Raw genomic sequence first — 57,671 nt, 5'->3', positions numbered from 1 at the left:
ACGTGCTGGCCGGCGCGCTCATCGCGGGGCTCGTGTACACAGGCAAGCTGCCCAACGAGATCTCGCTGGCGATCGTGATGTTCGCCTTCTTCGGCTTCACGCTGGCCGAGATCGGCAAGCGGATTCCGATCATCCGCAACATCGGCGCCGCGGCCATCTTCGCGACCTTCATTCCGTCGGCGTTGGTCTACTACCACCTGCTGCCGGAGCAGATCGTCAAGGTCACGACCGACTTCACCAAGGTGTCGAACTTCCTCTACCTGTTCATCGCGTCGATCATCGTCGGCAGCATCCTGAGCATGGACCGGCAGGTGTTGATCAAGGGCTTCCTGAAGATCTTCGTGCCGCTGGCGGCGGGCACGGTCGCGGCAGGCGCGGTGGGCACGCTCGTCGGCACGCTGCTCGGGCTGGGCGCGTACCACACCTTCTTCTTCATCGTGGTGCCGATCATGGCGGGCGGCGTCGGCGAAGGCGCGATCCCGCTGTCGATCGGCTATGCCGACATCCTGCACCAGGACCAGGGCGCGCTGTTCGCGACGGTGCTGCCGCCGGTGATGCTCGGCAGCCTGACGGCCATCATCCTGGCCGGCACCTTGAACTACGTCGGCAAGCGCTACCCGCACCTGACCGGCGAGGGCCGGCTGCAGCCCGGCGAGCATGACGACATGGACCCGGCGAAGGAAGAGATCACCGGCCACATGGACGTGACCCACATCGCAGCCGCGGGCATCACCGCGCTGACGCTGTACCTCGTGGGCATCATGTGCCAGCGCCTGTTCGGCCTGCCGGCGCCGGTCGCAATGCTCTTCATCGCCGTCATCGTGAAGCTCACGCAAGCGGTGTCGCCGCAACTGCAGGAAGGCGCGTTCGTGGTCTACAAGTTCTTCTCGACCGCCGTGACCTATCCGCTGCTGTTCGCCATCGGCGTTTCGCTCACGCCATGGGACAAGCTGGTGGCCGCCTTCAACCTGCCGACCATCATCACCATCGTGTGCACCGTCATGACGCTGATGGGTGTGGGTGCATTCGTCGGCAAGCTGCTGAAGATGTACCCGATCGAAGCGGCCATCGTGAATGCGTGCCACAGCGGCCAGGGCGGCACCGGCGACGTCGCGATCCTGACGGCCGCCAACCGCATGACGCTGATGCCTTTCGCGCAGATCGCGACACGCATCGGCGGCGCGATCACGGTGACGGTGGTGTTGATCGTGCTGACGCGGATCAGTTGACGCGCCTTCGCGGGGGCGGGCGGCGGGGATCGGGATCGGACAGCCGAACGCAGAGGTCGCAAAGGTTTCGCAGAGGTCGCAAAGAAGAAGACCAAAAATTTCTTGTTGGATTTTTTGCGACTTTTGCGTTCCTTCGCGATCTCCGCGTTGGGTCAAGTCCGCACTTGCGACAACCTCAAACGAGTTGCGTCAGAGCATTCTCAAACGCGGTCTTCGCGATGCCGGTGTGCGCCTTCGAGCGGCCGTGGCAAGCCTCCAGCGCCGTGGCGATCGTGGCCGACACGTCGCGGAAGATGGCGTCGTCCGAGATCTCCGCATCGCCCTGCATCATGAACGCGAACGCGCGTGCCATGCCGCAGTTCGCGATGAAGTCGGGGATCACGGCGACCTTGTGGTCGGCATGCTCGTAGATGGGGCCGTAGAAGATTTCCTTGTCGGCGAAGGGCACGTTGGCGCCGCTGGCCACCACTTCGAGGCCGCCGTCAATCAGTTGCTCGACCTGCTCCTGCGTGACCAGGCGCGAGCCAGCGCAAGGCAGGAAGATTTCCGCGCCCACGCTCCACACCAGCTTGTTGATCTCGTCGAAGGAGAGCATGTCCTCGGTGCTCAACTGGTTGCCCTTCTTGTTGAGGAACATCGTGCGGATCTGGGCGAAGCTGAAGCCCTCGGCATTGAGCACGCCGCCCTGGCGGTCGATGATGCCGACCACCTTGGCGCCGGCTTGCGCGAGGTAGTACGCCGCAGCAGCGCCGACGTTGCCCCAGCCCTGCACCACCACGCGCTTGCCGAGGATCTTGCCGCCGTAGAGGCTGTAGTAATGCAGCACCGATTCGGCCACGCCCCAGCCGGTGATCAGGTCCGCCACCACGTACTTGCGGCCGCTGATCGGCGTGTAGCGCGGGTCCTCGACGACCTTGGCCACGCCCATGCGCAATTGGCCGACCTTCTGGATGCGCTCGCTTTCGGTCGGCTGGTAGTGGCCGTTGACCACGCCTTCCTGCGGATGCCACAAACCGTAGCTCTCGGTGATCGGGATCACCTCGTGCACTTCGTCGACGTTGAGGTCGCCGCCCGTGCCGTAGTAGGTCTTGAGCAGCGGCGTCACGGCCTTGTACCAGCGTTGCAGCACGCCTACCTTGCGCGGGTCGGCTGGGTCGAAGTCGATGCCCGACTTGGCGCCGCCGATGGCCGGGCCGGAGACGCTGAACTTGACTTCCATCGTCTTGGCCAGCGACACCACTTCGCGCCGGTCGAGACCGGGGCGCATGCGCGTGCCGCCGCCGGCCGCGCCGCCGCGCAGGGAGTTGATGACCACCCAGCCCTTGGCGGGCGTCTCGGCGTCATGCCATTCGAAGACGATCTCGGGAGACTTGTTCTCGAAGCGGTTCAGGAGTTCTTTCATTTCGATCTTTCGGAATTGGGTGTGAGGTATCAAGCGAGCAGGAGCTTGTCGTCGTCCAGCTTCTCGCCGCGGGTCCTCTCGAACATGTGCAGCAGGTCGGGCACGTCCATGCCCGCGCGTTCCTCGCCTTCGACGTCGAGGATCACGCGGCCTTCATGCAGCATCACGGTGCGTGTGCCGTAGTCCAGCGCCTGGCGCATGCTGTGCGTGACCATCATGGCCGTCAGCTTGCTGCCTTCGACGATCTTCGCGGTGAGTTCGAGCACGAACGCCGCCGTCTTGGGGTCGAGCGCCGCGGTGTGCTCGTCGAGCAGCAGGATGCGCGACGGTTGCAGCGACGCCATCAACAGGCTCACGGCCTGGCGCTGGCCGCCCGAGAGCAGGCCCATGCGGTCGGCGAGCCGGTTTTCCAGCCCGAGGTTGAGCATGCTCAGCTTCTCGCGGAAGAACTCGCGCAGGCTGCGCTTCACGGCAAAGCCGAAGCTGCGCCGCGCGCCGCGCTTGAACGCGAGCGCCATGTTCTCCTCGATGGTCAGCGCTTCGCAGGTGCCGGCCATCGGGTCCTGGAACACGCGCGCCACCAGGTCGGAGCGCTGCCATGCCGCCAGGCGCGTGACGTCTGCATCGTCGATCCGGATGCTGCCGCTGTCGACCATCAGGTCGCCGCTGACGGCGTTCAGGAAGGTCGACTTGCCGGCGCCGTTGGAACCGATGACGGTGACGAACTGGCCCGTCGGAATGGTGAGGTTCAACCCGCGCAGCACGCGGTTCTCGATCGGCGTACCGGCGTTGAACGTGATCTCGAGTCCTTTTGCGCGCAACATTACTTGGCCTCCTTGACCGCAGCGACGTGGGTGTTGCGCGCGCCGGCAAACATGCCCGCCAGCTTGCGCCTGAAGTTGGGAACGAGCAGCGCGAGCGCCACCAGCACGGCCGTGACGAGGTTCAGGTCCTGTGCCTTCAACCCGATGAAATCGCTGTTCAGCGCCAGCGCGATGAAGAAGCGATACAGCACCGCCCCCAGCACGCAGGCCAGCGTCGTGATGACGAGGCTGCGGGCCGGCAGGATGGTCTCGCCGATGATCACCGCGGCCAGGCCGACGACGATGGTGCCGATGCCCATCGAGATGTCCGCCCCGCCCTGCGACTGCACGAACAGCGCACCGGCCAGCGCGACCAGCGCGTTGGAGATCGCGAGGCCCCAGACCGTCTGGCGGTCCGTCGAGATGCCCTGCGCCCGCGCCATGCGCGGATTGCCGCCGGTGGCGCGCATCGCCAGGCCGATCTCCGAAGCGAAGAACAGGTCGATCAGCACCTTGGCCACCACCACGATCACCAGCAGCACGATGGGCTTGAGCCAGTAGTCGGGCATGCCACCGAAGTCGAGCATGCTGAACACCGTCGCATCGTTGATCAGCGCGACATTGGGCTTGCCCATGATGCGCAGGTTCACCGAATAGAGCCCGATCATCACGAGGATGCTGGCGAGCAGTTGCATGATGCGCAGCCGCACGTTGAGCCAGGCCGTGAGGTAGCCCGACATGGCGCCGGCCACGATGGCTGCGGCCGTGGCGGCAAACGGATTCCAGCCAGCGACGATCAGCGTCGCCGCCACGGCGCCGCCGAGCGGGAAGCTGCCGTCGACCGTCAGGTCCGGGAAGTTGATGATGCGGAAGGAGAGGAAGACACCCAGCGCGACCAACCCGAATATCAGGCCGATCTCGATGGCGCCAAGCGAGGCGATGAGCGACATGTTCTGCGGCCCTGCTTACTTGACGACGACCTGGGCCGACTGGATGAGTGCTTCGGACAGCTTCACGCCCTGCTTCTCCGCGGCCGCCGGGTTCACGTGCAGTTCGAAGGTGTTGCTGGTCTGCGAGGCGATCGTGCCCGGCGCCTTGCCCTGGAGGATGCTGACGACGATCTTGCCGGTCTGGTGGCCGATGTCGTAGTAGTTCAGGCCCAGTGCCGCGACGGCGCCGCGCTTGACGGCGTCGGTGTCGGCCGCCACCACCGGGATCTTGGCTTGCTGCGCGACCTTGACGATGCCTTCGAAGGCGGACATCACGTTGTTGTCGGTCGGCGCATAGATCACGTCGACCTTGCCGACCAGGCTCTGTGCCGCGCTCGCCACGTCGACCGTGCGTGCAGCGGAGGCTTCCACCAGCGTCATGCCCGAGGCCGGCATGGCCTTCTTCAGCGCCTCGACGATGGCCACCGAGTTGGCTTCACCCGGGCTGTAGATCACGCCCACGCGCTTGGCATTCGGCACCACGCGCTTGATCAGGTCCAGGTGCTTTTCCAGCGGCGACAGGTCCGACACGCCGGTCACGTTGGTGCCCGATGCATCCCAGCTCTTGACCAGCTTGGCCGCGACCGGGTCGGTCACGGCGCTGTAGACGACCGGGATGTCCTTGCTCGCGGCCACCACGGCCTGCGCCGATGGCGTGGCGATGGCCACGATCACGTCCGGACGCTCGCCGACGTACTTGCGGGCGATCTGCGCGGCCGTGCCGGTGTTGCCTTGCGCGCTCTGGAACTCGTACTTCAGGTTCTTGCCGGGCTCGAAGCCGGCGGCCTTCAACTCGTCTCGGACGCCATCGCGCACGGCGTCGAGCGCCTTGTGCTCGACGATCGAGGTGACGGCGACAGACTTCTCGGTGGCAAAGGACGGCGCAGCGGCAACGCCGGCGAGGGCAACGGCGAGCAGCGACAGGGGGGTGCGCAGGAAAGAATATTTCACGGTGAGGTCCAAATATGAAGAGGAGCGGATGGCCCGAATTCGAAAAACCGTCCGAGTGAGGAAGCTTGTGATTCCCGTCGCTGAACTGCTTTCGAGGAGGAGAAGTGTGAACTTATGCACAAACAATCTGCTTTCATCCCAAGCTAGGGCGAACCCTCAGCGGCGCAATATGATTGCGCGTTTGGTTTACATTAGGAGACGATATTGCATGACCTTGAATTCGACCGGATCGACCGCAAGATCCTGGCCTTTTTGCAGGACCACGGACGCGCGTCGAACCTCGAATTGGCCGAGGCCGCGGGGCTGTCTCCGGCGCAGTGCCACCGCCGGCACAAGCGACTGGAGGAAGCTGGCTTCATCGCGCGCTACGAAACCCGCCTGACCGCCGCCAAGCTGGACCTGCACGTCGTCGCCTTCATCCACGTGGCGATGGAAAAGGGCCACATCCGCGAGATGTCCAAGTTCACCGACGTCGTGGTGGACCTGCCCGAAGTGCTGGAGTGCTACTCCACCACCGGCGACTACGACTTCATGATCAAGGTGATCGCCCGCGACCTGAAGTCGCTGTCCCAGTTCCTCATCGACAAGCTGATGCGCCTGCCGGGCGTGGATGCCGTGCGGTCGAGTGTGTGCCTGGACGAGTTCAAGTGCACGAGTGCGTTGCCGCTGCCGGAGTGACCGGTTCAGCCAGCTTCAAGTCCGGCGCTTCCGGAGCGTAGCGCCTCCCGCGCCTACAACCCATCCCACTCTTTGCCGACGAAACGCGCGCCGCCTGGGCATTACCGTCCGTGGGCCACGTCGGCAAGATGGAGTTCCAGCATGCTCGCAGTTGCGGTTCCCGCTCACAACGAAGCGGAGTTCATCCCTTCCGTGTTGCCCACAACCTGATCGGCCATGGCGGAGGTTCTCGACCTGATCCAGTGGCCTGCCTTCGCGACCTCGGTGGCTGCGGCGTACCTGGTCGGATCGAACGCCAGGGGCCGTCGCAACCTCGGGTTCTGGATCTTCCTGCTCAGCAACGTCCTGTGGGTTGGCTGGGGTCTCCATACCGGCGCGTGGGCACTGATCGCGCTGCAGCTGTGCCTGGCCGCGCTCAACATCCGCGGCCTGTTCAAGACGGAGCCGGCCGGATGACCGGGTTCGCCGATCTCTTTGGTTGACCATCATGGCGACAGCTCGCGGCAATGCGTTGGCTTCGGAAGTCGCCGCGGGCGGTGAAGCGCTTCTCATCATCGACATGATCAGCTGCTGGGACTTCCCGGATGCCGGGAAGCTGCGCCCCGGCGCCCTGGCGATTGCGCCGGCGATCGCGGCGTTCAAGAAGAGGTGTGGCCGCGCCGGTGTGCCGACGATCTACGCGAACGACAACCTCGGCCGCTGGCGATCGGACTGGAAGGCGCTGGTCGAGAGCTCGATCGCGTGCGGGGGCGACGCGGCGACGGTGACCACTCTCCTGCTGCCAGGCCCGGAGGACTACTTCGTGCTGAAGCCCAAGCACTCCGCGTTCCACGCCACGCCCCTGACGCTGCTCCTCCATCACCTCCGCGTGCGCAAGATCTACGTCGCCGGCGTCTCCAGCGATCAGTGCGTCATGACCACCGTGGCCGAGGCGCGGATGCGCGATCTCGAGGTGGAAGTGCCACGCGACCTGGTTGCCACGCAAAGCAGCGCTCGCAACGAGGCGGTCCTCCTGCAGTACGAGAGGACCCATGGGCTGAACACGGCGGCCGCCCCACGGATTCGGCTTGCCGCGGGCAAGTCCCGATCCGGGCGGCTGCGATAGGACTGTCGACCCCGACGGCATCGCGATGCGATTCGAGACACGCTTGTGCTGCTGCGCAGCGCCGTCGACGAGGAATGGTGTGAGGTGGCGTAGGTCCCGGCTGCCTCGATTTGCCGAAGTGCGCCTTCATCGTGTCCCGGCGCGGCGCGCAAACTTCTCTTTTCAACCTGCTGGAGGTGACTCATGGGCATGCTTTCCGAGATAGTCGGCGGATTCGTCCACAGTGCACTCGGCACACGCGGGGCCGCGCGGCCCGGCGGCGGCGTGCGAGGTCCATTGCTGATGGCGTTGCTTCCCATACTTCTGAGCATGCTGAGCCGGCAGGGCGCCCAGGACGGTGGCGCCTACAACGGGGCGACAGCGAGCGCAGGCGGGCTCGGAGGCTTGGGCGATCTGCTGGGCCGGCTCACTCAGAAAGGCTATGGGCGACAAGCCGCTTCCTGGGTAGGCGACAGCGACAACGAGCCGTTGCCGCCCGGCGCGATCGATGAAATATTCGATGCCAACGAACTGCAACATGTGGCCGACCAGGCTGGCATCAGCAGTGACGAGGCGCGAGCAGGGATCTCCGAACTGCTGCCCGATGTCGTCGACCACCTGACGCCGCAGGGCATCGTGCCGGAGGACACCGCGCTGACGGACAGCGTCGATACCTATCTGAGACGGTTGGCCTGAGCGCTGCCGGGTCAGCGGGGCATGAACTCATCTTCTTTCGTCCTCTACGGCGCACCGGGTTCCGGCGCGACGCCGATCCATGCAGCCCTGACGCTGATCGGCGCGCCAGTGGAGGTGATCGACGTCGCGCCATGGTGCGGCGACAGCGAACGGGACAAGCTCAGCGAAATCAACCCGATGCGACAAGTTCCGGTGCTCGTTCTCCCTTCGGGCGAGGTGATGACCGAAAGCGCAGCGATCCTGATCTGGCTGGGCGACCGTTATCCCTCAGCCCGCCTGGTACCCACCGTCGACGACCCGAGGCGCGCGCAGTACCTGCGGTGGATGAGCTTCGTATCGGCGTCGATCTATGCGCTCTACTGGGTGCGTGACAAACCGTCGCGACTCGCCCTCGACAGTGCCGCCGCGACCGTGATCGAGGAGCGCAGCGCAGAACGGATCGCTGCCTGCTGGCGCGTGATGGACGCCCAGATGCGAGGGGGGTCACGCTACCTGCTGGGCGACGACATCAGCGTTCTCGACTTGTACGTCACGGTGGTCTCGCGCTGGCAGCCGCGCCGGCTGAGGTTCTACCGCGAGGCGCCGCGGATGGCCGACATCGTGCGCCGCGTCGACGCCGAGCCGCGACTGTCGCAATCCTGGGCGGCGCGATACCCCTTCACGAGCGATTGGGAAAGCCACGGGCCGTGACACCATGAAGCAGCCCACCATTGCACCGCTGCGCCGCCATCCGGTGTTGACCACCTTCGGGGTGCTGGCACTGCTGTTGGTCGCGTTCGTCATCCTGTTCGACTGGAACTGGGTGCGTCCACCGCTCGAGCGCTATATCTCCACGAAGACCGAGCGCGAATTCCGGATCTCCGACCTGCACGTCAAGCTCGGGCTGACGCCGACGATTCGCATGCGCGACGTCTATTTCGGCAACGCCAAATGGTCGAAGGACGAGCCTGCCATGGCGAAGATCGAAGCGCTTGAGTTCTCGGTTGCACTGCGCGACCTGCCAGAAAAAATCCTCGTTCCGCGCGTGGCGCTCACACGTCCTGAACTGGTCTTCGAACGGCTGCCGGACAACCGCAAGAACTGGATCCTCTCGGACCCCTCGGACACGTCGCCGAGCAAGTTGCGAATCAGCACGCTCTCGGTGGACCACGGCCACTTGCGCTACATCGACCATGGCGAGCCCTTCGTGCTCGACGTCCTCGGCAGCACCTTCGATCCCGCGAGCCAGGAAAAGGTGAAGGACGCCGATGCCAAGCCGTCCAACAATCGCTATACGACGCAGTACGACTTCAAGGGTACTTACCACGACGCAGGGTTTTCCGGCCGCGCGCTGACCGGTGATGTGCTGAGCTTCCAGGAGTCCGGCGTGCCCTTCCCGCTCAAGGGCCAACTCGATGCAGGGACCACCAAACTTGCCGTGGAAGGGACGATCGCCGACGCGGCGAACATCTCCGCCATCGACGCGCAACTGCGCATCGAGGGCCAGACGCTGGCCAACCTCTATCCGTTCCTGCTGCTGCCGCTGCCCGCCTCCCCGCCTTACCAGCTGCAGGGCCACCTGGTCCTGAAGGGCAACCGCTACACGATGGACGACCTGGCGGGCAGGATCGGCTCCAGCGATGTCACCGGCAAGGGCGCCTATGTCGACCAGAAGCCGCGCCCGCTGCTGACCGCCGACCTGCACAGCAAGCTGCTCGACATCGCCGACCTGGGCCCCCTCGTCGGCGTGCAGACCCGGCAGAGCGGCGGCAAGCCAGCGATGTCCCAAAGCGAAACCAGCAACCGCCCCGTTGCCAAGGCCAAGGAAAAGGCGATCGATCCCGACCACGTGCTGCCGGCGGGCACCTTCGAAGGGAGCCGATTGCAGAAGATTGATGCCGACGTCGATTTCGTCGCCACCAAGCTCGTCGTGCCGGACGCGCTGCCGCTGCAAAGCCTGAAGGCCTCGCTGCACCTGCACGACGCGATCCTGAAAGTCGAGCCGCTCGATTTCGGCTTCGCGGGCGGGACCATCGCGTCGCGGGTGTCGCTCGATGCGAGGGAACCCACGCTCAAGTCGGATGTCCAGGTCGATCTGCAACGCGTGCGTGTCGACCAGCTCGTCCCCGACAACGAAACCATCGCGAAGGGTGCGGGCCGCGTCGGCGCGACCCTCCACCTCAAGGGCACCGGCAATTCGATTGCCGACGCGGCTGCAAAGGCCGACGGGCGCATCGCCGCGACGGTGGTCAATGGCCGTATCTCCAACCTGCTCGACGCGGCCAGCGGATTGAACGGCGGCAAGGTGCTCGCGCTGCTGGCCGAAGGGGACAAGGACATCGTCATCCGTTGCGGCGGCGTGGCCTTCGACGTTGCGGGCGGGCGCGGCAAGTCGACGCTGTTCGTGATCGACACCGAGCAGACGCAGGTGCTGGGCAGCGGCTGGTTCGACCTGGAGCACGAACGCTTCGACATGACTGTCGCACCGAAGCCGAAGCAGGTCGGCCTGCTCTCCCTGCGAACCCCGGTGCGCGTCCATGGCAGCTTCAAGAAGCCGGACTACGAGATCGTGAAGGGCCCCCTCCTCCTTCGCGCAGGCGGCGTGGTGGCGCTGGCGACCATCAACCCGATCGCGGCGCTGCTGCCCCTGATCGAGACCGGACCCGGCGAGGAAACGAACTGCGCGAACGTACAGCGCACGGTGGGAGGCGCCGCCAAGCAAGCGGGCGGCGCCAGCAAGCCCGCCGCGGCCGGGAAAGGAAGGACACCGTGAGCCCCAAGCACCTTTTCGATCTCTGCCGCAAGGCGGTGATGGCCTGGATCGACGACTTCGCGCCGAGCATGGGCGCCGCGATCTCCTACTACACCATCTTCTCGCTCGCGCCGCTGCTGGTGATCGTCATCGCTGTCGCGGGGGCGATCTTCGGCCGGGATGCGGCCCAGGACCAGATCGTCGCGCAGATCGGCGGGCTGGTCGGCCAGGATGGCGCGACCGCCGTGGAAGCCATGCTGCGCGCCGCGTCCGACACCGACAAGGGCCTGGTAGCCGGCATCATCAGTTTCGTGGTGCTGCTGGTCGGTGCGACGACGGTCTTCGCCGAGCTGCAGAGCGCGCTCGACAGGATCTGGCATGTCCCGGAAAAGGAGAAGCCGACTGGCGTGTGGGCCGTGCTGCGCGCGCGGGTGCTGTCGTTCGGGCTCATTCTGGGCGTGGCCTTCCTGCTCATCGTCTCGTTGATGGTGAGCGCCGGACTGGCTGCCTTCGACACCTGGTTCGGCGGACTGATGCCGGGTTGGGAGGCATTGATGCAGACGCTCAACCTGCTCATCTCGTTTGGCATCGTCACCCTGCTCTTCGCCATGATCTTCAAGCTGATGCCGACCGCGAAGATTGCCTGGCGCGACGTGTGGATCGGCGCGGGCGTGACGGCGCTGCTGTTCGAGCTCGGCAAGCTGGGGATCGGATCGGCTTGTACCTGGGCAAGAGCGGCGTCACCGAGTCTTTCGCGGCCGCCGGATCGCTGGTGGTGTTGGTCGCCTGGGTCTACTACGCTGCGCAGATCTTCCTGCTCGGTGCGGAGTTCACCAAGGTCTATGCCGATGCCCATGGCTCGCTCGCCGGAGAGAAAGCCGTGGACGCGACCAAGGTCGCGGCCGATGTCCAGGCTGCCGGCTCATCGCGGACCGAGCTTGCGCACGCAACGGGACAGGGAGCAGTTTTGGCCGTTGCCGCGGACGTGCCCGACTACGCCGCGCTTGCGCGTGTCGCAGCGACCCAGCGCGAGGTGGACACCCGCGTGGCCCTCGGCACGCGCATGCTGACGCGGCAACTCGTCCTGCTCGTCGCCGTCACGCTGGGGAACGCATTCGCCCGCAAGCAGATTCGACGGCAGAAGAACAGGACGAAGTGAGGCCTGCGGGACGCTGCGGTCCGGCGCTCACGCCTTCTTCATCGCAATCACGCGAAACGGACACACCACCGCGCAATCGCTGCAGCCCGTGCACCGCTCGGCGTCGTGCAGCACCGAAGTCTTTCGCCATTGCACGACTTCCAGGCTCAACAGGTGCAGGTCGCACGCGGCCACGCACCAGCCGCAGCCCGTGCAACGCGCGGCGTCGACGACGGGTAGCCAGCCCGGGCGGGCCGGCCTGAGGCGCCTCTCTGGCGCTGGGGTGGATTCGGTGGACGGGGTGGTCATGGGCCGCAACCCGCATTCAGGCCGGGTTTTGATCAGTCTTGAGTCATCATAGCCACCGAATTTCCGGCGCTCGCTGCCCGCCCCGCAAGGCCTTTTTTGCAGTGGGTCGGCAAAAATTCGTCCTATCCACTCCCAAGCCCGATGCCCATGCCCACGTTCCCAGCCGACATCTACACCGAGCCCTCCGACCTGGACGGCCAGACCCTCGCCAACCTCGGCCCCTTGGCCCGCATGGCCGGCCTGTGGCGCGGCGAGAAGGGCGTGGATGTGAAGCCCAAGGCGCAGGGCCCGAAGACGCAGACCTACGTCGAACACTACGAGTTGCAACCGATCGACCCGCAGACCAACGGCCCGCAGGTGCTCTATGGCTTGCGCTATCACACCTTCATCCACAAGACCGGCTTCACCAAGATGTACCACGACCAGGTCGGCTACTGGCTGTGGGAGCCGGCCACGGAAACGGTCATGCTCACGTTGGCCATTCCGCGCGGCCAGATCGCCATGGCCAGCGGCAAGGTCAGTGCCGACGCGGAGAGCTTCGAACTCGTGGCCACGCATGGCAGCCTGGTGAACGGCATCGTGTCCAACCCCTTCATCGAGCATGCGTTCACCACGCTGGAGTGGCGCATCAAGGTCGCGTTCCAGCCGGAGGGCACCTGGTCGTACGACCAGGACACCGTGATGCAGATCCAGGGCCTCGCCGAGCCCTTTCATCACACCGACCGCAACACGCTCGCCAAGGTCGGCGAGCCCTCCCCGAACCCGCTCGCCTTGCAGGCGCGGTGATGCGCGCCGGCAGCGGGCCTTCCCGGCGGCCCGCTACGGCGATCCGAGAGCGAGGACGTCCCTATTGCGGTTGTGCAGCGTCCATCGACGCCCGATACACCAGCCCGGCGGCCGCGATGTCTTCCACCGCCACCCCCACCGACTTGAAAAGGGTGATGTCGTCGGCATGCTGCCGCCCCGGACGGCTTCCATCGATGACCTCGCCCAGCTCCGCGAAGATGTGACCGGCCGCGATGACATCGCCCGACTCGCGCGACGCGGCCTCGCGCGCCTCCACGTACAGGCGGCAACGGCCCAGTGCTTCGTCGTCCAGCTCGCGCCAGTCGGGCCGGGGCGCGCCCACCGTGTTGATGTGGACGCCCGGCGACAGCCAGCTGCCCTGGAGCACCGGCGTGCGTGACGTAGTGGCGACCACGATGACGTCGGCGCCCAGCACCGCATCCTCCGCCGAGGCGGCCGCGCGCACGCCGTGTTCGCGCGCAAAGGCCTCGCCGTGGTTCGGGCTCCACACGGTCACTTGCTCGAACGGACGAACCAGCCGCAGCGCCTCCAGGTGGCTGCGCGCCTGAACGCCGGAGCCCAGGATCGCCAGCGAGCGCGCGTCCTTGCGGGCCAGCAGCCGCGTGGCCACGGCCGACACGGCGGCAGTGCGCATCTCCGTGATGAGCCGTCCGTCCATCACGGCCAGCGGCTCGCCAGTCTCCATGCGAAACAGCATGATCAGCGCGTGGTGCGTGTGCACGCCCTTGTTCTCGGGATAGAAGGTCACGAGCTTGGCGCCGAGCTGACCCGAGACGCTCGCCGGCATCGTGAAGAAGAAGCCGCCTTGTCCCGGCACGGACAGCACGTTGCGCAAGGGCTGGACGGCCCCGCCGGAGGACAGTGCGTGCAGCGCCTCTTCCATGGCGGGAATCAAGGCGCCCATGTGCAGGAACCGGCGGACCGCATGCTCGTCGAGGAATTTCATGAGACTGGTTTTGTCAGGCGAATCTCATGCCAGTATCCATGTCGCTGCGTGGGCCGCCTCCCCCGCAGGGGGGAGCGCAGCTTCGGGGGTGAGTCAATGAATAGCGGCGTACATGATCTTCTCCTGCGTCGCCTCCAGCGCGGAGAACTCGACCACCACCTTTCCCTGCTTCGCCACCAGGATCCGGTCGGACAGCGACATCACCTCCGGCAGGTAGGACGAGATCACGACCACGGCCTTGCCGGCGTCGGCCAGGCGGTTGATCTCGGCATGGATCTCGGCGATGGCGCCCACGTCCACGCCGCGCGTGGGCTCGTCGAAGATGATCACGTCCGGGTCCTGCACCAGCGACCTGGCGATCACCACCTTCTGCTGGTTGCCGCCGGAAAGCTCGATCACCTTCACGTCCTTGCTGATCGCGCGCACGTTGAGCAGCCTGGTCCAGTGCTCGCCCACCGCCCTCGCCTTCGCGCCCGAGACCAGCCCGAAGGCGCTGCCCACGCGGCCCAGCAGGCCCATGTAGATGTTCTGCTGGATCGACATGGTTTCGAAGAAGCCCTCGATCTTGCGGTCCTCGGTGATGTAGGCGATGCCGTCGCGCACCGCGGAGCGCGCCACCTTGTAGCGCACCGGCTTGCCGCGCAGGAGCACCTCGCCGCCGTGGAAGAAGTCGCGCTTGATGAGGCCGGCCACCACCTTGAAAGTCTCGGTTCGCCCCGCGCCCACCAGCCCGAACACGCCGGTCACCTGCCCCGCGAACACCGACAGCGAATTGTTCTTGACCATCGACGCCATGCGCAGGTTGCGCACCGCCAGCAGGCATTCGCCCTGCGGCCGCACGGTGGTCTTCTTCTGGCCATACAGGGTCTGCGACAGGTCGCGCCCCACCATGGCCTTGACGATGCGGGCGCGGTCGAAGTTGGCCTTGTCGTCGGTCACCACATGCCGGCCGTCGCGCAGCACCGTGATGCGGTCGGCCAGCAGCAGCGCCTCTTCCAGCGCGTGCGAGATGAAGATGATCGACACGCCCCGCGCCTTCAGGTTGAAGATGAGGTCGAAGAAGTACTTCTTCTCCTCCGGCGTGAGGCTGGCCGTCGGCTCGTCGAAGATGATGATGCGGGCCTTGTGCAGCACCGCACGCGCGATCTCCACCATCTGCTTCTTGGCGGCGCCCAGCATGCCGACGGTGGCCGTCGGGTCCACGTCGAAATTGAGCGACTGCATGAACTGCTGCGCCGCGATGTAGACGCCGCGCAGCCGGTTGAAGAAAGCTTCCTGCCCGAGGTAGAGGTTCTGCGCGACGGTCATGGTCGGCACCAGGCTGGTTTCCTGGAACACCATCGCGATGCCCTTGTGGCGCGCCTCCAGCGGCGTGCGCAGGTCGACCGGCTGCCCTTCGACCAGCATCTGCCCGCCGGAGAGCGACACCACGCCGGCCATCACCTTGGTCAGCGTCGACTTGCCCGCCCCGTTCTCGCCGACCAACGCATGGATCTCGCCCCGGCGCAACGTGAAGTCGACGTCCTCGATGGCCGGCACGCCGGCGTACTTCTTTGTGGCGGCGCGCAGTTCGAGCACGTTGTCGAAGGCGGCGCCTGTCGATGCAGCGCCTGCGATCGCATCGGTTGCCATGTCCGTCATGCCGCTTCCTCCATGGCGTCGAACGGGACGCGCAACAAGCGTCCGGCGCCCTTCGAGGCGGCATACAGCGCACCGTGGTACTCGGCCACGGCCGTGATGCCGTGGTGCCGGCCATCGACCTGGCTGTGCAGCGAGCGCGTCGTGCGGCCAGCGGCGTCGACGTGCAGCACCAGGCCATAGGAACGCGGCGGCGCCCAGGGCTTGAGCACACCCATCTGCTTGACGCCGGCACCCTGCAGCGGCTCCAGGAAACTCGCCCCCGAGCGCAGCGCGGGCGCGACCCACAGGCTCGGCTCGATCTCCTGCAGCATGCGCTTGCGATAGGCGTCCTCGCGCAGGATGAACTCCACGAGTTGCGTTCGGCAGACGAAGCAGGTCAGCCAGAAGCCACCCGCCGCCGCGTGCGCCATGCGCGAGGGATAGCCCGGCAGGTCCGACAGCATGGGCGCCGGCCTCGCGCCTGCAGCGCCCCCCGCGCGCATGACACGATGCCGCCAACTCTCGCTGAAGATGACCTCGCCATCGAGTGGCAACACGCCGAAGGCATGCTCCAGGCCGCTGACCAGCAACTCGGCCTGGCCGCCGCTGCCCCAGCGCACGACCCGCCCGCTGTGGCCCTTCTCCATGAGGTCGCGGCACCAGTCGGCCGGCGCATGCTCGGCCGAGCCGTCGCTCAGCAGGATGTTCTCGCCGGACTCGTCGAAACAAAGCGCATTGACACCCCGCAACGGCACGCCCGAGACCTGCTCCAGCCTGGCCCGCTCGCCCCATCCCGTGCGTCCCCGCGACATCACGCGCATACCCTTGCCGCCCACCGCCAGCGCCACCGCGCCGTTCTCGTGCACGGCCAGCGCGGTGATCTCCGCCTCCATCCGAAGCATCTCGACCAGGCTGCCGCCCTCCAGGCCGTAGAGCACCGGGCCGGCCGTCGCATACAGCCTGAAGCCGTCGGTTGCCAGATCGTCGATGCCCTCCAGTTCCGCCACCACCTGCGCGTTGTCGAGCACGCGGTTGGGCTTGAGCGCACCGTCCATCACCGGCACCGTGATCGCCGCACTGCCGCGCCCCAGCACGCGATCGACAAAGCCGCCCAGCGCGCCCCGCATCAGGCGGCCCTCCAGCGGCGTTCGTACTGCGAGAAGGTGGCGTCCGCGCCGGGCAGCTTGTACACGCCGATGCGGTTGTTGGAAATGCCGCCCAGGTAGAGGTGGCCCTTGTGCTCGCGCATCGAGGTGATCATCGGATGGTTCTCTCCGCCCAGGTCCCACAGCGTCTCCAGCACCTCGCCCGCTTCGTTGAACTTGAGCACGCAGCCGGTGTTGATGTTCGGGAACAGCCACTCGTCCAGTGGCAGGCGCTGGGCCATGCGCTTGCGGAAGCCCGGCATGCGCATCGCCAAGTCGTACGAGGGCGAGCGCATGCCGACCATCGCCAGCCAGTAGTTGCCATCCGATGCGAGGTTGATGTTGTCCGGGTAGCCCGGCAGGTTGTCGATCACGCTCTCGACGCAGCCCTTCTTCGGCCCGTCGAACCAGTAGCGCTTGATACAGCAGCCCCAGGTCTCGGCGAACAGGATCGACTGGCCGTCGCTGGCGATGCAGATGCCGTTCGGGAACTTGAGGTCGCGCAGCACGGTGCGCGTCGAGTTGTCGCGTGGGTCCCAGCAGACGATACGGCCATTGCCGCGCGCCTCCAGCCCGTCGACCGGCCACTCGTCCATCTCGTAGCGCACCGTCGCCTCGCTGAAGAAGATGCGGCCGTCGTCGGCGATGTCGAGGTCGTCGGCCAGGCGCAGGCGGCTGTCGTCGTTGATGGAGCGCCAGCTCCGGTTGGTTTCATCGGTCACACGCTCGACCGTCTTGTCGGGCTTGATGCGGTACAGCCCCATGCCGCCGATGCAGACGTACAGGTTGTGCTCGCGGTCGAAAGCCATGCCCAGCGGCTGCCCGCCGATGTGCGCGAAGACTTCCATGCGCTCGTAGTCCGGCGCGAAGAAGCGGATGATGTCGCCGTGCCGCGATCCGGCGTAGAGGTTGTCGTCGCGGTCGAGGATCACGTCCTCCGGGGACTCGATGCGGCCCAGGCCGATCAGCGTCACGTCGCGCAGCTTGTTGTTGAGCGCGAAGGCGCCGCCACCGCCCATGCTGCAGTCCGGCGAAACGCCCAGCCGGTGATAGGTCGGGCTCACATAGACCTTGCTGATGATGCGTTGCCTGTTCTTGAGCCAGCGCACGTCGATCACCGCCGCCAGGATCAGGATGCCCGCCAGCACCATGCGGATCACGCCGCCCGAGGCCGACATCGACGTGAGCCCGTTGGTGATGAGCAGCACCAGCAGCGTGCCGACCATCGCCTTGGTGACCGAGCCGCGCCCTCCCCCCAGGCTGATGCCGCCGATCACCGCCGCGGTGAGCACCAGCACTTCCATGCCGATGCCGATGTCCGCCCCGGCCGTCGCAAGTCGCGAGGCGAAGAAGCAGCCCGCCGCGCCGGAGAGCACGCCGCAGCCCACGTAGCAAAGAAAGACCGTGCGACGCACCGCGATGCCGCCGTTGTAGGCCGAGCGGCGCGAGCCGCCGATCGCCATGATGTGCCAGCCCACGCGCAGCCGCGTCAGCATGATGTGTCCCGCGACCGCCACGAAGGCATAGAACCAGGCGACGGTCGGCAACCCCAGGAAGGCGCCGCTGCCGATGAAGTCCCACACCTCGGAATCCGGCAGGTTGCCCGCGATCGCGGTCGAATACTGCCCGCTGAGGATCTCGTACACCGAGCGGAAGATGATCAGCGTGATCAGCGTCGTGAGAAAGGCGCGCAGCCGCAGGTAGCCGATCAGGTAGCCGTTGACCGCGCCGAGCGCCGCGCCGCACAGCAGCGTCGCCGGCACCGCCAGCAACACCGGCCACTTCAGCACGTGGATGAACAGCAGCGCGAAGAAATTCGTCAGCGCGAACATCGACCCCACCGAGAGGTCGATGCCGCCGACGATCATCACCAGCCCCATGCCCAGCACGATGAGGCCGATCTCGCCGGCCTGCCGCAAGGTGTCGGCCAGCGCGCCGGCCGTGTAGAAGTTGCCGATCAGCCGCCCCGAGACGAAGACGACGACGCCCAGCAACAGCACCGGGATGGCGGTCTCCGTCCACCGCTTGGACAGGATCTCGCCGACCCAGTGGTCGGGCCAGTAGCGGTAGCGCAGCCGCGTGAGGGTTTCGGTCACCCGGGGTTCACTTGCTGGCGGTCAGCTTCCAGCAGGTGCCGTCGGCGCTGGCGTTGTCCTTGGTGATCGGGATCAGCGTGGTGTAGATGTTCTGCTTGGCCACGCCCGGCTTCATGCCGCCTTGCACCAGCCACTTGATCATCGCGGCCATGTTGCTGGCCTGCGTGGGCACGTCATAGCTCAGGTCGTAGTCGATGGCGCCGGCCTTCACCTGGTCGCAGGCGCCCTTCTGCTCGCCGCCGCCCGAGGTGGCCAGGAACACCTTGCCGGTCAGGCCCGCCTCCTTGATGGCCGCGGCCGTGCCGATGTCCATGCCGTCCCAGAAGCCGACGATGCCGCAGAGGTCCGGGTTCTGCTTGAGCACCGTTTGCGTGAGCGCCTTGGCCTTGGCCGCGTCCCAGTCGGCGGCCTGGTTGGACACCACCTTGACGTCGGCGTTCTTCGCCAGCACGTTCTCCACGCCCTTGAGCGTGTACGCGCTCGCAGCGGCGGTCGGCGCGCCCTGCACGATCGCGATCTTGTTCGACTTGCCCTTGCAGGCATTGACCACCGCCGTGGTGGTGCGCTCGCCGATGTCGACCCAGTCGGCCCCGACGAAGGCGGTCGACGCCTGCGCCGAGCGCATGTTGATCTGCACCACGTAGATGCCCTCGGACTCGGCCTTGGAGATCAGCTTGGCGTAGGTGGCGACGTCGGGGTTGTGGATGACGATGACGGCCGGCTTCTCCGCGATGAGCGCGGTGAAGGCCTGCGCGCCGGCGTTGGTGTTCCAGTTCGGGTCGCGCACGACCACCTTCATGCCCGAAGGCTCCAGTTCCTTCTTCAGCCCGTTGAACCAGCCCTGCGAGAGGTCGAAGCCCATGGCCACCGGAATGAAGCCGACCGTCTTGCCGTCGAGCGCCTTCTTGTAGCCCTCGCGGAACGGCTCGTCCAGGCCCTTGCCCTGCGCCAACGCCTGCTGCGCGCCCGCCAGGCCCAGTGTCAGAAAGGCTGCGATAGCCAAGCTCTTGCCGAGATACATGAGAGTCTCCTTCGTTCGTCTACTTGGCGCCAATGGAGGCCTGGCGTGTGGCACTTGAAATCTAGATGTCGCCCTGCTGGGCGGTCTCCTCGTTGCGCGGATTGAAGACCGAGTCCACGAGGATCGCGACGAGCAGCACCACGCCCTTGACGATGTTCTGCACCGAATACGACACGTCCAGGATGGTCATGCCATTGAGCATGGTGCCGATGAGCAGCGTGCCGATGATCACGTTGAGCACGCCGCCGCGCCCGCCACTGAGGCCGATGCCGCCCAGCACCACCACCAGCACCACGTCGTAGATCATGGTCGAGTTGAAGATGCGCGTGGGCATGCTGTTGACCGACGCGGCCATCACGATGCCGGCGAACACGCCGATCAGCGCCGCCATCACGTACTGCAGCACCATGATCGGCCGCGTGGGCAGTCCGGCCGCGCGCGCACCGAAGGGGTTGTCGCCGATGGCGTAGATGAAGGCGCCCGCGCGCAGCCGTTTCAGGAACAGCGCCAGCGCCGCGGCGGCAATGCCGAACATCACCACCGGCATCGGCACGCCGGCGAAGGTGCCGCGGCCCATCCAGGCGATCCCGTCGAGTTCGGCCGGCCACTGCACCACTTCGAGCTGGAAGAAGAAGGCCTGGCCGCAGCCCGCCAGGAAGAGCCCGGAGGCCAGCGTGGTAAACAGCGAGGGCACTTCCGCATACGCGATGAGCCAGCCGTTGACCAGCCCGAACAGCAGCGACAGCCCGATGGCCACCGCGCAGGCCGCCGCCATCGGCATGCCGTTCTGCACCAGTTGCAGCAGCAGGCCCGAGGGCACCGCCAGCGCCGCGATCATCGAGATGTCGATGCCGCGCCCGATCACCACCACCGACATGCCGAGCCCGAGGATGCCGAGGATGGCCACGTTCTGCAGCAGCGTGAGCAGGTTGTCCAGCTGCGCAAAGCCCCGCAGGAACAGCGCGAAGCCGGCGAACATGATCACGAACAGGACGAAGACGATGCCCTGTTGCGAGACGTGGAACTTCTTCAATCTCTGCATCCTGTTCGGGCCGTCATCGCGTGCAGTGCATGGCGCACGCTGCGCGGCATTGCCTCGCCTTGCCTACCGCAGCGAGTCTCAGTCCTCACAGGCGCGGGCTGCATCCTGATTTGCCCTTAGGGGGAGCCACTGCACCGCGAAAGGGCGATGCGTGGGCTACGCGACCTGGCGCGCGCGCCCTTCCCAATAGGGCTTGCGCAGGTCCTTCTTCAGCACCTTGCCTGTGGGGTTGCGCGGCAGTGCGTCGACGACGTCGAAGGACTTGGGGCACTTGAAGGACGCCAGGCGCTCGCGGCACCAGGCCATCATCTGCTGCGTGTCGATGGTGGCGCCGGCCCGCGCGACGATGACGGCCTTGGGCACCTCGCCCCACTTCTCGTCCGGCACGCCGATCACGGCCACGTCTTCGATCAAGGGGTGCTCCACCATGACCCGCTCGATCTCCGCGGGATAGATGTTCTCGCCGCCGCTGATGATCATGTCCTTGATGCGGTCGGTGACGTAGATGTAGCCGTCCGCATCGAAGTGGCCGCCGTCGCCCGAGCGCAGCCAGCCATCCGGCGTGATCGCCGCGGTGGTGGCCTCGGGCTTGCCCCAGTAGCCGCCCATGACCTGTTCGCTGCGCACCCAGATCTCGCCCGGCTCACCCGCAGGCACCGGCTCGCCGGTGACCGGATCGCAGACCTTGATCTCGACGCCGTGGATCGGCTTGCCCGCCGATACCAGCCGATGCGCCACCGCCGGGTCCGCATGGTCCGGCGCGCCGAGCACGCTCACGACGCCGCATTGCTCGGTCATGCCGTAGACCTGCTGCATCACGCCGGGGAAGATCTCGAGGGTCGCGCGCATCACCGGCAGCGGCATGGGAGAAGCGCCATAGGACAAGGTCTTGAGGGCGGAGTAGTCACGCCCGGCAGCGCCCGGCACCTTGACCATCATGGCCAGCAGCGCAGGCACGAGGAAGGTGTGCGTGATCTTCTCGCGCTCCAGCATCTCCAGCACCGCCGCCGGGTCCGGCATGCGCACCATGAAGATGTGCGCGCCCTGGCTCAGTGCCGCGAGCGAATAGCTGGTGCCGCCCACATGGAACAGCGGCATCGCGACCTGCACGGCCGAATCGGGGTTGATCGACTGGTCGACGCAGACGTTGTGCGCGTGCGCGACCATCCCGCGGTGGGTGAGCATCGCACCCTTGGGAAAGCCGGTGGTGCCCGACGTATAGAGCTGGACGAAGCAGTCGCCGGGCGCCGACGGGTGGACCGCGGCATCGGGCGCCTGCGCCGCCAGCCACGCCTCGTACTCGTCGCCGGGGCCGCCGATGCGGATCACGCGCTCGACGCTCGGCAGCTTGTCGCGCAACTGCTCGACGGCGGCGGCAAACTCCGGCCCGACGAAGAGGATGCGTGCCCGCGCATCGTTGATCACGAAGGCGATCTCGGGCGGAGCCAGCCGGAAGTTGACGACGGCATTGGCCGTGCCGATCTGGGCGCAGGCCAGCGTGAGTTCGAGGCACGAGGGATGGTTGAGATCCAGCACGGCGACGCGGTCCCCGGGCACGAGCCCGGCGGCGCGCTGGGCCGCCGCGTTGCGCCGCACGCGCGTGGCCAGTTGGCCCCAAGTCCAACTCGACGCGCCGAAGGTGATGGCCACGGTATCGGGTTGCTCTGCCTCCCATTTGGCGAGGATGGCTGTGAAGTCTGTCGGCTTGGACATGGTGGTTCCGGTCTCCTGGATATTGATTTGATTGTTCTGGCGCGAAGCCTGCGCCGCCTGGAATCGTAGGGCTTGTTCCAGCCCCGGCAACGCCACCGCGCTACTGGAGCACGCTGCCCCCCATGCCCGGCACCCACGCGACCAGCGCGAGCTTCAGCAGCACGCGTCCATCGCGGTCTGGGCCGTGGTCACGATGTTGCGCAAGCGCGCTGCCCACGCTCGAGAGTGCCAGTGTGGCGGAGATCAGACGGATTGCACCTGCAATTCGCGCGTTGCGCTGACATCAACAACGACAGGCAAGGCGCAAGGTCGATCAATGAAGCGAATAGATGATTCCCCAGCGGACCTCGAGACACTGACAGACAAGGACCTCATTGCGTCAACCCGGCACTGGCAGGCCCGGCGTTGCGAGCGAACGCCCGATGCCGAGCGGATGGTCTGGCTGTACGAGGACGAAATGAACAGACGTTTTGGTGGCGTCACGACGGTCAAATCGCCTCTGAGCAGCGATGAGCAACGCGAGGCGAGGCCTTGGTGGCGCTTTTGGCAAACATCTCATCAGGTTGCTTCGATCGAGACAGCAGATGAAAAACACGAGCTTTGAACACCATGGGCATCAGGTCATAACTGACGCGTGGCAAAGCGGAGATCGGTGGAGCTGGTCGTATCGGATCGACGACCGGGAGCCCGTCAACCTTGCGGAGTCGGGCTCGCGGTCCAGGCGACAGGCGTTTCACGAGGCAAGGCATGAAGCCATCGCCGCAATCACGGCGCTGCACGCCGGGCTGTAGCTACATACGGGTCATTTCGGCGTGAGCCGATACAAGCCGCCGTCGTGGTCATCCTCGATCAACCACAGCGCGCCATCCGGCGCCTGCTCGACGTCGCGGACGCGGAATCCGACCGTCCAGTGCTCGGCCGGCGTCGCGATCGCGCCGTGCACCTCGATCCGGTGCAGGGCACGGCTGACGAGGCCGGGCGCGAACGCTGAGCCCTTCCACTGCGGAAACATCGCGCCGCTGTAGAACATCAGGTTGCCGGGCGCGAGGACGGGCGTCCAGTAGATCGCGGGCTTGGCGAGGTCGGGGCGCGTGTCGGGGTTCGCAATGGGCACGCCGTCGTAGTTCACTGCATAGGAGACGAGCGGCCAACCGTAGTTCTTGCCCGGCTCGATCAGGTTGAGTTCGTCGCCGCCGCGCGGCCCATGCTCGAGTTCCCAAAGGCGGCCATCCGGCGCGAACGCGAGGCCGTAGGGCGTGCGATGCCCCGAGGTCCATGTCTCGGACGGCGTCAGATTGGGGCCGTCGAAAACATGGGTGCGCACGACGGGCGCAGTCTTGGCGGCCTCCGTGTCTCGTGGCGGATCGATCACCGGGACCGATGGTGCGCCGGTCTTGCCCTCCATGGGGTTGCCTCGTGCGGGCTTGCCGTCCAGGGTCAGTCGCAGGATCTTGCCGGCCGGTTGGTTCGGGTCTTGGGCGGGGGTGAATCGCTGCCGATCGCCAGCCGTGAGGAAGAGAAATTTCTGGTCAGGCGAAAAGGCCACGGCAGCGCCGACCTGGCCCCCCTTGCCCTTGATCGGGTCGCGCCAGACCACCTTCAGGTCCTCCAGCGAGGCAGTGCCGGCGCCGATCTTGAGCGTCGCCCGGGCGAGCGCCAGGCTTGAGGTGCCCCAGTCCTGTCCGGGTTCCGAATAGGTCAGGTAGATCGCCCCATCGCTCGAATAGGACGGGGCCAGGTAGACGCCGAGCAGGCCGTTCTGCCTTTCGTACAGCACCGGCGGCACGCCAGTGACTTCGAGCTTCTGTCCGGATTGGCTCGCCAGGAAGAGCTTGCCGATCTTCTCGGTGATCAGCATGCGTCCGTCCGGCAGGAAGGCGATGCGCCATGGCAGGTCGAACTGCGCGACCTTCGTGAGCTTGAACGGAGGCGATGGGTCGGGGGGCAGAGTTCCGGCGTTGATCTGCGCAACCACTGGCGTGGCACCGAGGAGCAACCAGGGGATGAGTCCGAACTTCGGGAGTTGCATGCTTCGCTCGTCAGTGGGTGGTCCGAACAGTATCCGGCGACAGTGAAAGCAGTGCCTGGCGCCGGGCCATCGGCACCACGAGCGCCGAGCCTCGCTTTCCAATCAAAGCCGCGCTCCTCGACCCCGCCCTCCGGCATTCGAGCGTAGTTCCGAGTCCCTCGATGCGGCGAGTCGTGGACACGACTCGGGCTTCGATCCTGCTGGCTTGATCCACCTTTGCAATGCGTCGCGCGTCACTTGCGTCATCTCGAACTGCACTGCGGTGGGTCCTTCGCCCTTGGAGCGTTCACATCGCTTCATCCGTTGGCCGTTGATCCGCTTGCCTGCACCAATGGGCAATGCCCACGCCCAAGTGATCTGTCTACAGTGGAATCTTGAGCGGAGGTACTGTCATGCCCACTCGGAAGTCTTCTGTCCTGCTCGCTGCCGCCTCACTTGCTGGCGGCGTGGCTGATTCGACATCGGTCGGCGGCCAGCAAGTCGAGCCTCATGGCTGGCTCGGCACGGAGACTTTGAAGAGCCGATCCGGGAATTTCGAGTTCAAGAACGGCTACCCCGAGGGCGATACCGCCCAGCGCCTCCTTGACCTGCAGACCCTCAATCGGGCCACCGAGGTTTACCTCACCCAATTGATGCCGGTCAGCGAAGTGGCCTTGCGAGAAGGGCTTCGTGCCTTCGGCGCGACAAAGCCGGCGCAGGTGGTCGTTTGGGAAAAGCTCATGGGGCCACAGACAGTCCTCCTGACCGCCAACACCGAGACCGTCTACGGCATCTCCCACCTCGCACTCGGGGCGGATGGGCCCACGGTGGTAGAGGCGCCTGCGCACATGCTCGGCTTCCTGCAGGATGGGCTACAGCGGTATCTCGCGGACATTGGACCGCTGGGGCCGGACGAGGGGAAAGGCGGCAAGTTTCTTGTCCTGCCGCCGGGTTTCAAGGGAGCTGTGCCAAAGGGCTATTTCGTCGTCCGTTCGCCCACCTACTCGGTGACGTTCGCGGTACGCGGCTTCCAGGCAGAAGGCAAGACGGATCAAGCCGTCAGCCTCATGAAGCAGATCAAGGTGTATCCGCTCGCGGCTGCGAAGACCCCTCCCGAGATGGAATTCCTGAATGGCTCCGGCAAGGACATCGACACCTTGTTTCCCGATAACTTCCGCTTCTTTGAGTTGCTCTCCGTGATCGTGAACGAGGAACCACTCGAGAGCTTCGGCCCGCTGGAACGCTCCATGATGCAGTCCATCGGCATCGAGAAGGGGAAGCCTTTCAAGCCGGACGACAGGATGAAGGCGCTCCTGTCCGAAGCTGCGCGGCTGGGTGGCGCCATGGCCCGGGCCAATACGTATGCAACCGGCTCACCGTACTACCCCGACCGCAAGTGGCAAGGCATCCCGGACGGCATGACCTACACGTTCTCGCGTGATGGAGCGCCGCAGATCGACGCGAGGAACAACGTTTACTACATGGCCGCTGGCAACTCGCCCGCCATGATGGAAAAGAATGTCGGCCAAGGTTCGCAGTACCTCTGGACATACCGGGATGCGGACGGGCGCTTCCTCGATGGCGCCAAGAGTTATCAGCTTCATGTCCTACCCCGGATTCCAGCCGGCAATTTCTGGTCGGTCGTTGTGTACGACTCACTGAGCAGGTCGGAATTGCAGAACGGAGAGCCACTCCCTTCGGTCAGCAGCTATACCAGGCCCGAAGTCAATCCTGACGGCTCCATCGACATCTACTTCGGGCCGAGCGCGCCCACGAAGGCGAAGAACTGGATCAAGACTGTTGCCGGCAAGGGATGGTTTCCGATCTTCCGCTTCTATGGGCCATCTCAAGCCTATTTCGACAAGACGTGGAAGCTGGAGGACATCGTGGCAACCCCGTAGCCAACGAACAGCCGCTTCGAGCCCTGAACTGCCCTACCCATCGGCGACATTTGCGCCTCCGAGCAGTCACTCGCGCCATGTCCCGACGCAATCAAATCAAGCTTGCTTCATGATCGGCGGAAGACGATAGGACCCATCCAGCACCGACGTCATGGGCCCGTAGAGGCGCATGGTGACATTGAACGGGCCTGCAGGGGCCGGGAGCCAGTTGGACGTGTCGTCGGGCTTCGCGCTCTGAATGACGATGCGCAAGGAACTGTCGGCCGCTTGCTTCAGCCCATCGGTCGTGCTGCCGATGCTGCAGCGCCCGAATTCGTTCTCGACGAACAGCATGTCGGCGCCGTACATCGCCAGGTTCCAGAAGACCGACACAGGGGGCTGCTGGCCCTTTGCGAAGTGCAGGACATAACTGTTCGCGCCATCCAGAGGGGCGCCATGCGCATCGACGGCGCAATTCGGGTAGATGACCTGGTCCGACAACTGCGCGCCAAGTTCGTACCTGGCGAGCGCCGCCCGAAGCGCGAGGTCGTGCCCGGCGCGGCCGCCTGAGAACGTGTACTTCCAGCCATTCGTCGTCTCCCCGGTCGAGGCCCACGCCGCATCCACGATCTGCTCGCCCGAACTGACCGCTCGCGCAAGGCCCCGCTTCACCGGCTCGCCGAGCTCGGCCCATTCAAAGCCACGCGGGGTGCTCAGTCCGATTTTCTGAAAGCTGTTGACCAGGGTATCGCTGTTGCCCGTTGTCGCGGGCAGCCAGGACTTCATCCAGTGTCCGAGCTGCTCGAAGAAGCGAAGACCCTCCGGTGCATCAGCGGAGGGAAGCTGGGGCAATGCGTAGATGGAACTCTCCTGCGGCCGAAAGGCGAGGCCTTGCTTCAGGTACGCCGATAAGGGCATCAGCTGGAAGCCCTTCTGGGCCTCGACGGCCGCTGGCAAGTCTGCGTCGCCGTTCACGAAGACGCGCAGCCCGGCGGCGGCCCAGCGGGTGCGTGAGCGCAATTGCGTCATCTCTCCCGGGATTGCGCCACTGAAGTCCGGCCCCGTCACCAGATACACGCCAGGCTGCTGCCCCTTGATGCCGCCGATGTTGTGGAAGATCTCGTCGTAGTGGTCGCCGAGCTGCACGATGTACCAGCGATCATCTGCCAGCCTGGGTACGAAGATGACCGCGGGCTCGTCGCGCAGATCGCAAACCCCGTAACCGTCGATCGTGACGTTGTTCGGCGTCACGATGAAGCGGTCTTTGGCGGTCTTCAGCGCCGGATATTTGTGAAAGCTGTTCAGTGCGACAGCTCGGGCCTTCACACCGCCGACCGAGGTCTTCCCGTACTCCACGAAGGGCACGCCCCACAGGTAAGCCTGAACGCCAAGCGTGTACGCGGCCTCTTCGGTCGCCCAGTCCGCAGGCCTTCCGGTCTTCGTGGCGGTGGTCGTCTGTTCCATGATTTTTTCGCTCCTTTGAACTTGCGTCCGTCCGACCTATTCAACCGATCCTTTCGATGTCCGGCAGCACCCAGGTCTTGTCGAACAGCGGCTTCCCGGGACCGTAGAAGCGGAACAGCGCCTCGAAACGGCCGTTGGCATCGGCCGGAATCCAGTTCGATGCCTTGCCGTCGGGCGCCTTCGGCGAGAAGTACACATCGACCGAGCCATCGGGATGTGTCTGCAAACCAGGTGACTGCGAGGAACGGCTGGCGCAGGGCATGTCGCGAATGAGCGCGTGCGTTGCGAAGTCATAGAGGACTGCAGACCAGTATTGGCGGACGGGAGGATTGGGCGGCACACGCAGACGATAGGTGCCGCCGCCATCGAGCGGATTGCCATCGCTGTCGCGGCTGACGAACAGGTAGAACTGTCCCGCACCGAGGTGCTTGACCATGCTGTACGCAAAGTAAAAGAGCGTTCCCCGGCCGTCCGTCGGATAGACATCGGCTTTGGTGAATCCGGTCTGCACGGAATCCATCAGCGTCTTGTCGGCGGGCAGGAACCATCGCTTGCCCTCGTTGTGCGGCTCGTAGGTGGTCTCGTAGCGCAGGTCGAACAGCGCCAGCGCCTCCTGTGCGGCGGATTCGAGCAGTCCGGTCGTGGCCGCATCGGGCTTGAACGGCTTGCCCTGTTCGATGCCGAGCGACCTCAGCGGATCGATCATGGCGCGATCGCGTTCGATCCACGGCTCAGCCTGGACCATGCGATCGAGAGACTCGAAGAACCGCGTGTCGTAAGGAATGACCCCGGAGACCACGACGTCGATGGCGTCGATGAGCGCGGTCTCGGGAGGGCGTGATGCAGCAGAAAGCGGATAAAGCTTGATGCGCTTGCCGTAGGCGACCGCCTTGGCAATATCTTCGTCCGTGCGGCTCTTCAGTATCGAGCGCAGGAGGGCGTAGCCCTGGAAGGTGGCCGACGCCAGCGGCGGGAAGCCCTCAGGAACCGGCTCCTTGTATCCCGGCGGCAGGATCAGGTACTTGCCGCCCTTGCCGGCATCCAGACCGGCCGGGCCGACGTCTTCAAGGGCTACCTGCCAGCTGTCCATGATCGTGCCGGTGATCGAACCGTCATCACCCGCGGGCGGGATTTCGAGCACCATCGGACCCGTGCCGTGGGTACTGAAAAAGGGCATGAAGTAGATCGTGTCGGGGTTGGGCGTCAGGAACTGGTTCTTCCAGTCCGCCAGGCGCGACCAGTACAGGATCTGGTTCACCGCGCCCTTGGCATCGCGGACCATCGACTGGAACATCAAGTCGTAGTTCACCGCAGGAATGCCCCAGATGACGGCCTCCACGGCGCGGCGATGGATGGTGCGGTGCTTCAACTCCGCTGGACCGATGGGGCTGCCTGCGCCAGGTTGAACACTCATTCGAAGTTGCTCCTACGCTGATGCGAACGCCCACGCTCGCGGCGTCCGATCTTCAGGCCGGCCATCTCGTGGCGTCAAGCCGTGCGTTTTCGGCGGCGAAAGCGCGGATCGGACCCAAGAACCGACACCGCAACCCAAAGCACCCGCCCGCGCCCGCCATGCGTCGATGCGAGCCAGCATCAACGTCGTATCCGCCGGCTTGACGAAGTGCTTGTTGAAACCCGCATCGACCGCGGCCTGCCGGTCGCTGAGTTGGCCGTAGCCGGTCAGCGCGATGAGCAGGGTGTTCTTGCCCTCCGGCCGCAGCCGGATGCGCCGCGCCACCTCGTAACCCTCAAGCACTGGCAGCCCGATGTCGAGGATGACGACGTGTGGCTTGAGCCGCCCGCAACTGCGCCACGGACAAGATCCGTGCGACGAATAGCCCAACTGACCCAGTCGACCGACAGCGGCCTCGAAATTACAGAAGAACGGTCGCGTTACCTTGGAGGGGCGGCCGGCCCAGGGAGCGTCGGAGCAACCGCCGGTGCCGCAATTTCAGACCGAGCACCGATCAGGGCTGACGGGCCGGGAGCCGCACCAGCGGCGGTTGGCACGCTCGTTTGACCCCCATTTGCATTCGCCACGGGATCTCGAATACCGTCATTTATCCCGAAGGTTTCTTTTGCCCTTTGATAATATTTCGATAAACCATCAAGTCGAAGGAGTCCTCCACTGACTCGCCTCTGAATTGTTGAAATATCACCAACATCTGCAAATTTATTCAACCCTTTCTCTTCCCAGAAATCTGCGCCAATCAGAATAGCCACCTCGGGCGTGCTCATTAATTCCGGATTCGAAATAAAGTCCATGTCCAGAAGTTTTCCGAAGCGCGCATAGTTGTAGCGCCCCGTAATCAACACTACGCCCCTGCCTTTGAATCGCTGACCGTCACCCGGCTGTGTGTTACCCAAGGATTTATTCATCTCGTATTTCAGCTGGAAGGCATTCGGCCCCCAAATCTCCTCCAGGACTCGCAGCTCCGCCGATTCGTGAGCAATGATCGCGAGAAATGCGGCCTGGCGCAGTGGCGTATTGATTCCGAATTCGTGCATCACAACTTGCAGGTATGGAAGATATACCTCCGCCTTCTGCTCTGGCAGGCTCGGCATGATATGTCGCAGATTCTCCAATCGCAGCTCGCGGAATTCCTGGCCTTGATCTTCCTTCCGGGCGCGAATGAGGGAACCTTTCCCCACCAGCAGCAGAACGGCCTGGAGTCTTTCCGTTTTTGCAAGCGCATCCTTTCGTGCCTGGATCGCCCAGGAAGCCGTAGCACTTGCGGCAACGGCGAGCATGGCAAAAATCACCACGACGGCGAGCAGCTGTCGCCGCTGACGGCGCGCCTGGGCCCGTGCCGCAGTAGTGGACGCCTCGATGTAGCCGACGACCGTCCCGTCCAGTTCATCCCGGCGCCGTTGCAGCAGATCCTCGGCTTCGGCCAGCGGCAAGCCGGTGGGCAGCAAACGGCTGGTGCGGTCGGCTCCCTGCGCGTTCTGCCATAGTGACGCGGCCTCCTTCAGGCGATCCCGCGTCTGCAGATCGGCACGATCGTGCAGGAGTTGTTCCTTCGCGCGATTCCAATGCGTCAGCAGTGCCTCATGCGTCACCCGCAGCTGCTGTCCTTCCTCCTCGTCGCCCCAGACCAACAGCAGCCGCGCCTTGGGCGCCAGAAAGGCGTCCACCAACTGCCGCGGCGGGCTGCCGGGGACGAAATCCTTCAGCGGAACAACCCGCGCCGTCACTGCGCCCCGGGAGCCCTGGCCCGTTGTCGCCAGTGCCCGCAGGACCTGCGGCAGAGCGGACTGGACCTCGACCGGAAGCTGGGCAAATTCTTCTTCAGCGCGGCGGCCCAGGGCACCCTCCAGGCCGCCCATTTCATCGTAAGCGGCGAAGGTCAGCTCATCCCTCGCGGTGCGGCGTTGCCAAAGCTGGTCCAGGGTGAATTCGAGCAGGGGAAGGGCCGACGGCGCCCGGGCCGCTGCCTGGCAGAGTTCGTCGTCGAGGCCCAGGCCGCGTGCCCGATCGAACTCGAAGCGCAACCCGGCTTCACGAGCCGGCTGGCGGACGATCTGGCCGATTTCCGCGGGCGTTGGGAGCGTCAAGAGATAACGCGCCTCGCCGGCGGCGAGTTGGGCCAGGGCCGGCACACTGTCCAACCGGTCGAAGAAGTCGCTGCGCATGGTCGCCACGACCCAGACCAGGCCCGATTTCGCCAGCCCCTCAAGCGCCGCAACAAAGGCAATCTTGTCCAGAGGGGGCAGCCCGTCCAGCGTGAACAGTTCCTCCAGCTGGTCGATCACGAGCAGCAGTCGCGCCTCGGCGCGCTCGGTGAGTCGCTCTGTTTTCCCGACGGCCGTCAGGCCCTGCAGGATAGGCTGCCTCGCCTGGTTGGGGGCTTCCCGCAGCAGCTTCGCCAGCGTGGCCGGGTCGTACTGCAGGTCCGCCAGTTCGGGCAGGGCAGTAGCGCTGAGGATCGCAGTGGCGAGATGGCTTAGCAAGTCGCCCCGGGCATCGGCCGGACGCAACACTGCGTGGCGGCACACGGCGACCTGGCCAATCATGCCGGGCAGTTTGAGGTCCGGCAGCAATCCCGCCTTGACCAGGGACGACTTGCCGCTGCCACTGGCGCCAAAAACCAGGACGAAGGCGCAACCGGCATCCGCCTGGCGTGCCAGGCGTTCTCGTATTTCGTTGCGCGCCCGAGTCCGGCCGAAGAACACCTGGGCATGCTCCAGCTCGAAGGACTCCAGGCCCCGGTAGGGACTGCCCTGATGCCATCGAATGCCGCCCTCCACCGACGCACCTTCGGCCAGGTTCAGCCGCCTTTCCAGGAGCTCCCGCAAATGCGTCTCCAGGGTTTCCTCGAAGTCGGCCGTGTCGACGAAACTGCTGTAGGCAAGCTTGAAGGATTTGGAAGCCGCGTCCACGAACCATCGCTGGATGAAATCCAGGACCCGCTTCTTCTGGTCGAGCTGTTGGAGCAATGCGGTTTCGTCCTCCAGCGAACCCTTGACCTCGGCGGTTTTCAGGTAGAACAGCAGTTCGGGTTCGCCGCCCTGCCGTGCTGCCGCGAAGGCATCCTCGAACTCCCATTCGGTCCCGGTGACGGGGCGGCCGGTGATGGCCCCCAGGAACTTGTCGGTCGGCAACGGCACGCCGAGCCGGGACCACAGAATCACGACCACGATGTTCGTCTCGCGAGGCGGCGTAATCGAGTCCTGGAAATGTCCTGTGGCTACGAGCGGCTCCCATTCCCACAGCACCGGTTCCACCCGGAAGTGATGCCCGAACTCGCGATCCAGCTTTTCGATCAGGCGTTTCGTGTTCAGCCGCTCCGGGCGAACGTCGCTGGGGGAGGATATGAAAATCCTGATATTTCGCCGTGCGATACCGGCTTGCTCGCTGGCGGGAACGTCGGAGCCGGGCTTCGCATCGGGGTCGGGGGACATGCTGTTGAGGTGTCGGTCAATCGATACCGAAGATGGAATTTCGTGGGCATTCTCGAAACTCAAGCCGAACCGTCGTTTGCAAACAGTTTCTCCACGCTGTTAGTCATAGTCAATGGATTTCGTGTCGAGTGCCCTGGGAACTGCATCACGTTCAGTGTCTGCGCCTAGGCCGAATCTCGTCGGGGAGGGATGCCTCCGGACGGCGCTCAATCAGGTGTGCGCAAGGATATTGACCAGCTTCCCGAATGGGTCGCGAACGAAGAACCGGCGGACTCCCCAGGGTTCGTCAGCAGGTCCGTATTCGATGGAGAAGCCGGCAGCCCTCATGCGTTCGAGCGCAGCGTTCACATCATCCACTTCAATCGACAGGTCCGGCACCGGAGTGCCGGAGCCACCTTCCGCGGCGAAGCTCACCTGAACGGCCATCTCGGTCGGAGAGCCATAGGTCTGAATCCAGCCGTGGTCCATCAAAAGCTCGAGGCCAAGGACGTCCTGATAGAACGCCCGGGCCCGGGAGGGGTCATGCGCCTCGAAATTGGCGACTATCCGTTTGACTTGCAACTTGCTTCCTTTCGCGCTTGTGGACGGCGCTGCTGCGCTTGAACCGGACGATGGGCTCAATTGACCGATTGTGCGAGAGCGGTAGGCGCTCTCAGGAATCCCAGGAACCAACAGCGCGTCAACATGGGATCGCCGGACGGCTGCACACCTCCTCAACCCGAAGCACCCGCCCGCGCCCGCCATGCGTCGATGCAAGCCAGCATCAACGTCGTATCCGCCGGCTTGACGAAGTGCTTGTCGAATCCCGCATCGACCGCGGCTTGCCGGTCGCTGAGCTGGCCGTAGCCGGTCAGCGCGATGAGCAGGATGCCTCGGCCCTCGGCCAGCAGCCGGATGCGCCGCGCCACCTCATAACATTCGAGCACCGGCAGCCCGATGTCGAGGATGACGACGTGCGGCTTGAACGCGGCCAGTTCGGCCAGCGCCTGCTGGCCGTCGCGCGCCACGCGCACCTCGTGCCCGTCCAGCTTGGCGCGATGGCAACGGCCGCGTCAAGCGTAGAACAAGGCGGCGCGCCGCAGACAGTGCTGTAGCACGGCAAGGCGATCCAACGCAGTTATGCGTTTGATCGCGAAGTCGTATTCGGCCGCGGCCCGGACGTCGGCGCGCGACTGCAGCAAAAGTCACTATTCATGCCAGGTAGCCGCGCGCGCGAACTGACTGGCATCGCTTAGACTCGCCCTGTTTTTCACAACAAAGAAGCACAGGGAGTAGCCCATGAATCGCTCGATTCAGGCGGAGTTGCGCGAGCTCATCGCGGCCGAAGCGTTGTCCCAATCACGGCGCGCCTTGCGGCTGAAGGTGGGCCGCAACAACATCATTGGTGCCGACCTGCTGCTGCAGCGCATCGATGTGCAGGAAGCCCTCAACGACGGCATCGCGGCGCGGCTGACCTGCCTCAGTGTCAATGCCAACCTGCCTCTGAAATCCTTCATCGGCCAATCGGTCGAAGTCCAGATCGTCACCGATCAGGGTGCTCTCCGGCGCATCTGCGCCATCGTCACCGGCGCCAAGGCAGGCCAGTCGGATGGCAGTTTGACCGTCTACGAACTCGAAGCACGCGACGCGCTCAGCGTGCTGGAACGACGAATCAACAGCCGCATTTTTCGGGACAAGAGCGATCTCGACATCGTCGAAGTCCTGCTCGGCGAATGGCGCCAGCGCAGCTCCGCCTTGGCCGCATGCTTCAACCATGTCACCCGCGTCTCCCGGCCAGAAGACTACCCGCCTCGCGCGTTCGTCCATCAGTTCAACGAGTCCGATGCGGCCTTCCTGCGGCGCCTGCTCAAGCGCTCCGGCATCTCCTGGTTCTTCCGCGCCGGCGCCGATGACGGCCAGATCCCGCAGCACGAGATGGTGCTCTTCGACCACACCTCCCGCCTCGAATCGTACGCGGGCGGGCCGTTGCGCTACCACGGCGACCGCGCCACCGAACGCCGCGACGCCATCACCCGCATCGTGCATGAGCAGACGCTGGTCGCTGGTGCCGTCGAGCGCCTGACAAGGGACTACAAGGCAGCACGCATCGACCTGTCGAGCGACCGCAATGGCGTCGACCAAGGCGACGAAGGCGCCGCACTCGCAGCCCTCCTGCTCGACGTCCAGGTCGACACCCCGCATGCAGGCGACGACTGGGCGGACATGGGTCGCCGCACCCGCCGGCGCATGGGCCACCACGAATTCGAAGCACAGTGCCTGCGCGGAGAAAGCGGCGTGCGCGATCTCGCCGTGGGCGAATGCATCCAGCTCATCGGCCACCCCCGCATCGACACGCTGCCAGACCATGAGCGCGAATTCGTCGTGCTGGAAGTGACGCACCGCGCCGAGAACAACCTGCCAAAGGAACTCGACGCCCAAGTCCACCTGCTGACGGGCCACGGCGAACACACCCTCGACGACGACAAGCGCTACAAGAACGCCTTCAGGCTCGTGCGACGCGACACGCCGATCGCGCCGAAGTGGAACCCGGCGCTCGATCTGCCGCAGATTCACCCGCTGACCGCCATCGTCGTCGGGCCTGAAGGCGAAGAGGTCTTCACCGACGAACTTGGCCGCGTGAAGATCCAGTTCCAGGGCTACAAACCGCAAGACCACGAACACGCCCAAGGCGCTGGCACCAACGGCAATGGCAGCGACAGCGCGTGGGTGCGCTTCGTCATGGCGCTGGCGGGGAATCGATTCGGCGCCAACTTCATTCCGCGCATCGGCATGGAGGTGTACATCGACTTCGAGGGCGGGGACCCCGACAAGCCCGTCGTCGTCGGCATCGTCCACAACGGCCGCAACATGCCTGCGGAATGGAGCAACGTGGGCGAGTTGCCGGGCAACCGCTATGTCTCAGGCATCAAGACGCGCGAGATTCGAGGCTCGGGCTACAACCAACTGCGATACGACGACACGCCGGGGCAGATCAGCATCCAGTGGAGCTCGTCGTACGCCGCCACGCAGCTCAACGGCGGTTGGCTGACGCAGCCCCGCAGCGATGGGAAGGGCGAGCCGCGTGGCGAAGGGCTGGAAGCGCGCAGCGATGCGCAGGTGGCGGTTCGCGGTGGCAAAGGCGTTTATGTCACCGCGCAACCGCAATCCCGCGCTGGCGGCAACATGCTGGAGCGGCAGGCGTTGCTCGGCCTGGCGGAGCGACTACAGGGCATCGTCAAGACCTTGGGCGAACTGTCCAGCACCCATCACGCCGATGACACCGACACGGCGCGCATCGAGAAGATCGTCACGCAACTGAAGAACTGGGACGGCGGCAGCAACGTCAACGAGCAAGGCCGGGGCGGCGGCGCGCCGATGGTGGCAATCGACGCGCCGGCAGGCATTGCGGTGACCAGCCAGGATGCCTTGCTGCTTGGCGCGCAGAGCCACATCGATACGGTCAGTGCGGGCAACACGCAGGTCAGCGCCGGCCGCAAGCTGTTGATGCGCGCAGCCGACATCTTCAGCGCTTTCGCGCACAAGGGAATGAAGCTTGTGACGGCGGAAGGCGACCTGCAGATCGAGGCGCACAAGGACGATGTGAAGGTCATCGCGGCCAAGCGAATCATGCTCATCGCGGGCGAGGAATTCATCGTCCAGTCGCCCAGGATCACCCATGTCGCTCAGGGCGTGCAAGTCGACTACGCCAGCGGCCGCATCGTGGAGCAAAGCCAGAGCCTGCACCACATCATGTCGCCGGACTTCAGCATCGGTGGGGCGGGTGTGGGAAGTCCGCAAGCCCCCTCGAAATTCGATGCTCCAACGCATGACCAGTACGTAGTCTTGACCGATGCCAACACGGGCGAGCCACTGAAAAATCAGCGCTATCGGATCACCGTTGAGGACGGCTCGGTCGTCGAAGGAAGGACGGACGGCCAAGGCAAGACCCAAACCATCCAGTCCCAGATTGCATTCGCTCGCTACACAGTCGAAGCACTCCGAGACTGACTCGCTACTTAAAACACAACTTCAATGGCTACAGGCTACCAACTCCCCACCCGGCCCGAGGCAAAGCAAGGGCGCGAATCTGAGGGCTTTCTGACTCCGACACAGGAGAAACGCGGCCAAGTCATGGCGGTGCCCCCAAAGCGCGTCATACCCATCGTTTTCCTGCCTGGAATCATGGGCTCCAACCTGCGAATGAGCAAGGAGCGACAGGAGACGTTGAAGAAGAAGAACAACATCGCCTGGCGTCCTGAAAGAAAAGCGGAAGCCGCTGCTCTGATCGGCGCTGACCTCGAAACGAGACAACTCCAACTCGATCCGTTGTCAACGGAGGTGGACATCTATGACCCCGAGACAAATCCCACGGGCGACAAGGAAAAAAGCGCAGACCAGCGGCACGACAACGCCAAGGCGACCTTCAAGCTGAACGTTGGAATCGACACTCCACTGCTGATGGAAGATCCACCCACTGCTCAGCCCCGCAAGACCAAAGAGAGAAAGGCCCGCGAGCGCGGCTGGGGTGAGATCTACTTCGGCAGCTATCGCGAGCTGCTAGAGATGTGCGAGGAGCGACTCAATGCCATCTACTCGAGCGGCAATCTGGACCCATGGTGGAAAGACAACCTACTGGGCGTGTCTCCAGTCAAATGGCAGGCGAATCCGCAGCCAGCGTTGCAACCGCTGACCGACGATGACCTAAAGAAGATCGCCAAGGATTGCTGGTATCCGGTGCACGCAATGGGGTACAACTGGCTGCAATCGAACCAAGACTCGGGCTTGAAGTTGGCCTCACGCATTGCGGCGTTGGTCGAACGATACAACAAGGAATGGGGCTTCGAGTGCAAGAAGGTCATCTTGGTGACCCACAGCATGGGCGGCTTGGCCGCAAGGGCAGTGATCCATCCTGAGATTGGTGGACTTCAGGGTCAAATCTTGGGCGTTGTGCATGGCGTGATGCCGGCCATTGGTGCAGGCGCGGCCTACAAACGCATGCGCTGCGGATTCGAGGACAGTCCGGTCAGCATTGTTCCGAAGGTGCTCGGCAACGAGGGTTCGGAAGTGACCGTGGTCTTGGGCAACGCGCCTGGAGGTTTGGAACTTCTGCCGAGCCAAGCGTATGGCAATGAGTGGTTGCACATTCGGTGCGGTAGCCAGCCCAGCATCGATCTGCCCAAGCACGGCGATCCCTACGAGGAAATCTACAAACTGCGCAACGAATGGTATGGGCTGCTGCGTGAGCAATGGTTGAATCCAGCGAACGTTCGATTTGCAGGAGTCGATCGCACGCACGGCTATCTTGACGATGCCAAGACGTTTCATAACCGGATTGCCAACACCTATCACCCGCAGAGCTACGCCCACTACGGGGCAGATGACGCGCACCGGGCGTGGCATCACGTTGTGTGGCAGGTCGATTCGCGCTCGACTGTGCCAAACGTTTCCGCCCTTCGGATTCATTTTGACGGAGAGATGGGAGAGATGGGCATGAAGGCTGAAGGTGCGAGTACGCGCGTCGGCCATCGCACAACCGAGATCGTCCCGGTGAAACTCGTGCCGGCATCCGATCCAGGCGACCAGACTGTGCCGGCGCATTCAGCCGATCATCAGTTGCGAAGCGGTGTTTTCAAAGGCATCTTTCGTCAGACAGGCTACGAACATCAGGACAGCTACAAGGACGCAGGCGCCCTGCATTCGACTCTCTACAGCCTGGTGCGCATCGCGCAATCGATGGATTGGTGATGCGCGCAGCCATGAAACAAGTTTCCCCGTCTGCTTGGTTGCATCTCATTACCGCGTCAATCCTGACGCTATTCATATGTGCTTGCCAGCGCCTTCCCGAATCTTTCAACCCGCCCAACATGACCGCTCTTTCCACACGTCTGCAACCCTTGTTCGAGAAAACCAAGACCGCGTGCTTCGGTCGATTTGCAATTGATGTGCCGGAGACCGCAACGGTCGTGTTTGGCGAGTCGCAGGTGCCTTTCAATACGGACCGGGTTGAGGGAGAGGGAAGGAACTTGGCAGAATGGGTTCGCAAAGCGGAAGGGAAACTTCGGGCCAGCAAGCGCGTACCAACTACGAGTGGATTGACCCTCTTTGAAAAAACTATTGACGGCGAACTCCCGGGTCAAAAAATCGTCATTGGATACCAGAGTTCATCTGGCTCGATTTACACCATTAGCTCTTTCATAGCAGCAGGCGACGACCTCTTCGTTCAATCTTCCACCGCGGGCGTCGAACCTAATGCGCCGGGCAGTGACTGGACCCTTGCGAAGGAATTGGTCACCCTGAACAAATTCGCACGGCGGTTGATCCCAAGACTCAACGACGAAATTCCCGCAGAACCCGGCGTCTGCATAGACGGCGGATTCATTGCCGATGCATCTGGTCTCTCCCACGAGACGATTCCGATCGGCATTCGTTTCAACGAATTCTCTGATGTGCACCTATCGATCAAAGTCACCAAGAAGGACGTGCTCGTTCCCTCCGACGCTATCGATCCACGCCTCGAGAAGGCGAAGCGCAATGCCGAAGAGTCGGGAATGGAAGATTGGTATTCGAGCATTAAATTTCTCCGGCGCGGTGAGCGGCAGATCGAAGGCTGGAATGGCTTCGAGGTGCTTGCCCGCGTCCCTGTTCAAGGGAATGCGTCGGAGAACCACGAATTCAAATTCAAGAGCCAGGGTGAGCCCAACAACGCGCTCAAGCCGGTGCTCGACGTGCAATTGGATACAGGCGTCAAGGGCAATGTCACCGCAAGCCAGAAACCCAGCCTGACCGATGAAGAGGCCGTCGCGTTGTGGGACAAGCTCACCAGTTCCATCCGTGTCAGGCCAGTGAGCAGCACCGCCAAGAAAACAAGCGACGCCAATCCGCGGCGCCCCTTGGGCGAACTCGCTGCGACTGGCCGCACCTGCCCCCAAACCGGAATCTGGCAGTGCGACGACGAAGGCAATATCCAGAACGGCAGGCGCCGGCACTTCAAGGCGGGCGAGGTCATGCCCGGCATCGTGCGTGCGGGGGAGCAAAGTTTCCTGCAAAAACTGAAGGGTGAGCAAGCGACCTACCGCACCGGAACTGTGTGGAAGTTGGTGGACTACGAAGAAGGCGGAGGCACTTCGTGATCCGCATGGCCGCGGCCGATGCCCCCGCATCGGCTTTACGAGGTTGGGTGTCTTCGCATGCGCGCATGCAGACGGCGAACCCGAGATCGAGATGAAGTATCGCAATATGCGCTGCGTCACCGGTGCCGACGGTGTGGTGACGAGCTAGGCCCCGACGCGCAATGATGCCCAAACGCAGCAAACCATGAGTTCCCAAACCATCATCCTCAATCACGACAAGTGGCGAAAAGGTATCGGGGGTGCGCCGGCAGGCCTCGCGGGTCAAGCCGACAGCAATGCCTACGCTGGCCTGGACCTGAATCTGGCGGTATTCGCCAGCAGCACATTCATGGGCAGCAGCTTTACTGCCACGACATTCCATCAAGGCCAATGGAATGCCTGCACATTCACCGGCGCAAGTTTCACCGCGTGTGACTTCGAGGGCATCACGATGGCGGGGTGCACGTTCAACCAGTGCACCTTCAGCCAGAGCCAACTGACGCGATCCACTCTGAACGACTGCACCTTCGAGTCCTGCGAGCTGAATACGGTCACGCTCGATGCCGGCCAGTGGTCAGGCGTAAGGCTGTTGAACTGTTTTGGCACGGAGCTTGCGGGCCACGACCTCCGCGGCGAACACGTGAAGTGGGAGGGCAGCCATTTCAGGAACATCCGGCTGGTCAACGCGCGAATCAATCTCTCCATGTAGGGAGAGCCCGGTGTGCACCCGGCCTTGCGCGCCCTCGCTTCGCCTCAACGCAACGCGCCCGCCCGAGCCCGCCATGCGTCGATGCAAGCCAGCATCAGCGTCGTATCCGCCGGCTTGACGAAGTGCTTGTCGAAACCCGCATCGACCGCGGCTTGCCGGTCGCTGAGTTGGCCGTAGCCGGTCAGCGCGATGAGCAGAATGCCTTGGCCCTCCGGCAGCAGCCGGATGCGCCGCGCCACCTCATAACCATCGAGCACCGGCAACCCGATGTCGAGGACGACGACCTGCGGCTTGAACGCGGCCAGTTCGGCCAGGGCCTCCTGCCCGTCGCGCGCCACGCGCACCTCATGCCCGTCCAGCTCCAGCACGGCAGCGATGGCGACGGCCGCATCGTGGTTGTCGTCCACCACCAAGATGCGCTCCACCTCGCGGCGCGCAGGCGTGGCCGACACCGCGCCCAAGATGTCAGGCGCCTTGTCCCGCATCACATCGGGCAGGCGCACCTTGAACTCGGAACCCTTGTCGAAGCCGGCGCTGATGACCTCGATGTCTCCGCCATGCAACTGCGCCAGCCTGCGCGCAAGCGTGAGCCCGACGCCCAGGCCGCCTTGCGAGCGGTCCAGCCCGCGCTTGCCCTGCGCGAACAGGTCGAAGATCCGCGGCAGCAGTTCCGGGTCGATGCCCATGCCCTGGTCGACCACCGACACGACAACGTCCTCGCCCTCGACGTGCGAGCGCAGCACGATGGCGGTGCCCTCCGGGCTGTACTTGGACGCGTTGTGCAGCAGGTTGGCCACCACCTGCGTCAGCCGCGCCACGTCGCCCTGCAGCCAGACCGGGTGCGCCGGCAGTTCCACGACGAGTGACTGCCGGCGGCTCTCCACGAGCCCGTGCACCGTCTCCACGCCTTGCGAAATCACCGCATTGAGGTCCAGCCGCTCGCGCTTCAGGACGATCTTGCCCTGGCTGATGCGCGTGACGTCGAGCAGTTCCTCGATCAGCCGCGTGATCTGCCGAAGCTGCCGGTTGGCGATGTCGATGGCCCAGTCCACCTTGGGATGCGGGGCGGCCGTGCGGCGCACCACTTCCACCGCCATCTGGATCGGCGCCAGCGGGTTGCGCAGCTCGTGCGACATCATCGCGAGGAACTCGTCCTTGCGGCGGTTCGACTCCTGCAGTTCCTCCTGAGCCGCCATGCGCTCGTGCACCTCGCGCTGCAGCACGCCGTAGAGCCGCACGTTCTCGAAGGCGCTGGCCGCACGCGCGGCGATCTCCTCCAGCAGCATGGTCAGGTGCGCCTTCCAGGCGCTCTCGTCATCCGGCGCGATCAGGATGGCGCCCAGCACACGTTCGCCCACGCGCAGCGGCACGGCGATGAACGTATCCAGCGTTGCCAGCCGGCGCGCATGGATCAACTCCAACGCCGGCGAGCCGGCGGCAGACTCGCGCAAGGCGGTCCGGACCACGCGGCGTTCGCGCGAGACGATCGCGTCGGCCAGCGTGTCGCGCAGCAGCGGGTCGAGGTCGGCCTCGGGTTGCCGCGAGGTGTAGACACGACCTTCGGAGGCCGACGCGACCAAGGCCCCGGACTGGCCGAAGTCGGGGTCGGTCAGTTGCACCACGGCAAAGGAGGCCAACTCGGGTATCAGCAACTCGGCGCACTGGTTCATCGCCACCTCGGCCTGCAGCGAGCCGCTGAGCATGCGGCTGGCCCGCGCCAGGAAGGCGGAACACCTGTCGTTCTCCTCGGCGATGCGCCGTGCGGCTTCGGCCGCCAGCACTGCGGCCTTGCTGTCGGCCTGGCGGCGGATCTGGCGCGTCATGAGGTAGAGCGAGACGAACACGCCGACCTTGCTGCGCAGGATCTCCGGCACCACCGGCGAGAGGATGTAGTCGACGGCGCCCAGCGAATAGCCCCGCGCTGTCTGCACCTCGTCGGCATACGAGGTGATGAAGATGATCGGCGTGTGGGCCGAGCGGCGGTGCTTGCGGATCAGCGCCGCCGTCTCGAAGCCGTCGATCTCCGGCATGTTGACGTCCAGCAGGATCACCGCGAACTCGCGCTTCAGGATCTCGCGAAGCGCCGCCGCGCCCGACTGCACCGGCACGAGGTTCTGGCCCAGTTCCTCCAGCACGGTCTGGAACACCAGCAGTTTCTCGGGCAGGTCGTCCACGATCAGGATGTCGGCCTTCTCCTGGCCGCTCGAGCCCACCAGTGCGTCTTCCATCGGGATGTCGCTCATGCGGGCTACTTGCATAGCCAGCCTCGCAGCACGACCAGCAGGTGCGCCGTTTCAACGGGCTTGGACAGGTAGTCCCAGGCGCCGGCCTCGATGCATTTCTCGCGGTCGCCCTTCATCGCCTTGGCCGTCACCGCGATCAGCGGCAGGTGCTTGCCGCTCGGCAGCTTGCGCAGCTCGCGCATGGTCTGCATGCCGTCCATCTCCGGCATCATGATGTCCATCAGCACCACGTCGATGTCGGGGTCGTCCTGCACCAGCTGGATCGCGTCGCGCCCGTTCTCGGCGGAGACGACCTCCATGCCCTGCTCTTCCAGCACCGTCGCCAGCGCGAAGATGTTGCGCACGTCGTCGTCGACGATCAGGGCCTTCTTGCCGGTGAGGATGCGCGAGGCATCGTTCGCGGCCTCCACCGCGATGCGCTCCTGCTGCGTCATCGAGGCCACGCCGCGATGCAGGAGGAAGGCTGTCGCGTCGATCAGGCTCTCAAGCGAATCCGCGGTGCGCAAGGTCGAACCCTGCTGCCCGTATTCCCATTGCGAGGCCGAGCCTCCCTCGGAGGTGCGATGCAGCAACACCGGCAACTGCCGGGCCGCGGTGCGTGCATCGATGTATTCGGCCAGGTCGTTGCGGCTGAAGCCCTTCAGCTGGCCGTCGGTCACGAGGCAGTCGACGTCGCCCTTGGCCAGTTCCCCGCGCAGCGCATCGGCGGCCTCGACCACGACCGGCCGCAGGTCGCCGTTGCCCAGCGCCGCAAGGTATTTCTCGCGCACCGGCGAAGGCTGCATGACGACGAGCAGCTTCTTCGCGCTCGACTGCACGAAGGCATGCAGGTGGCGCAGCGCCACGTCGACCTCGTCGATCGATTGCAGCGGCTTGGCCAGGAAGCCGATGGCGCCGGAGTTGAGTGCGCGTTCGCGCGAGTCGTCGGTGGAGACGACACAGATCGGTATGTGCCGCGTGCCCAGGTCCGCCTTGAGCCGCTCGAGGATGCGCAAGCCCTGCATGTCCGGCAGGTGGATGTCGAGCGTGATGAGCGCCGGCCGGTAGTCGCGGATCAATGCCAGCGAGCCCGCGCCGGTCGGGCTCACCAGGCCCTTGAAGCCGCAGCGCCGGGCCGCCTGCAGCAGCATCTTCGAGAACGGCAGGTCGTTCTCCACGATGAGCAGCACCAACTCGCCGGGCAGGATGCTTTCGCGGTCGTCATCGGCCACGTTGATGGAGGTGAGGTCCTCGGCATGCAGTTGCGCAGGCACGGACGTCGAAAGCGAGGGCTGCAGCACGCGTTGCAGCGTCTCGTCGGCCAGGCTGCGTTTCACCAGCGCCGACTCGATCGCGGCGGTCCGGCCCGGCCGCAAGCTGCGCGACGGGCTGTAGCTTTGCGGCAGGTACAGCGTGAAGGTGCTGCCCTCGGTCGGCGCGCTGACCAGCCGGATCTCACCGCCCAGCAGCCTTGCAAGCTCGCGGCTGATGGCCAGGCCCAGGCCCGTGCCGCCGTACTTGCGCGAGGTGGACCCGTCCGCCTGCTGGAAGGCCTCGAACACGATCTGCTGCTTGTCCGCCGAGATGCCGATGCCGGTGTCGGACACCGAGAAGGCGATCACGCTGCTGGCGCGGTTGAGCTCCTCGTTGTCGCGCGACCAGCCGCCATCGGCCGTATTGATCGACAGCGCCACCGAGCCCTGGTGCGTGAACTTGAAGGCGTTCGACAGCAGGTTCTTGACGATCTGCTGCAGCCGCTTGACGTCGGTGACGATGGTCTCGGGGAGCATGCCTGTCGCGCGGATCTCGAAGCCCACGTGCTTGGCCTCGGCCACGTGCTGGAAGCTGCGTTGCACCGAGCGCTGGAGATCGTCCAGCCGAAGCTCGCTCACCTCCACTGCCACGGTGCCCGACTCGATCTTCGACAGGTCGAGGATGTCGTTGATGAGCATCAGCAGGTCGTTGCCCGACAGGTGGATGGTCTTCGCGAACTCGACCTGCTTCGACGTCAGGTTGCCGCCGCTGTTCTTGCACAACTGGTCCGACAGGATCAGCAGGCTGTTGAGTGGCGTGCGCAGCTCGTGCGACATGTTTGCGAGGAATTCCGACTTGTACTTGGAGGTGAGCGCGAGTTGCTCCGCCTTCTCTTCCAGCGCCTGCCGGGCCTGCTCCACTTCCTGGTTCTTGCGCTCCACTTCCTGGTTCTGGTGCACCAGCAGGCGGGCCTTTTCCTGCAGTTCCTCATTGGTCTGCTGGAGTTCCTGCTGCCGGTTCTGCAACTCTTCGGCCAGCGACTGTGACTGCGTCAGCAAGTGCTCAGTCCGCATGTTGGCCGAGATGGTGTTGATCACGATGCCGATCGATTCGGTCAACTGGTCGAGGAAGGCCTGGTGCGACGGATTGAAGCGCTCCAGCGAGGCCAGCTCCATCACGCCGCGCACCTCGCCCTCGAAGATGATGGGCAGCACGATGACGTCCATCGCCGCGCTTTCGCTGAGGCCAGTGGCGACGCGGAAGGCGGTGCTCGGCACGTTGGTGAGCAGGATCTTGGCCTTGTCGACCGCGCACTGGCCGACGAGGCCCTGGCCCAGTTCGAGCTCCTTGCCGTGCGCGTTCTGGCCGCCGGAGGCGTAGCTGGCGACCAGCTTGAGCTTGGTGGTGTTGCCGGCGTTGCCGAGCACATAGAACTCGGCCTGCTGCGCACCGACCACGGGTGCGAGTTCGGACAGGATCAACTGGCCGACGGTGAGCAGGTCCTTCTGGCCTTGCAGCATGCGGCTGAACTTGGCGAGGTTGGTCTTGAGCCAGTCCTGCTCGGTGTTCTTCTGCGTGGTGTCCTTCAGGTTGCGGATCATCTCGTTGATGGTGTCCTTGAGGGCGGCCACTTCGCCTTGCGCCTTCACCGTGATGGAGCGCGTCAAGTCGCCTTGCGTCACGGCGGTCGCCACTTCTGCAATGGCGCGCACCTGTGTCGTGAGGTTGGCGGCCAGCTGGTTCACGTTTTCGGTGAGGCCCTTCCACGTGCCCGCGGCGCCGGGTACCTTGGCCTGGCCGCCGAGCTTGCCTTCCACGCCGACTTCGCGTGCCACGGTGGTCACCTGGTCGGCGAAGGTGGCGAGCGTGTCGGTCATGCTGTTGATGGTCTCGGCCAGGGCCGCGATCTCGCCCTTGGCTTCCACGGTGAGCTTCTGCTTCAGGTCGCCGGTGGCCACGGCGGTCACCACCTTGGCGATGCCGCGCACCTGGCCGGTGAGGTTCCCGGCCATGAAGTTCACGTTCTCGGTGAGGTCCTTCCAGGTGCCCGAGACGTCGCGCACCTGTGCCTGCCCGCCAAGCCGCCCTTCCGTGCCCACCTCGCGCGCCACCCGCGTGACTTCGGCGGCGAAGGACGAGAGCTGATCCACCATCGTGTTGATCGTGGCCTTCAGCTCCAGGATCTCGCCCTTCACGTCCACCGTGATCTGCTTGGACAAGTCGCCAGCCGCCACGGCCTTGGTCACGTCTGCGATGTTGCGCACCTGCGAGGTGAGGTTCGACGCCATCAGGTTCACCGAGTCGGTCAAGTCTTTCCACGTGCCGGCCACGCCCTGCACGTCGGCCTGCCCGCCCAGGATGCCCTCTGTTCCCACTTCCAGTGCCACGCGCGTCACTTCCGCGGCGAAGGAACGCAACTGGTCCACCATCGTGTTGACGGTGTTCTTCAACTCCGAGATCTCGCCCTTCACGTCCACGGTGATCTTCTTGGACAGGTCGCCCGCTGCCACCGCCGTCGTCACTTCCGCGATGTTGCGGACCTGGGACGTGAGGTTGCCGGCCATGAAGTTCACCGACTCGGTCAGGTCCTTCCACGTGCCGGCCACCCCCTGCACGTCGGCCTGCCCGCCCAGGATGCCTTCCGTGCCTACCTCGCGCGCCACGCGCGTCACTTCGGCGGCGAAGGAACGCAACTGGTCCACCATCGTGTTCACCGTGGCCTTGAGTTCCAGGATTTCGCCCTTCACGTCGACCGTCACCTTCTTCGACAAGTCGCCCGCCGCCACGGCCTTCGTCACGTCCGCGATGTTGCGCACCTGCGAGGTGAGGTTCGACGCCATCGAGTTCACCGACTCGGTCAAGTCCTTCCACGTGCCGGCCACGCCCTGCACGTCGGCCTGGCCGCCCAGCTTGCCTTCGCTGCCCACCTCACGGGCCACGCGCGTCACTTCAGCGGCGAAGGACGAGAGCTGGTCCACCATCGTGTTGATGGTGTTCTTCAGTTCGGAGATCTCGCCTTTCACTTCCACGGTGATCTTCTTGGTCAGGTCGCCCGCAGCCACGGCCGTCGTCACTTCCGCGATGTTGCGCACCTGCGAGGTCAAGTTGCCGGCCATGAAGTTCACCGACTCGGTCAAGTCCTTCCAGGTGCCGGCCACGCCCTGCACGTCAGCCTGCCCGCCGAGCCGTCCTTCGGTGCCGACCTCGCGCGCCACCCGCGTCACTTCCGCGGCGAAGGAACGCAGCTGGTCCACCATCGTGTTGATGGTGGCCTTGAGCTCCAGGATCTCGCCCTTCACCGCCACGGTGATCTTCTTGGAGAGGTCGCCTGCGGCCACGGCCTTCGTCACGTCCGCGATGTTTCGGACTTGCGACGTCAGGTTGCCGGCCATCGAATTGACCGAGTCGGTCAGGTCCTTCCAGGTGCCCGACACGCCTTCCACTTCCGCCTGGCCACCAAGCCGGCCCTCGGTGCCCACTTCACGCGCCACCCGCGTCACTTCGGCGGCGAAAGATGACAGCTGGTCCACCATCGTGTTGACCGTCGCCTTCAGCTCGAGGATTTCGCCCTTCACGTCCACGGTGATCTTCTTGGAAAGATCGCCCGCCGCCACCGCCTTCGTCACGTCCGCGATGTTGCGCACTTGCGAGGTGAGGTTCGACGCCATCGAGTTCACCGAATCGGTCAAGTCCTTCCACGTGCCGGCCACGCCCTGCACTTCGGCCTGCCCGCCGAGCTTGCCTTCGCTGCCCACTTCCCGCGCCACGCGCGTCACCTCGGCGGCGAAGGACCGCAACTGGTCCACCATCGTGTTGATGGTGTTCTTGAGTTCTGAGATCTCGCCCTTCACGTCAACGGTGATCTTCTTGGACAGGTCGCCGGCGGCCACGGCGGTCGTCACCTCGGCGATGTTGCGCACCTGCGACGTGAGGTTGCCGGCCATGAAGTTCACCGATTCGGTCAGGTCCTTCCACGTGCCCGCAACGCCCTGCACGTCGGCCTGCCCGCCGAGCTTGCCCTCCGTGCCCACTTCGCGCGCGACCCGCGTCACCTCCGCCGCGAAAGAACGCAGCTGGTCCACCATCGTGTTGACGGTGTTCTTCAGTTCCAGGATCTCGCCCTTCACGTCCACGGTGATCTTCTTCGAGAGGTCGCCCGCAGCCACCGCCTTCGTCACGTCCGCGATGTTGCGCACCTGCGAAGTCAAGTTGCCGGCCATCGAGTTCACCGAGTCGGTCAGGTCCTTCCACGTCCCCGACACGCCTTCCACCCGCGCCTGCCCGCCCAGCGAGCCTTCCGTCCCCACCTCGCGCGCCACCCGCGTCACTTCCGACGCGAAGGACCGGAGCTGGTCGACCATCGTGTTGATCGTGTTCTTCAGCGTGAGGAACTCGCCCTTCACATCCACGTCGATCTTCTTGGAGAGGTCGCCCTTGGCAACGGCAGTCGTCACGTCCGCGATGTTGCGCACCTGGTCGGTCAGGTTGCCGGCCATCGAGTTCACCGAGTCGGTCAGGTCCTTCCACGTCCCGGCCACGCCCTTCACCTTGGCCTGCCCGCCCAGCTTGCCCTCGGTGCCCACCTCGCGCGCGACGCGCGTCACCTCGGCGGAGAAGTCGCCGAGTTGTTCCACCATCTTGTTGATCGTCTTGGCCGTGCGCAGGAACTCGCCTTCGAGTTCGCGGCCGTCGACTTCGAGCGCCATGCTCTTGGACAGGTCGCCCTGCGCCACCGCGCCGATCACGCGCGCCACTTCGGTGGTCGGATGCACCAGGTCGTCGATCAGCGCATTCACGCATTCGATCGACTGCCCCCAGAAGCCGCGTGTCTCGGAAAGCATGGCGCGCTGCTTGAGCTTGCCTTCCCTGCCCACCACGCGGCGCAGACGGACCAGCTCTGCAGCCAGCGTGGCGTTCTGGTCGACCACGTCGTTGAACACTTCCGCCACCCGGCCGGCGATGCCGGTCCAGTGCATCGGCAGCCGTACCTTCGCGTCGCCGAGGCGCAACCTGGAAAGCGCATCCAGCAAGAACTCGTATTCCTCCTGCGGCGCGGCCAATTGGAGCGTGTCGGGTGCATTCATGTTCGATCTTTCAGTCGATGGAGCAATACAGGTTCGCGCCTGCGAACTCGCAGGCCAGAGGCTGGCATGACGCCGAACTGTGTTGCCCTCATCCCATGGAAACACCGGCTGGGCCTCGACGACGAGGCCCAAAAACCCGGTATTCCGCTCTCCCGGCGCCGATATTTCAGGTTGACTCCCACAACCTTCACAGCGCCGTTGGCCAGTTCAGATGCGCAATCCCCTCGCGGCACGCACGCCTCGCCCGGGGGGATGTTGCACGCGGTCACATTCACCCCTTGTAGGAGAAATTCGCTCCTTCTCGTCGCTCCCCGCCCATGCGCCGCTGCAGGAAGTGGCAGGCCGGCGAACGCAAGCGTGTTGCCAAGCCTTCCCGCCCTTGTGGGACAACACGCCGCCGACGACAAGGAAAAATGCGCGTCAAAGGCGCCTGCAGGCACTTTGCATGGGTTCGAGGTTGACTATCTGTCACACTTGAAAAGCAATGCCCAAGGAGGGTCGCCACTTGTCTCCAACACTTCACCGAAGAATCCGATGACCCCTGACAACGCCGCGATCGACGCGCTTCTCACCGACTTGCACAGCGACATCACCCGCCAATGGCTCGATGACGTGGCCGCCTCGTCGCCGATGGGCGCCAATGCAGCCAATGCCACGGGCGAGGCGCAAGGCCTGATGAACGGGCTGCGCTCGGGGCTGCGCTCCGGCGCCGACCCGGCGCGCCTGGACCAGGCCGCCTGGGCGTCCCTGCGCGCGGCATTGGAGACGCTGTCCCAGTCGCGCGCCGCGCAAGGCGCCACGGCGGGCGAGACCAGCCACTTCGTGCTCGCGCTGAAGAAGCCTTTGTTCAGCGCGCTGCAAGAGCGGCTCGGCAAGGAGCCCAAGCAGTTGTTCGACGCGATCTTGGCAGTCTCGACCCTCCTCGACCACATGGCGCAGTGGACGGTCACCACCTATCAGGCCACGCGCGAAGACATCATCCGGCGCCAGCAGGAAGAGCTGCTAGAACTGTCGACGCCGGTCGTCAAGCTGTGGGAAGGCGTGCTGGCCGTACCCATGATCGGCACGCTGGACAGCAACCGGACCCAGCTGGTCATGGAATCGCTGCTCCAGCGCATCGTCGAGACCGGCTCCGAGATCGCCATCATCGACATCACCGGCGTGCCGACCGTGGACACGCTGGTCGCGCAGCACCTGCTCAAGACCGTGACCGCGATCCGCCTCATGGGCGCCGACTGCATCATCAGCGGCATCCGGCCGCAGATCGCGCAGACCATCGTCCACCTGGGCATCGACCTGCAGGGCATCGTCACCAAGGCATCGCTGGCAGACGCCTTGCTGCTGGCCCTGAAGAAGCTCGGCTACGTCGCGACCCGCACCAAGGCCTGAGCGAGGCACCCCATGGAACGCATTCCCATTCTGAAGATGGGCAAGTGCCTGCTCGTCACCATCCAGGTCGACCTGCAAGACCAGGTGGCGATGAGACTGCAGGACGACCTGTCGACCACGATCGAGGCCACCGGCGCGACCGGCGTGCTCATCGACATCTCGGCGCTGGAAATCGTCGACTCCTTCATCGGCCGCATGCTGGCGAGCATCTCGGGCATTGCGCGCGTGCTGGACGCCACCACGGTGGTCGTCGGCATGCAACCCGCCGTGGCCATCACGCTGGTCGAACTCGGGCTGTCGCTCGAGGGCGTGCGCACCGCGCTGAACGTGGAGCGCGGAATGGCCATGCTTCGCCTGCGCGACGGGGAAGGCGGCCATGACCTTGCCGACTGACGGCGCGATGCCCCTGCGCACGGAGCACGACATCGTCATGAGCCGGCAGACCGTGCGCAAGCTCACCCAGGAGCTCAAGTTCTCGCTGGTCGACCAGACCAAGATGATCACCGCGGCGAGCGAACTCTCGCGCAACACGGTGGTGTACGGCGGCGGCGGCGAGATGCGCTGGAGCATCGTCGCCAACGGCGTTCGCGCCGGCCTGCGCCTCGCTTTCGAAGACAAGGGCCCCGGCATTCCCGACGTCGACTTGGCCCTGACCGACGGCTGGACCTCGGGCAAGGGCCTGGGCGTCGGCCTCTCGGGCAGCCGCCGGCTGGTCAATGAATTTGATTTGCGGAGCGTGCCCGGCGAGGGCACCTGCGTGACCATCACGCGATGGAAATAAAAGCCATGGGGCCACACCTGGCCATGCCGATGATCGAGCCCACCCAGGTGGGCGAGGCACGCCGCGCCGCAGCCCGGCTGACGCACGAGATGGGCTTCGACGAACTGGCCAGCGGCCGCGCGGCACTGGTGGTGACCGAGTTGGGCACCAACCTCGCCAAGCATGCCAGGGACGGCATGCTGCTGCTCGGCTGCATCCCGGGCGCTGCGGGCGGGACGCTCGAGGTCCTGTCGCTGGACCAGGGCCCCGGCATCGCCGACTTGCGGCAATCGCTCGTCGATGGTCATTCGACCCAAGGCAGTCCCGGCACCGGCCTGGGCGCGGTGCGCAGGCTGGCGAGCGAGGCCCATTTCTTCTCGGTGCCCGGCAACGGCACCGCCATCGTGGCGCGCATCCATGCGAAGCCCGCGCCCGAGCGCGTCCTCGCCCATGGCCAGCCCTTCAGCGTCGGCGGCATCCGCCTGTCGGCGCCCGGCGAGACGGTTTGCGGGGACAACTGGGCCGTGCGCATGAACGGCAGCAAGGCGCGAGTCATGGTGGCCGACGGGCTCGGCCACGGCCCGCTGGCGGCCGAGGCCTCGCAGGCCGCCATGCAGGTCTTTGCAACGGCGGACGGGGCGCCGCATGCCGTGCTGGAACGCGCGCACGCGCTGATGCGCTCGACCCGCGGCGCCGCGGTGGCTATCGCCGAGCTCGATGCGGTGGCCCATTCGCTGCTGTTCGCGGGCGCCGGCAACATCGCCGGGCGCCTCCTCTCCGGCGTGGACGACCGCACGCTGATGTCGCAGCACGGCACGCTGGGCGTGCAGATCCGCAAGCTCGCCGACACCAGCTATCCGTGGCCCGAGCATGCGATGGTCGTCCTGCATTCCGACGGCATCAACTCGCGCTGGAACATCGATGGCGCCCTCGGCATCCTCCAGCAGGATCCCACGCTGATCGCAGGCTGGCTCCTGCGCAGCGGCCTGCGCGGCCGCGATGACGCGACCGTCGTGGTGATCAAGCGCGCACAGGCGCGGGGGCCTGCTCCGTGATGCACGAAACGCCGCTTCCCGATGCCGGGCTCGCAGCCCTCGCGGCCGACCAGGCGCAACAGATCGAGGCGCTGCAAGGCGAGCTCGACGAAACCAACCGCGGCGTGCTCGCGCTCTATGCCGAGCTCGACACGCAGGCCCAGCAACTGCGCCAGGCGACCGAACTCAAGAGCCGGTTCCTCGCGTACATGAGCCATGAATTCCGCACGCCGCTATCCACCTTCCGAAGCCTCGCGCGCCTCCTGCTGGACGAGGTCGACGGGCCGCTGACAGCGGAGCAGCGCAAGCAGGTGGAGTTCATACGGGCGACGGCCACCGAGTTCTCGGACATGGTCGACGACCTGCTCGACCTGGCCAAGGTCGAGGCTGGCCGCATCGACATCTCGCCCGAATGGTTCGACATGCTCGACCTGTTCTCCGCACTGCGCGGCATGTTCAAGCCCGTGCTCACCAACCCCGATGTCACATTGATCTTCGAGGAGCCGCAGCAGTCCGTCGCGCTGTTCACCGACGACAAGAAGCTGTCGCAGATCCTGCGCAACTTCATCTCCAACGCGCTGAAGTTCACCGCCGCCGGCGAAGTCCGGGTGTCCGCCGCGATGGAGGCGGACGAGCGCGTGACCTTCTCGGTGGCGGACACGGGCATCGGCATCTCGCCGCAGTACCAGTCGGAGATCTTCAACGACTACGCGCAGATCGACTCGCCGGTGCAGAAGCGACTGCGCGGCACCGGGCTCGGCCTCTCGCTGAGCAAGCGACTCGCGCAACTGCTGGGCGGCAGTGTCGGCGTGCGCAGCGAGGTCGGACAGGGCTCCACGTTTTTCGTCACACTGCCGCATCGACTTCCTCAGATCGATGGGGCTTCGCCGGGGAACGGAAACCCGCCATGAGCGAGCACACCCCCGAATTCCGGCCGATCGACCGGTCGCTGCACGAACTGCTGATCGTTGACGACGACCCGGCCAGCCGCTACGCGACGGCGCGCACCCTGCGCAACGCCGGCTTCCGCACACGCGAAGCAGCCAGCGGCGTCGAGGGTCTGCGGCTGGCCGACGACGGCGTCTCGGCCCTGGTGCTGGACGTGCACCTGCCCGACATCGACGGCTTCGAGCTGTGCCGCCGCCTGCGCTCGCGGCCGGAAACCAACCGCCTGCCGGTGCTGCACCTCACGGCCGCCTACGTGACCGACGAAGACAAGGTGCGCGGCCTGGACTCCGGGGCCGATGCCTACCTCACCCGCCCGGTGGAACCGGCGGTGCTGGTCGCGACCGTGCAGGCGCTGGTGCGCGCGCGCGTCGCGGAAGAAGCCATGCGCCGCAGCGAAACCAAGTTCCGCGCCATCTATTCCCACACGCTCACCGGCATCGGGCTGCTCGACGAGGAAGGTCGCCTGCTCGACGCCAACGCCGCCCTGCTGACACTGCTCGGGCGCAGCGCGGACGAGGTCAACGGCCGTGCGCTGGGGGAGTTCGTTCCGCCCGAGCTGGCGTCGAGCGTCGACGAATACATGCGCGGCACCAGTGAAATGCCGCAGCGCCGCGAGTTTCCGGCGTTGCGGCCCGACGGCAGCCTGGTGCATCTGGAGTGGAGCGTGTCCCCGCACATCGAGCGCAAGGTCAACATGGCGGTGGCCATCGACATCTCCGAGCGCGTGATGCTGGAAGAGCAACGCAGGCAGTTGCTCGACCGTGAACGTGCGGCGCGCGGCGAGGCCGAGCAGATCAGCCGCATGAAGGACGACCTCATCGCGGTGCTTTCGCATGAATTGCGCGCACCGCTCAACGTGATCATGGGCTGGGCGCACCTGCTGCAGAAGCGCGGTGCCAGCGAGGAAATCCTGCGCGGCCTGCGCGCCATCGAAAGCAACGGCCGCATCCAGGCCAAGCTCATCACCGACCTGCTCGACATGTCGCGCCTCAACCTGGGCAAGCTGCCGCTCATCTTCGAGTCGGTCGACCCGTCGGAGGTCGTCGCCAACGTGATCGAGGCCATGCGCCCCGCCATCGACGAGAGCGCGCACGTGCTGAACCTGCAGCTCGCGCCGCCGTACCGGCCGATCCTTGCGGACCAGGCAAGGCTGCAGCAGATCCTCTGGAACCTGATCAGCAATGCCATCAAGTTCTCACCCCGCGGCGGCGGCATCACGGTCGGCCTGACGGAGTCCGAGGAAGGCGTGACGCTCTACGTCTCGGACGAGGGACAAGGCATCGAGGCCCGCTTCTTGCCGATGGTGTTCGACCGGTTTGCGCAAGGGGACGCCTCCAGCAACCGGCAGCGCGGCGGCCTCGGCCTGGGTCTGGCCATCGTCAAGCAACTGGTCGAAGCGCACGGCGGCAGCGTGAGCGTCGAAAGCGCCGGCCCCGACCAGGGCACGACCTTCCGCGTCTGGCTGCCGGTCTCGGCGACGGCCCTGGTCGGCGTGGCCGGCGGCGAGGAAACGTCGACCGATGCGCAGCCCGCCGAGATGGCCTCGCTGCACGGTGTCAACCTGCTGATCGTCGATGACGACACAGAGTCCAACGCGATGCTAGAGATGATCCTGTCGGATCGCGGCGGCCAGGTGGCAACCGCCCACAGTTGCGATGCAGCGCTGGAATTGCTCGAGACCCTGAAGCCCGACGTGCTGATCAGCGACATCGGCATGCCCGGCAAGGACGGCTACACGCTGATCCGAGAGATCCGCAAGCGCGAGCAGGCCAGCGGCCACCACATGCAGGCCATCGCCCTGACCGCATTCGCGCGCGACCGGGACCAGCACCAGGCACTGGAGGCCGGCTTCGACGCCCACTGCGCCAAGCCGCTGCAGCCGCTCAAGTTGCTGTGGCAGATCCAGCGGGTACTTGGCCGGCTGCCGCAGAACACGGTGCCGGGCGCGCTATGACTATGACTACGACAGCCTGATCTGCTCGGCGAACTCGAAGTCCTCGCTGGACAGCAGCACCGGCTTGCGCGGCTCGGCGCGGTAGCGTTTGAGCGCCCTGCTCTGGATCTCCGGCGCGTGGCTCACGAAGGCATCGACCAGCGAGTCGCCGCCACCGGTCGCGCCGAAGTGATGGCGCAGCGGGTCTTCGCCGATCGCCGCGATGATGCGCGGCCCGTCGCCGCCCTCCGGATAGATCGCGAACTTCACCGCCGCCGTGTCGAAACAGTAGATCGCCTCGGTCATCACATCGTCTCCGTCTTGTAGGGTGCGAGGACGTTAGTGCGCGCAAACGTCGCATTCAAAGGCGGTTGTTCGATTCTTGGTGTGGGCGAATTCCTACGAAAACGCGCGTCTGCGTTCGCTTTCCCGACGAAACGACGGCGCCGTTCTAGCGCACCGGAAACTTGCTTGCCATGACGCGCCCGATCGGCGTGATCTCGTAGACCGCCGCGGGCGGCTGCGTGTGGCCCGACAGGGTCCGAACGGGCGCCTCGATCTCGCCCTTGACCAATCCCGCCAGCATCAGCACGCGCAACTTGTCGATGTCCTCCCCCGTGTTCAGGTAGATCGGGAGCTGGGCTTGCATGAGCCGCTGGAGCAATCGGAAGGACATCCCCCAAGTCTGCTGCACGATCGGGTCACTTCGAAATAACTGGATGCAGCGGTGGTGACAAGGTGCACACCCGTCGCGCTTTTCGAAGGCCCTGCGAGCGCGAGCCGGCCGATTCCACATCGGCCAGAATCAACCGCACCATGCATGTCCACGAAGCTGTCACCTCGCGCCGTTCCATCCGCTCCTTCCTGCCCGACCCCGTGCCGCCGGAAACCATCCGCAAGGTGCTCTCGCTGGCCGCGCGCGCGCCCTCCGGCGGCAACCTGCAGCCCTGGCACATCGACGTGATGGCCGGCGAACCGCTCGCCGCGCTCAAGGCCGAGATGCAACGGAACCTGCGCAATCAGGTGCAGGAATCACCTGCCTACGACGTGTACCCGCCGTCGCTGGTCTCGCCGTGGCGCGACCGCCGCTTCCAGGTCGGCGAGGCGATGTACGCGCGCCTTGGCATCCCGCGCGAAGACAAGGCCGCACGCCTGCGCTGGTTCGCCAACAACTTCGCCTTCTTCGGTGCGCCGATGGCGCTGTTCTGCTCGATCGACCGCCGCATGGGTCCGCCACAGTGGTCGGACTGCGGCATGTACCTGCAGACCGTGATGCTGCTGTTGCGCGAGGAAGGCCTCGACAGCTGCCCGCAGGAATGCTGGGCGATCTACCCCGAGACCATCGGCCGCACGCTGCAGTTGCCGCCCGAACGCATGCTGTTCACCGGCATGTCGATCGGCTGGGCCGACACCTCGCACCCCGTCAACGCGCTGGTCACCGACCGCGCGCCCATCGACGAAGTCGTGCGCTTTATCGGCGTCTAGGTTTGAATCGGCAATCGGCTTGACCGGCCGCCGCCCGCGTCCGCTCAGGTCGGCTCGACAAAGCGTGGCGCCCGCTTCTCGATGTTGGCCCTGACCGCCTCGGCCTGGTTCGCGCTGCCGATCAGCGCCTTCTGCTCGACCGACTCGGCCAGCAGCAATGACGCATCGTCCAGGTGCGTCGACGCATTCAGCAAGCGCTTGCCGGCGCGGATCGCATGCGGGCTCTTCGCCGCGATCTCGTGCGCCATCTGCAGGGCTACGGCCAGCGGGTCGGCCGCCAGGCGCGTGGCAAAGCCCATGCGCAAGGCCTCCTCGCCGGAGAAGATCCGGCCTGTGTAGGTGAGCTCGCGCACCACGTCCGCGCGCGCCAACTCGCGCATCAGCACCAGGCCGGCCATGTCAGGCACCAGGCCCCACTTGATCTCCATGACCGACATCTTGGTGTCCGGCGCAACGATGCGCACGTCCGCCCCGAGCGCCACCTGCAGGCCGCCGCCAAAGGCCACGCCATGCACCGCCGCGATCACCGGCACCGGCACCTGGCGCCACACCCAGGCGACCTGCTGCGCCGCGTTGGCGATGCCGTGCGTGCGCGCCACCAGATCCGCGCCGGCGGCGCCATCGCCGAGCACTTCGGCGCCATCGGCTTTCTGCATGCGCTGGAAGGACTGCATGTCGAGCCCCGCGCAAAAGGCCTTGCCCCGGCCGGAGATGACCACGGCGCGCAGGGCGAGGTCGTCGCGCAAGCTTTCGCCGGCCTCGATCAATGCGTCGAACATCGCAGCGTCGAGCGCATTCATCTTGTCGCTGCGAACCAGTTGCAGTTCGACCACGCCATCGGGGTGGCGGGTCCATTCGATACGATCATTCATGGGTGGCTCCTTTTTCGCGAGTATGCGTCCCGCTTGTGTAGTGAAGCTTGGGTCGCGTCGCAACGGCGACGCTTGTTCGTACTGCAACGGCGACGCTCGTTCGCGCCACGCCAGCCCCGCCAGCAATGAGAGACAAGAGACCAAACATGAGCATCCGAATCGTCCGCCTCGGCACTGACCGCGCGCCCGGCGAAGGCCTTCGCATCGGTACGGTCCGCCGCCCGCCGCGCGGCGTG

Annotated in this window: 47 protein-coding genes (2 of these 47 only partly in view); 23 read left to right on the top strand and 24 right to left on the bottom strand. The window is 65.2% G+C overall.

Annotated elements, in window-relative coordinates; translation table 11 throughout:
- Nucleotides 1–1,229, top strand: partial view of a 2-hydroxycarboxylate transporter family protein gene (locus HB681_RS05975; RefSeq protein WP_213953846.1) — the 3' portion only. The gene continues 118 nt to the left of window position 1, outside the view; only the last 1,229 of its 1,347 coding nucleotides appear in the window; its start codon lies beyond the left edge, outside the window; its stop codon occupies nt 1,227–1,229.
- Nucleotides 1,230–1,404: 175 nt separating this feature from the next.
- On the opposite strand, the gene HB681_RS05970 is transcribed toward HB681_RS05975, so the two are convergent.
- Genes HB681_RS05970 through HB681_RS05955 form a run of 4 tightly spaced genes read right to left on the bottom strand, consistent with a single transcriptional unit; the run spans nt 1,405 to nt 5,374 of the window.
- The gene (locus tag HB681_RS05970; protein WP_213953845.1) at nt 1,405–2,631 is read right to left on the bottom strand and encodes a Glu/Leu/Phe/Val dehydrogenase dimerization domain-containing protein; all 1,227 of its coding nucleotides are present in this window, start codon (nt 2,629–2,631) and stop codon (nt 1,405–1,407) included.
- Nucleotides 2,632–2,660: 29 nt separating this feature from the next.
- Entirely contained in the window at nt 2,661–3,455 is a 795-nt protein-coding gene (locus HB681_RS05965; RefSeq protein WP_213953844.1) for an ABC transporter ATP-binding protein, read from the bottom strand.
- Nucleotides 3,455–4,384, bottom strand: coding sequence for an ABC transporter permease (locus HB681_RS05960; protein WP_213953843.1), 930 nt, complete (start codon nt 4,382–4,384; stop codon nt 3,455–3,457). The genes HB681_RS05965 and HB681_RS05960 overlap by 1 nt, the downstream gene beginning before the upstream one ends.
- 15 nt (nt 4,385–4,399) lie before the next feature.
- Nucleotides 4,400–5,374 (bottom strand): ABC transporter substrate-binding protein, encoded by a 975-nt coding sequence (locus tag HB681_RS05955; protein ID WP_213953842.1) that lies wholly within the window; start codon nt 5,372–5,374, stop codon nt 4,400–4,402.
- Nucleotides 5,375–5,578: 204 nt separating this feature from the next.
- On the opposite strand from HB681_RS05955, the gene HB681_RS05950 reads away from it, so the two are divergent.
- From HB681_RS05950 to HB681_RS05920, 7 genes are all read left to right on the top strand, one after another.
- Nucleotides 5,579–6,052: an Lrp/AsnC family transcriptional regulator gene (locus HB681_RS05950; RefSeq protein ID WP_213953841.1), complete on the top strand. Its 474-nt coding sequence runs from the start codon at nt 5,579–5,581 to the stop codon at nt 6,050–6,052.
- 216 nt (nt 6,053–6,268) lie between these two features.
- A complete protein-coding gene (locus HB681_RS05945) occupies nt 6,269–6,508 on the top strand; it encodes a hypothetical protein (RefSeq protein WP_213953840.1) in 240 nt (79 codons plus the stop codon).
- Between the two features lie 31 nt (nt 6,509–6,539).
- Nucleotides 6,540–7,157: an isochorismatase family protein gene (locus tag HB681_RS05940; protein ID WP_213953839.1), complete on the top strand. Its 618-nt coding sequence runs from the start codon at nt 6,540–6,542 to the stop codon at nt 7,155–7,157.
- 183 nt (nt 7,158–7,340) lie between these two features.
- The gene (locus HB681_RS05935; RefSeq protein WP_213953838.1) at nt 7,341–7,832 is read left to right on the top strand and encodes a YidB family protein; all 492 of its coding nucleotides are present in this window, start codon (nt 7,341–7,343) and stop codon (nt 7,830–7,832) included.
- Nucleotides 7,833–7,853: 21 nt separating this feature from the next.
- Complete coding sequence (locus HB681_RS05930) at nt 7,854–8,522, top strand: glutathione S-transferase family protein (RefSeq protein WP_213953837.1); 669 nt, start codon at nt 7,854–7,856, stop codon at nt 8,520–8,522.
- A gap of 4 nt (nt 8,523–8,526) precedes the next feature.
- Complete coding sequence (locus HB681_RS05925) at nt 8,527–10,584, top strand: AsmA family protein (RefSeq protein WP_213953836.1); 2,058 nt, start codon at nt 8,527–8,529, stop codon at nt 10,582–10,584.
- On the top strand, nt 10,581–11,633 hold the full coding sequence (locus HB681_RS05920) for a YihY/virulence factor BrkB family protein (protein ID WP_345944630.1): 1,053 nt from the start codon (nt 10,581–10,583) through the stop codon (nt 11,631–11,633). Before HB681_RS05925 ends, HB681_RS05920 begins: the two co-directional genes overlap by 4 nt.
- 116 nt (nt 11,634–11,749) lie before the next feature.
- On the opposite strand, the gene HB681_RS05915 is transcribed toward HB681_RS05920, so the two are convergent.
- Nucleotides 11,750–12,010, bottom strand: coding sequence for a 4Fe-4S binding protein (locus HB681_RS05915; protein WP_213953835.1), 261 nt, complete (start codon nt 12,008–12,010; stop codon nt 11,750–11,752).
- Nucleotides 12,011–12,157: 147 nt separating this feature from the next.
- On the opposite strand from HB681_RS05915, the gene HB681_RS05910 reads away from it, so the two are divergent.
- Nucleotides 12,158–12,796, top strand: coding sequence for a heme-binding beta-barrel domain-containing protein (locus HB681_RS05910; protein WP_213953834.1), 639 nt, complete (start codon nt 12,158–12,160; stop codon nt 12,794–12,796).
- Between the two features lie 61 nt (nt 12,797–12,857).
- On the opposite strand, the gene HB681_RS05905 is transcribed toward HB681_RS05910, so the two are convergent.
- From HB681_RS05905 to HB681_RS05875, 7 genes are all read right to left on the bottom strand, one after another.
- Nucleotides 12,858–13,763 (bottom strand): ornithine cyclodeaminase family protein, encoded by a 906-nt coding sequence (locus tag HB681_RS05905; RefSeq protein ID WP_213953833.1) that lies wholly within the window; start codon nt 13,761–13,763, stop codon nt 12,858–12,860.
- Nucleotides 13,764–13,856: 93 nt separating this feature from the next.
- The gene (locus tag HB681_RS05900; protein ID WP_213953832.1) at nt 13,857–15,404 is read right to left on the bottom strand and encodes a sugar ABC transporter ATP-binding protein; all 1,548 of its coding nucleotides are present in this window, start codon (nt 15,402–15,404) and stop codon (nt 13,857–13,859) included.
- Nucleotides 15,401–16,510: a strictosidine synthase gene (locus tag HB681_RS05895; protein WP_213953831.1), complete on the bottom strand. Its 1,110-nt coding sequence runs from the start codon at nt 16,508–16,510 to the stop codon at nt 15,401–15,403. Before HB681_RS05895 ends, HB681_RS05900 begins: the two co-directional genes overlap by 4 nt.
- The gene (locus tag HB681_RS05890; RefSeq protein ID WP_213953830.1) at nt 16,510–18,624 is read right to left on the bottom strand and encodes an SMP-30/gluconolactonase/LRE family protein; all 2,115 of its coding nucleotides are present in this window, start codon (nt 18,622–18,624) and stop codon (nt 16,510–16,512) included. Before HB681_RS05890 ends, HB681_RS05895 begins: the two co-directional genes overlap by 1 nt.
- Nucleotides 18,625–18,631: 7 nt before the next feature.
- Complete coding sequence (locus HB681_RS05885; protein ID WP_213953829.1) at nt 18,632–19,645, bottom strand: sugar ABC transporter substrate-binding protein; 1,014 nt, start codon at nt 19,643–19,645, stop codon at nt 18,632–18,634.
- Between the two features lie 61 nt (nt 19,646–19,706).
- Entirely contained in the window at nt 19,707–20,687 is a 981-nt protein-coding gene (locus HB681_RS05880; protein ID WP_256734824.1) for an ABC transporter permease, read from the bottom strand.
- A gap of 156 nt (nt 20,688–20,843) precedes the next feature.
- The gene (locus HB681_RS05875; RefSeq protein WP_213953827.1) at nt 20,844–22,400 is read right to left on the bottom strand and encodes a long-chain-fatty-acid--CoA ligase; all 1,557 of its coding nucleotides are present in this window, start codon (nt 22,398–22,400) and stop codon (nt 20,844–20,846) included.
- 31 nt (nt 22,401–22,431) lie between these two features.
- Here HB681_RS05875 and HB681_RS05870 point away from each other — a divergent pair, with 31 nt between their 5' ends.
- Complete coding sequence (locus HB681_RS05870; protein WP_213953826.1) at nt 22,432–23,004, top strand: hypothetical protein; 573 nt, start codon at nt 22,432–22,434, stop codon at nt 23,002–23,004.
- Nucleotides 23,005–23,202: 198 nt separating this feature from the next.
- Here the strand turns inward: HB681_RS05870 and HB681_RS05865 are convergent, their stop codons facing one another.
- Nucleotides 23,203–24,429, bottom strand: coding sequence for a PQQ-dependent sugar dehydrogenase (locus HB681_RS05865; RefSeq protein ID WP_213953825.1), 1,227 nt, complete (start codon nt 24,427–24,429; stop codon nt 23,203–23,205).
- Nucleotides 24,430–24,821: 392 nt separating this feature from the next.
- Between HB681_RS05865 and HB681_RS05860 the strand changes: the two genes are divergently transcribed.
- Nucleotides 24,822–26,309: a DUF1254 domain-containing protein gene (locus HB681_RS05860; protein ID WP_213953824.1), complete on the top strand. Its 1,488-nt coding sequence runs from the start codon at nt 24,822–24,824 to the stop codon at nt 26,307–26,309.
- A gap of 96 nt (nt 26,310–26,405) precedes the next feature.
- Here the strand turns inward: HB681_RS05860 and HB681_RS05855 are convergent, their stop codons facing one another.
- The 6 genes from HB681_RS05855 to HB681_RS05830 all read right to left on the bottom strand — a co-directional run bounded on the left by HB681_RS05855 (nt 26,406) and on the right by HB681_RS05830 (nt 33,670).
- On the bottom strand, nt 26,406–27,752 hold the full coding sequence (locus tag HB681_RS05855) for a DUF1214 domain-containing protein (protein ID WP_213953823.1): 1,347 nt from the start codon (nt 27,750–27,752) through the stop codon (nt 26,406–26,408).
- Nucleotides 27,753–27,792: 40 nt separating this feature from the next.
- Nucleotides 27,793–29,034, bottom strand: coding sequence for a DUF1254 domain-containing protein (locus HB681_RS05850; RefSeq protein ID WP_213953822.1), 1,242 nt, complete (start codon nt 29,032–29,034; stop codon nt 27,793–27,795).
- A gap of 144 nt (nt 29,035–29,178) precedes the next feature.
- Nucleotides 29,179–29,595, bottom strand: coding sequence for a response regulator (locus HB681_RS05845; RefSeq protein ID WP_256734823.1), 417 nt, complete (start codon nt 29,593–29,595; stop codon nt 29,179–29,181).
- Between the two features lie 50 nt (nt 29,596–29,645).
- Entirely contained in the window at nt 29,646–32,657 is a 3,012-nt protein-coding gene (locus HB681_RS05840; protein WP_213953821.1) for an AAA family ATPase, read from the bottom strand.
- A gap of 210 nt (nt 32,658–32,867) precedes the next feature.
- Nucleotides 32,868–33,218 (bottom strand): VOC family protein, encoded by a 351-nt coding sequence (locus tag HB681_RS05835; protein WP_213953820.1) that lies wholly within the window; start codon nt 33,216–33,218, stop codon nt 32,868–32,870.
- 152 nt (nt 33,219–33,370) lie between these two features.
- A complete protein-coding gene (locus tag HB681_RS05830) occupies nt 33,371–33,670 on the bottom strand; it encodes a response regulator (RefSeq protein WP_345944629.1) in 300 nt (99 codons plus the stop codon).
- A 265-nt stretch (nt 33,671–33,935) separates the two neighbouring features.
- Here HB681_RS05830 and HB681_RS05825 point away from each other — a divergent pair, with 265 nt between their 5' ends.
- From HB681_RS05825 to HB681_RS05810, 4 genes are all read left to right on the top strand, one after another.
- Entirely contained in the window at nt 33,936–36,644 is a 2,709-nt protein-coding gene (locus HB681_RS05825) for a type VI secretion system Vgr family protein (RefSeq protein ID WP_213953819.1), read from the top strand.
- 24 nt (nt 36,645–36,668) lie between these two features.
- Nucleotides 36,669–38,381: a hypothetical protein gene (locus HB681_RS05820; RefSeq protein WP_213953818.1), complete on the top strand. Its 1,713-nt coding sequence runs from the start codon at nt 36,669–36,671 to the stop codon at nt 38,379–38,381.
- A 119-nt stretch (nt 38,382–38,500) separates the two neighbouring features.
- A complete protein-coding gene (locus HB681_RS05815; protein ID WP_213953817.1) occupies nt 38,501–39,766 on the top strand; it encodes a T6SS immunity protein Tli4 family protein in 1,266 nt (421 codons plus the stop codon).
- A 184-nt stretch (nt 39,767–39,950) separates the two neighbouring features.
- The gene (locus HB681_RS05810; protein WP_213953816.1) at nt 39,951–40,454 is read left to right on the top strand and encodes a pentapeptide repeat-containing protein; all 504 of its coding nucleotides are present in this window, start codon (nt 39,951–39,953) and stop codon (nt 40,452–40,454) included.
- A gap of 44 nt (nt 40,455–40,498) precedes the next feature.
- On the opposite strand, the gene HB681_RS05805 is transcribed toward HB681_RS05810, so the two are convergent.
- Nucleotides 40,499–42,697 (bottom strand): response regulator, encoded by a 2,199-nt coding sequence (locus tag HB681_RS05805; protein ID WP_213953815.1) that lies wholly within the window; start codon nt 42,695–42,697, stop codon nt 40,499–40,501.
- A gap of 5 nt (nt 42,698–42,702) precedes the next feature.
- A complete protein-coding gene (locus HB681_RS05800; protein ID WP_213953814.1) occupies nt 42,703–49,014 on the bottom strand; it encodes a HAMP domain-containing protein in 6,312 nt (2,103 codons plus the stop codon).
- A gap of 534 nt (nt 49,015–49,548) precedes the next feature.
- Here HB681_RS05800 and HB681_RS05795 point away from each other — a divergent pair.
- Genes HB681_RS05795 through HB681_RS05770 form a run of 6 tightly spaced genes read left to right on the top strand, consistent with a single transcriptional unit; the run spans nt 49,549 to nt 55,099 of the window.
- On the top strand, nt 49,549–50,403 hold the full coding sequence (locus tag HB681_RS05795; protein ID WP_213953813.1) for an STAS domain-containing protein: 855 nt from the start codon (nt 49,549–49,551) through the stop codon (nt 50,401–50,403).
- Nucleotides 50,404–50,415: 12 nt separating this feature from the next.
- Entirely contained in the window at nt 50,416–50,796 is a 381-nt protein-coding gene (locus tag HB681_RS05790; protein WP_213953812.1) for an STAS domain-containing protein, read from the top strand.
- Nucleotides 50,780–51,184: an anti-sigma regulatory factor gene (locus HB681_RS05785; RefSeq protein WP_213953811.1), complete on the top strand. Its 405-nt coding sequence runs from the start codon at nt 50,780–50,782 to the stop codon at nt 51,182–51,184. The genes HB681_RS05790 and HB681_RS05785 overlap by 17 nt, the downstream gene beginning before the upstream one ends.
- Nucleotides 51,175–52,218, top strand: a complete 1,044-nt coding sequence (locus HB681_RS05780) for an ATP-binding SpoIIE family protein phosphatase (protein WP_213953810.1) — start codon at nt 51,175–51,177, stop codon at nt 52,216–52,218. The genes HB681_RS05785 and HB681_RS05780 overlap by 10 nt, the downstream gene beginning before the upstream one ends.
- Nucleotides 52,218–53,108, top strand: coding sequence for an ATP-binding protein (locus tag HB681_RS05775; RefSeq protein WP_213953809.1), 891 nt, complete (start codon nt 52,218–52,220; stop codon nt 53,106–53,108). Before HB681_RS05780 ends, HB681_RS05775 begins: the two co-directional genes overlap by 1 nt.
- On the top strand, nt 53,105–55,099 hold the full coding sequence (locus tag HB681_RS05770) for a response regulator (RefSeq protein WP_213953808.1): 1,995 nt from the start codon (nt 53,105–53,107) through the stop codon (nt 55,097–55,099). Before HB681_RS05775 ends, HB681_RS05770 begins: the two co-directional genes overlap by 4 nt.
- Nucleotides 55,100–55,105: 6 nt before the next feature.
- On the opposite strand, the gene HB681_RS05765 is transcribed toward HB681_RS05770, so the two are convergent.
- Nucleotides 55,106–55,384 (bottom strand): hypothetical protein, encoded by a 279-nt coding sequence (locus HB681_RS05765; RefSeq protein WP_213953807.1) that lies wholly within the window; start codon nt 55,382–55,384, stop codon nt 55,106–55,108.
- Between the two features lie 145 nt (nt 55,385–55,529).
- A complete protein-coding gene (locus HB681_RS05760) occupies nt 55,530–55,727 on the bottom strand; it encodes a hypothetical protein (protein ID WP_213953806.1) in 198 nt (65 codons plus the stop codon).
- Between the two features lie 167 nt (nt 55,728–55,894).
- Here HB681_RS05760 and HB681_RS05755 point away from each other — a divergent pair, with 167 nt between their 5' ends.
- A complete protein-coding gene (locus HB681_RS05755) occupies nt 55,895–56,563 on the top strand; it encodes a nitroreductase (RefSeq protein WP_213953805.1) in 669 nt (222 codons plus the stop codon).
- A gap of 44 nt (nt 56,564–56,607) precedes the next feature.
- On the opposite strand, the gene HB681_RS05750 is transcribed toward HB681_RS05755, so the two are convergent.
- Complete coding sequence (locus HB681_RS05750; RefSeq protein WP_213953804.1) at nt 56,608–57,435, bottom strand: crotonase/enoyl-CoA hydratase family protein; 828 nt, start codon at nt 57,433–57,435, stop codon at nt 56,608–56,610.
- Nucleotides 57,436–57,581: 146 nt separating this feature from the next.
- On the opposite strand from HB681_RS05750, the gene HB681_RS05745 reads away from it, so the two are divergent.
- Nucleotides 57,582–57,671 carry the 5' portion of a DUF488 family protein gene (locus HB681_RS05745; RefSeq protein ID WP_213953803.1) on the top strand. It continues 303 nt past the right edge of the window, so the window shows 90 of its 393 coding nt (coding positions 1–90); its start codon is at nt 57,582–57,584; the stop codon falls past the right edge of the window.

It is taken from the genome of Variovorax sp. dw_954 (genome assembly GCF_018449755.1).
Classification (GTDB): domain Bacteria; phylum Pseudomonadota; class Gammaproteobacteria; order Burkholderiales; family Burkholderiaceae_C; genus Variovorax.
This window is presented reverse-complemented; position numbering and strand designations above follow the sequence as displayed.

Bases quoted from the DNA above. Each gene is read 5' to 3' on its own strand.
- HB681_RS05850 (WP_213953822.1), bottom strand. From the start codon at position 29,034: ATGGTCCGCGATGCCAAGGGCGCGGTGAACCAGATCCTGTACTGGTCG.
- HB681_RS05820 (WP_213953818.1), top strand. From the start codon at position 36,669: ATGGCTACAGGCTACCAACTCCCCACCCGGCCCGAGGCAAAGCAAGGG.
- HB681_RS05750 (WP_213953804.1), bottom strand. From the start codon at position 57,435: ATGAATGATCGTATCGAATGGACCCGCCACCCCGATGGCGTGGTCGAA.
- HB681_RS05770 (WP_213953808.1), top strand. From the start codon at position 53,105: ATGAGCGAGCACACCCCCGAATTCCGGCCGATCGACCGGTCGCTGCAC.
- HB681_RS05815 (WP_213953817.1), top strand. From the start codon at position 38,501: ATGACCGCTCTTTCCACACGTCTGCAACCCTTGTTCGAGAAAACCAAG.
- HB681_RS05780 (WP_213953810.1), top strand. From the start codon at position 51,175: ATGGAAATAAAAGCCATGGGGCCACACCTGGCCATGCCGATGATCGAG.
- HB681_RS05895 (WP_213953831.1), bottom strand. From the start codon at position 16,510: ATGCGGGGCGCGCTGGGCGGCTTTGTCGATCGCGTGCTGGGGCGCGGC.
- HB681_RS05905 (WP_213953833.1), bottom strand. From the start codon at position 13,763: ATGAAATTCCTCGACGAGCATGCGGTCCGCCGGTTCCTGCACATGGGC.
- HB681_RS05765 (WP_213953807.1), bottom strand. From the start codon at position 55,384: ATGACCGAGGCGATCTACTGTTTCGACACGGCGGCGGTGAAGTTCGCG.
- HB681_RS05760 (WP_213953806.1), bottom strand. From the start codon at position 55,727: ATGCAAGCCCAGCTCCCGATCTACCTGAACACGGGGGAGGACATCGAC.
- HB681_RS05855 (WP_213953823.1), bottom strand. From the start codon at position 27,752: ATGGAACAGACGACCACCGCCACGAAGACCGGAAGGCCTGCGGACTGG.
- HB681_RS05930 (WP_213953837.1), top strand. From the start codon at position 7,854: ATGAACTCATCTTCTTTCGTCCTCTACGGCGCACCGGGTTCCGGCGCG.
- HB681_RS05810 (WP_213953816.1), top strand. From the start codon at position 39,951: ATGAGTTCCCAAACCATCATCCTCAATCACGACAAGTGGCGAAAAGGT.
- HB681_RS05970 (WP_213953845.1), bottom strand. From the start codon at position 2,631: ATGAAAGAACTCCTGAACCGCTTCGAGAACAAGTCTCCCGAGATCGTC.
- HB681_RS05935 (WP_213953838.1), top strand. From the start codon at position 7,341: ATGGGCATGCTTTCCGAGATAGTCGGCGGATTCGTCCACAGTGCACTC.
- HB681_RS05785 (WP_213953811.1), top strand. From the start codon at position 50,780: ATGACCTTGCCGACTGACGGCGCGATGCCCCTGCGCACGGAGCACGAC.
- HB681_RS05860 (WP_213953824.1), top strand. From the start codon at position 24,822: ATGCCCACTCGGAAGTCTTCTGTCCTGCTCGCTGCCGCCTCACTTGCT.
- HB681_RS05940 (WP_213953839.1), top strand. From the start codon at position 6,540: ATGGCGACAGCTCGCGGCAATGCGTTGGCTTCGGAAGTCGCCGCGGGC.
- HB681_RS05960 (WP_213953843.1), bottom strand. From the start codon at position 4,384: ATGTCGCTCATCGCCTCGCTTGGCGCCATCGAGATCGGCCTGATATTC.
- HB681_RS05885 (WP_213953829.1), bottom strand. From the start codon at position 19,645: ATGTATCTCGGCAAGAGCTTGGCTATCGCAGCCTTTCTGACACTGGGC.
- HB681_RS05795 (WP_213953813.1), top strand. From the start codon at position 49,549: ATGACCCCTGACAACGCCGCGATCGACGCGCTTCTCACCGACTTGCAC.
- HB681_RS05910 (WP_213953834.1), top strand. From the start codon at position 12,158: ATGCCCACGTTCCCAGCCGACATCTACACCGAGCCCTCCGACCTGGAC.
- HB681_RS05805 (WP_213953815.1), bottom strand. From the start codon at position 42,697: ATGAGCGACATCCCGATGGAAGACGCACTGGTGGGCTCGAGCGGCCAG.
- HB681_RS05875 (WP_213953827.1), bottom strand. From the start codon at position 22,400: ATGTCCAAGCCGACAGACTTCACAGCCATCCTCGCCAAATGGGAGGCA.
- HB681_RS05755 (WP_213953805.1), top strand. From the start codon at position 55,895: ATGCATGTCCACGAAGCTGTCACCTCGCGCCGTTCCATCCGCTCCTTC.
- HB681_RS05900 (WP_213953832.1), bottom strand. From the start codon at position 15,404: ATGACGGACATGGCAACCGATGCGATCGCAGGCGCTGCATCGACAGGC.
- HB681_RS05915 (WP_213953835.1), bottom strand. From the start codon at position 12,010: ATGACCACCCCGTCCACCGAATCCACCCCAGCGCCAGAGAGGCGCCTC.
- HB681_RS05790 (WP_213953812.1), top strand. From the start codon at position 50,416: ATGGAACGCATTCCCATTCTGAAGATGGGCAAGTGCCTGCTCGTCACC.
- HB681_RS05865 (WP_213953825.1), bottom strand. From the start codon at position 24,429: ATGCAACTCCCGAAGTTCGGACTCATCCCCTGGTTGCTCCTCGGTGCC.
- HB681_RS05775 (WP_213953809.1), top strand. From the start codon at position 52,218: ATGCACGAAACGCCGCTTCCCGATGCCGGGCTCGCAGCCCTCGCGGCC.
- HB681_RS05880 (WP_256734824.1), bottom strand. From the start codon at position 20,687: ATGCAGAGATTGAAGAAGTTCCACGTCTCGCAACAGGGCATCGTCTTC.
- HB681_RS05800 (WP_213953814.1), bottom strand. From the start codon at position 49,014: ATGAATGCACCCGACACGCTCCAATTGGCCGCGCCGCAGGAGGAATAC.
- HB681_RS05825 (WP_213953819.1), top strand. From the start codon at position 33,936: ATGAATCGCTCGATTCAGGCGGAGTTGCGCGAGCTCATCGCGGCCGAA.
- HB681_RS05945 (WP_213953840.1), top strand. From the start codon at position 6,269: ATGGCGGAGGTTCTCGACCTGATCCAGTGGCCTGCCTTCGCGACCTCG.
- HB681_RS05965 (WP_213953844.1), bottom strand. From the start codon at position 3,455: ATGTTGCGCGCAAAAGGACTCGAGATCACGTTCAACGCCGGTACGCCG.
- HB681_RS05925 (WP_213953836.1), top strand. From the start codon at position 8,527: ATGAAGCAGCCCACCATTGCACCGCTGCGCCGCCATCCGGTGTTGACC.
- HB681_RS05840 (WP_213953821.1), bottom strand. From the start codon at position 32,657: ATGTCCCCCGACCCCGATGCGAAGCCCGGCTCCGACGTTCCCGCCAGC.